The sequence below is a fragment of the Paucihalobacter sp. genome, from assembly GCF_036825875.1.
Classification (GTDB): Bacteria; Bacteroidota; Bacteroidia; order Flavobacteriales; family Flavobacteriaceae; genus Paucihalobacter.
The window spans coordinates 57,672-98,549 of the sequence record NZ_DAISXK010000006.1 but is presented as its reverse complement, the minus strand read 5'-3'; the positions used below and the strand labels follow the sequence as shown (position 1 = coordinate 98,549).

The 40,878-nt window shown below is 35.2% G+C and carries 34 protein-coding genes, 1 tRNA gene and 1 pseudogene (1 of these 36 cut by a window edge); 20 read left to right on the top strand and 16 right to left on the bottom strand.

Translation table 11 applies throughout. The annotated features are described in order from the left end of the window. Positions 1–816 precede the first annotated feature (816 nt). The 4 genes from V7Z48_RS03370 (at position 817) to V7Z48_RS03355 (ending at position 6,945) form a co-directional block, all read left to right on the top strand. Entirely contained in the window at positions 817–2,412 is a 1,596-nt protein-coding gene (locus V7Z48_RS03370) for a SulP family inorganic anion transporter (protein ID WP_334111980.1), read from the top strand. Between the two features lie 98 nt (positions 2,413–2,510). After that, complete coding sequence (locus tag V7Z48_RS03365) at positions 2,511–3,380, top strand: MBL fold metallo-hydrolase (protein WP_334111979.1); 870 nt, start codon at positions 2,511–2,513, stop codon at positions 3,378–3,380. Positions 3,381–3,396: 16 nt separating this feature from the next. Further along, a complete protein-coding gene (locus tag V7Z48_RS03360; protein WP_334111978.1) occupies positions 3,397–5,016 on the top strand; it encodes a S8 family peptidase in 1,620 nt (539 codons plus the stop codon). A gap of 105 nt (positions 5,017–5,121) precedes the next feature. Then, a complete protein-coding gene (locus V7Z48_RS03355) occupies positions 5,122–6,945 on the top strand; it encodes a M1 family metallopeptidase (protein ID WP_334111977.1) in 1,824 nt (607 codons plus the stop codon). Here the strand turns inward: V7Z48_RS03355 and V7Z48_RS03350 are convergent. Together V7Z48_RS03350 and V7Z48_RS03345 are read right to left on the bottom strand one after the other, a co-directional pair. Then, on the bottom strand, positions 6,942–8,144 hold the full coding sequence (locus V7Z48_RS03350) for a succinylglutamate desuccinylase/aspartoacylase family protein (RefSeq protein WP_334111976.1): 1,203 nt from the start codon (positions 8,142–8,144) through the stop codon (positions 6,942–6,944). The two genes, V7Z48_RS03355 and V7Z48_RS03350, sit on opposite strands and share 4 nt — an antisense overlap. After that, positions 8,141–10,000, bottom strand: a complete 1,860-nt coding sequence (locus V7Z48_RS03345; protein WP_334111975.1) for a CBS domain-containing protein — start codon at positions 9,998–10,000, stop codon at positions 8,141–8,143. The genes V7Z48_RS03350 and V7Z48_RS03345 overlap by 4 nt, the downstream gene beginning before the upstream one ends. An 85-nt stretch (positions 10,001–10,085) precedes the next feature. On the opposite strand from V7Z48_RS03345, the gene V7Z48_RS03340 reads away from it, so the two are divergent. The 3 genes from V7Z48_RS03340 (at position 10,086) to V7Z48_RS03330 (ending at position 13,117) form a co-directional block, all read left to right on the top strand. Continuing rightward, positions 10,086–10,502 (top strand): ribonuclease P protein component, encoded by a 417-nt coding sequence (locus V7Z48_RS03340; RefSeq protein ID WP_428849968.1) that lies wholly within the window; start codon positions 10,086–10,088, stop codon positions 10,500–10,502. Between the two features lie 95 nt (positions 10,503–10,597). Continuing rightward, positions 10,598–12,223, top strand: a complete 1,626-nt coding sequence (locus V7Z48_RS03335; RefSeq protein ID WP_334111974.1) for a S41 family peptidase — start codon at positions 10,598–10,600, stop codon at positions 12,221–12,223. A gap of 51 nt (positions 12,224–12,274) precedes the next feature. Then, the gene (locus V7Z48_RS03330) at positions 12,275–13,117 is read left to right on the top strand and encodes an OmpA family protein (RefSeq protein ID WP_334111973.1); all 843 of its coding nucleotides are present in this window, start codon (positions 12,275–12,277) and stop codon (positions 13,115–13,117) included. Here the strand turns inward: V7Z48_RS03330 and V7Z48_RS03325 are convergent. The 3 genes from V7Z48_RS03325 to rpiB are packed head-to-tail and all read right to left on the bottom strand — an operon-like array spanning position 13,114 to position 14,910. Then, the gene (locus V7Z48_RS03325; RefSeq protein ID WP_334111972.1) at positions 13,114–13,560 is read right to left on the bottom strand and encodes a GNAT family N-acetyltransferase; all 447 of its coding nucleotides are present in this window, start codon (positions 13,558–13,560) and stop codon (positions 13,114–13,116) included. The two genes, V7Z48_RS03330 and V7Z48_RS03325, sit on opposite strands and share 4 nt — an antisense overlap. A gap of 9 nt (positions 13,561–13,569) precedes the next feature. Beyond that, entirely contained in the window at positions 13,570–14,475 is a 906-nt protein-coding gene (locus V7Z48_RS03320) for a cation diffusion facilitator family transporter (protein ID WP_334111971.1), read from the bottom strand. Between the two features lie 3 nt (positions 14,476–14,478). Then, positions 14,479–14,910 carry a ribose 5-phosphate isomerase B gene (gene rpiB / locus V7Z48_RS03315; protein ID WP_334111970.1) on the bottom strand — a complete coding sequence of 144 codons (432 nt, stop codon included), beginning with the start codon at positions 14,908–14,910 and terminating at the stop codon, positions 14,479–14,481. A 172-nt stretch (positions 14,911–15,082) separates the two neighbouring features. Here rpiB and V7Z48_RS03310 point away from each other — a divergent pair, with 172 nt between their 5' ends. From V7Z48_RS03310 to V7Z48_RS03290, 6 genes and pseudogenes are all read left to right on the top strand, one after another. Next, positions 15,083–15,619, top strand: coding sequence for a hypothetical protein (locus tag V7Z48_RS03310; RefSeq protein WP_334111969.1), 537 nt, complete (start codon positions 15,083–15,085; stop codon positions 15,617–15,619). Positions 15,620–15,622: 3 nt separating this feature from the next. Further along, positions 15,623–15,772 (top strand): annotated as a pseudogene (locus V7Z48_RS13570) (hypothetical protein); the annotation flags it as partial. Next, on the top strand, positions 15,773–16,549 hold the full coding sequence (locus V7Z48_RS03305; protein WP_334111968.1) for a T9SS type A sorting domain-containing protein: 777 nt from the start codon (positions 15,773–15,775) through the stop codon (positions 16,547–16,549). A 596-nt stretch (positions 16,550–17,145) separates the two neighbouring features. After that, positions 17,146–19,374: a ribonuclease R gene (gene rnr / locus V7Z48_RS03300; protein WP_334111967.1), complete on the top strand. Its 2,229-nt coding sequence runs from the start codon at positions 17,146–17,148 to the stop codon at positions 19,372–19,374. Positions 19,375–19,378: 4 nt separating this feature from the next. Beyond that, the gene (locus V7Z48_RS03295; RefSeq protein ID WP_334111966.1) at positions 19,379–20,050 is read left to right on the top strand and encodes a head GIN domain-containing protein; all 672 of its coding nucleotides are present in this window, start codon (positions 19,379–19,381) and stop codon (positions 20,048–20,050) included. A 42-nt stretch (positions 20,051–20,092) separates the two neighbouring features. Next, entirely contained in the window at positions 20,093–20,779 is a 687-nt protein-coding gene (locus tag V7Z48_RS03290; RefSeq protein WP_334111965.1) for a LysE family translocator, read from the top strand. A gap of 580 nt (positions 20,780–21,359) precedes the next feature. Here V7Z48_RS03290 and V7Z48_RS03285 read toward each other — a convergent pair. Both V7Z48_RS03285 and folB read right to left on the bottom strand, forming a co-directional pair. Continuing rightward, positions 21,360–21,430, bottom strand: a tRNA-Cys gene (locus V7Z48_RS03285). A gap of 68 nt (positions 21,431–21,498) precedes the next feature. Further along, on the bottom strand, positions 21,499–21,867 hold the full coding sequence (gene folB / locus V7Z48_RS03280; RefSeq protein ID WP_334111964.1) for a dihydroneopterin aldolase: 369 nt from the start codon (positions 21,865–21,867) through the stop codon (positions 21,499–21,501). A gap of 68 nt (positions 21,868–21,935) precedes the next feature. Between folB and V7Z48_RS03275 the strand changes: the two genes are divergently transcribed. Beyond that, positions 21,936–23,972 carry a glutamine--tRNA ligase/YqeY domain fusion protein gene (locus V7Z48_RS03275; protein ID WP_334111963.1) on the top strand — a complete coding sequence of 679 codons (2,037 nt, stop codon included), beginning with the start codon at positions 21,936–21,938 and terminating at the stop codon, positions 23,970–23,972. 40 nt (positions 23,973–24,012) lie between these two features. On the opposite strand, the gene V7Z48_RS03270 is transcribed toward V7Z48_RS03275, so the two are convergent. The 6 genes from V7Z48_RS03270 to V7Z48_RS03245 form a co-directional block, all read right to left on the bottom strand. Beyond that, on the bottom strand, positions 24,013–24,777 hold the full coding sequence (locus V7Z48_RS03270; protein ID WP_334111962.1) for a YoaK family protein: 765 nt from the start codon (positions 24,775–24,777) through the stop codon (positions 24,013–24,015). Between the two features lie 3 nt (positions 24,778–24,780). Continuing rightward, positions 24,781–25,269, bottom strand: coding sequence for a hypothetical protein (locus V7Z48_RS03265; protein WP_334111961.1), 489 nt, complete (start codon positions 25,267–25,269; stop codon positions 24,781–24,783). A gap of 10 nt (positions 25,270–25,279) precedes the next feature. Then, complete coding sequence (locus tag V7Z48_RS03260; RefSeq protein WP_334111960.1) at positions 25,280–25,756, bottom strand: hypothetical protein; 477 nt, start codon at positions 25,754–25,756, stop codon at positions 25,280–25,282. 86 nt (positions 25,757–25,842) lie between these two features. Beyond that, positions 25,843–27,216, bottom strand: coding sequence for an ATP-binding protein (locus V7Z48_RS03255; protein ID WP_334111959.1), 1,374 nt, complete (start codon positions 27,214–27,216; stop codon positions 25,843–25,845). Next, positions 27,206–27,913, bottom strand: a complete 708-nt coding sequence (locus V7Z48_RS03250) for a response regulator transcription factor (protein WP_334111958.1) — start codon at positions 27,911–27,913, stop codon at positions 27,206–27,208. The genes V7Z48_RS03255 and V7Z48_RS03250 overlap by 11 nt, the downstream gene beginning before the upstream one ends. A gap of 155 nt (positions 27,914–28,068) precedes the next feature. Continuing rightward, positions 28,069–29,004, bottom strand: a complete 936-nt coding sequence (locus V7Z48_RS03245; protein WP_334111957.1) for an SPFH domain-containing protein — start codon at positions 29,002–29,004, stop codon at positions 28,069–28,071. 73 nt (positions 29,005–29,077) lie between these two features. Here V7Z48_RS03245 and V7Z48_RS03240 point away from each other — a divergent pair, with 73 nt between their 5' ends. After that, complete coding sequence (locus V7Z48_RS03240; RefSeq protein WP_334111956.1) at positions 29,078–29,764, top strand: hypothetical protein; 687 nt, start codon at positions 29,078–29,080, stop codon at positions 29,762–29,764. On the opposite strand, the gene gltX is transcribed toward V7Z48_RS03240, so the two are convergent. Both gltX and V7Z48_RS03230 read right to left on the bottom strand, forming a co-directional pair. Beyond that, on the bottom strand, positions 29,761–31,278 hold the full coding sequence (gene gltX, locus V7Z48_RS03235) for a glutamate--tRNA ligase (RefSeq protein WP_334111955.1): 1,518 nt from the start codon (positions 31,276–31,278) through the stop codon (positions 29,761–29,763). The genes V7Z48_RS03240 and gltX overlap by 4 nt on opposite strands. A gap of 68 nt (positions 31,279–31,346) precedes the next feature. Further along, positions 31,347–32,387, bottom strand: a complete 1,041-nt coding sequence (locus V7Z48_RS03230) for an alkane 1-monooxygenase (RefSeq protein WP_334111954.1) — start codon at positions 32,385–32,387, stop codon at positions 31,347–31,349. A 172-nt stretch (positions 32,388–32,559) separates the two neighbouring features. On the opposite strand from V7Z48_RS03230, the gene V7Z48_RS03225 reads away from it, so the two are divergent. The 5 genes from V7Z48_RS03225 (at position 32,560) to V7Z48_RS03205 (ending at position 39,916) form a co-directional block, all read left to right on the top strand. Continuing rightward, positions 32,560–35,946, top strand: coding sequence for a hypothetical protein (locus V7Z48_RS03225; RefSeq protein ID WP_334111953.1), 3,387 nt, complete (start codon positions 32,560–32,562; stop codon positions 35,944–35,946). Beyond that, entirely contained in the window at positions 35,939–36,349 is a 411-nt protein-coding gene (gene ybeY / locus V7Z48_RS03220; RefSeq protein WP_334111952.1) for an rRNA maturation RNase YbeY, read from the top strand. The genes V7Z48_RS03225 and ybeY overlap by 8 nt, the downstream gene beginning before the upstream one ends. 56 nt (positions 36,350–36,405) lie before the next feature. Further along, positions 36,406–38,283: a tRNA uridine-5-carboxymethylaminomethyl(34) synthesis enzyme MnmG gene (gene mnmG, locus V7Z48_RS03215; protein WP_334111951.1), complete on the top strand. Its 1,878-nt coding sequence runs from the start codon at positions 36,406–36,408 to the stop codon at positions 38,281–38,283. A 44-nt stretch (positions 38,284–38,327) separates the two neighbouring features. Further along, positions 38,328–39,194 carry a class I SAM-dependent methyltransferase gene (locus V7Z48_RS03210; protein WP_334111950.1) on the top strand — a complete coding sequence of 289 codons (867 nt, stop codon included), beginning with the start codon at positions 38,328–38,330 and terminating at the stop codon, positions 39,192–39,194. A 206-nt stretch (positions 39,195–39,400) separates the two neighbouring features. Beyond that, a complete protein-coding gene (locus tag V7Z48_RS03205; RefSeq protein WP_334111949.1) occupies positions 39,401–39,916 on the top strand; it encodes an OmpH family outer membrane protein in 516 nt (171 codons plus the stop codon). A gap of 27 nt (positions 39,917–39,943) precedes the next feature. Here V7Z48_RS03205 and V7Z48_RS03200 read toward each other — a convergent pair whose 3' ends face one another. After that, positions 39,944–40,878, bottom strand: partial view of a DNA polymerase III subunit gene (locus V7Z48_RS03200; protein WP_334111948.1) — the 3' portion only. It continues 229 nt past the right edge of the window; only the last 935 of its 1,164 coding nucleotides appear in the window; its start codon lies beyond the right edge, outside the window — the gene reads right to left on this strand; it ends in the stop codon at positions 39,944–39,946.

Below are 40,878 nucleotides of genomic sequence, written 5' to 3'. Positions count from 1 at the left end.
GAAGGAAAAAAAAGTTCTGTGCAAGTATGATTGTGTAGATGGCTTTATTGATTTTTAGACACGAATTTCACGGATTGTCACAGATTTAGGCTGTGTCGATTTTACGGTGGTCTTTACATTTATTATTTACGGAAATTTATATTATGTGCCTAAAGGCACATTAGGCAAATACTGTAATTTTGCTACCAATATAATGTCCCTTATGGGACATGTGTTTAGGAAGCATGGACGGGATTTTGCTTTTTCTCTAGTTTCTATAAGAAGGAAAAAAAAGTTCTGTGCAAGTATGATTGTGTAGATGGCTTTATTGATTTTAGACACGAATTTCACGGATTGTCACAGATTTAGGCTGTGTTGATTTTACGGTGGTCTTTATAATTATGATTTACGGAAATTTATATGATGTACCTAAAGGCACATTAATGTTGCTACCAATATGATGTCCCTAATGGGGCATGAGTTAAGGAAACAAAGATTTTTTTGCCATTTCCGATCCAAAAAGGATAGGCAAAAAGTAGCCTGTCAATCTGATATCACGGATGGCTTTATTTATTTTTAGACACGGATTACACAGATTTGCACAGATTTAAGTTGTTTCGGTTTTAAGATGTGATTGTTGCCTTTTCCCTAGTATCTAAAGAGTAAGCAACTATGCAAATTGATTGAATAGATGGCTTTATTTATTTTTAGACACAGATTTTCACGGATGGTGGTTTTGACCAAATTCTAGATCACAAGTTTACAATTATTTAACATTCAATTGGGCTGCTACTCTTCGATTTATCACTAATTTTGCACCTTCTTAAAAAAACCAAGATGGGTAAAATAGAGATGTACAAAAAACACTTCGCAACCGACGCTATTTCTGGCTTCGTTGTATTCTTAATCGCATTACCACTTTGTTTAGGAATCTCTATGGCCTCGGGCGCGCCCTTATTTTCTGGAATTATTGCAGGTATCATTGGCGGTATTGTTGTGGGTTTTTTAAGTAATTCAAATGTGAATGTAAGTGGTCCTGCTGCGAGTGTGGCTTTGGTTATATTAACTGCGATCCAGACATTAGGAAGCTTTGATGCGGTTCTGATTGCGATTGTTGTTGCGGGTGTGTTTCAAATAATTCTGGGGTATTTAAAAGCGGGAACTATTGCTTATTTCTTTCCAAACGCGATGATTAAAGGTATTTTAGCTTCTATTGGACTTATACTGATACTGAAACAAATACCACATGCTTTTGGTATTGACGGAGTTTTTGATGGCTCCGAGTCCTTTTTGAATAACGCTGGTGGCAATACTTTTTCGGAAATAGCAAAAATATTTGGTTATATTAATTGGGGTGCTGTAATTGTTACCGTGGTATCCTTAATACTCATTTTAGTTTGGGAGCGTCCAGTTTTGAAAAAAATGATGTTTTTTAAGTATTTCCCTTCTGCACTGGCGGCTGTTGTGGTAAGTATTTTATTGAACGAAGTGTTTGTGGCATCTTACCCCGAATTTGCATTGGGCAAAGGGCATCTTGTTGAATTGCCAGTTGCCTCCAACGCTTCTGAATTCTTTAGTTTTTTTAACTTTCCAGATTTTGGCCAATTGGCCAATTTTGAAATTTACGGTATCGCCTTAAGCATCATGTTTATTGCGAGTTTAGAATCACTTTTAAGTACCGAAGCAGGTGATAAGTTAGATCCTTACAAAAGAAGAACCTCAACCAATAGAGAGTTAAAAGCACAAGGTATTGGTAATATTGTTGCGGGACTTGTTGGAGGTTTGCCTATAACCGCTGTAATTGTTAGAACTTCGGCAAACGTAGATGCTGGTGGACGCACCAAAACAGCTACCATAACCCACGGCGTTGTAATGTTGTTGTGTGTGGCGTTAATACCGTTTATACTTAACAAAATTCCATTAGCTGCGCTCGCAGCTGTGTTATTTGTGGTTGGTTCGAAGCTTACAAGTTTTTCTATTTACAAAAGTGTTTACAAGCAAGGAAAGAAGCAATTTCTTCCGTTTATTATTACCATTTTAGTGGTAATGTTTACCGATCTTATTTCGGGAATCTTAATAGGAGGCACTGTTGCAGTATTCTTTATTTTAAGAGATAATTACAAAAATGCTTATCTCTACGATAAGATAACACGTGATGATAAAGATCATATTATTGTGAAACTTGCTCAAGAAACATCCTTCTTAAATAAAGCCGATATTATGTTGTTTTTAGATCATATTCCAGAGAATGAATCTGTTACCATTGATGGTAGTGAGGCAAAATTTATTCATCCTGATATTTACGATATTATTGATGCCTTTAAAATAAATGCTAAAACCAAAAACATTGAGTTAGAGTTAATCAATTTAGACGACCGAAGTAAATCGGAAAGTTTTTGGAGAGATCCTCAACACAACCCTAAATCAGAATAAAAAAATTTAGGAGCTAAATGTTAAATCCATTTTAATAAAACACTGGTTTTCATTAAATTTAATAAGGTTTTGTTACTTTGTGATTTATTTAATAAACCATGACATTATATCCTATAGAAGCAGGAAATTTTAAATTAGACGGCGGCGCTATGTTCGGTGTGGTTCCAAAATCGCTTTGGCAAAAAACCAATCCGTCCGATAGTCATAACATGATTGATATTGCCGCCCGTTGCCTTTTAATTGAAGATGGCAATCGGCTTACTTTGATAGACACTGGAATGGGCAATAAACAACCGGAAAAATTTTTCAGTTACTACCATTTATGGGGTGATGAATCTATAGATAAATCTTTGGCAAAATACGGGTTTCATCGCGATGATATTACTGATGTATTCCTGACCCATTTACATTTTGACCATTGTGGTGGCAGTATTCAATTTAATAAAGACAGGACCAGTTATGAACCTGCGTTTAAAAATGCCAATTTTTGGAGCAATAAAGATCACTGGCAATGGGCAACACAACCTAATAGAAGAGAAGTTGCTTCGTTTTTAAAAGAAAATATTTTACCCATGGAAGACAGCGGTAGGCTTAAATTTACCAAACTTCCAGAACAAGATATTCTAAAAAAGTGTGATTTAAATTTTGATATCTTTTTTGCAAACGGTCACACCGATAAACAAATGATACCCATGATCACTTATCAAGATAAAACCATCTGTTTTATGGCCGATTTATTGCCAACCGCTGGTCATTTACCATTGCCTTTCGTGATGGGTTACGATACTAGACCTTTGCTTACCTTAGATGAAAAAGAACGTTTTTTAAATTTGGCTGCAGATAAAAATTTCTACCTATTTTTGGAGCACGATGCGCATAACCAAATCATCACCGTCAAACACACTGAAAAAGGTGTGAGACTCAACCAAGTTTTTACATGTAACGAACTATTTAACCTAAATTCTTAATTCTTATTTTTTCAAGATGAAAAACCTAAAACATTTATTTTTAAGCCTTGTTGTTGCCGGGTTATTACTTGGCTGTGGTGCCACCGGTGCGATTATTTCTACCCCTATTGAGAATATTGACAGTTCGCCGTTAAAAGTTTCGGCACTTTCTGAAAACGAAAAACAAAACTGGGGCCACAAAGATTTAGTAAAAGATACCATTCCTGGTATGAGTGTTGAAAAAACTTACGCTGAACTTATAAAAAATAGAAAAGGGAACAAAGTTATTGTCGCCGTCATAGATTCGGGAATTGATATTGATCACGAAGATTTACGAGGTGTTATATGGACTAACAAAAAAGAAATTCCGAATAATGGAAAAGATGACGACGGCAATGGTTATGTTGACGATATTCACGGTTGGAACTTTTTAGGTGATGCCTATAACGAGCAGTTAGAATTTGTAAGATTGCTAGCAAGCGGCGATACCTCAGACCCAAGATATGCTGAAGCCGAAAAGGAATATGAAGAAGAGTATAATAAGTATACAGGTTATAAAACGCAATACGACCAAATTGCACTTCAAGTGAGTAGTGCCGATGAAACACTTAAAGCACATTTCAAAAAAGACGATTATACCAAAGAAGAGGTAAACGCCATAAAAACGGAAGATCAAGCCTTAATGCAAGCAGTAGGTTTGGCAAAATATGTTTACGGTCTTGATATGGCATCTTTAAGTGCTTTTAAAAAGGAACTAAATGACGGCTTAACTCAAATAAACGAACGTTTAAATTACAATCTAAATAAAGATTTTAGAGGTAGAACCACCGGCGATGATATTAATGATATTACCGATACCAATTATGGTAATGGTAATGTAAAACCAATCAAAAAAGCCGAAAGTCACGGTACGCATGTTTCGGGAATTATTGCCGCGGTAAGAAATAATAATTTAGGCGCTAATGGTGTTGCTAATAATGTTGAAATTATGGCCATTAGAGCCGTTCCTAATGGTGATGAATACGATAAGGACATTGCATTAGCTATAAGATATGCTGTTGACAATGGCGCTAAAATAATTAACGCAAGCTTTGGTAAATCGTATTCACCTCACAGCGATTGGGTAATGGATGCGCTTAAATATGCGGGCGATAACGATGTGCTATTTGTACACGCGGCAGGTAACGATGGAAAAGACCTAGACAGTAACCATAATTTCCCAAATGATGCTATAAATAATGGTCCAGAAATCACGAATACTGTTATTACAGTTGGCTCCTTAAGTTCTAAATATGGTTCGAATTTGGTTTCAGGGTTTTCTAATTACGGAAAAATAAACGTTGACATTTTTGCGCCTGGCGATCAAATTTATTCAACCATGCCCGAAAACGAATACGAATTTCAGGGCGGGACGTCCATGGCTGCACCAGGTGTAGCGGGAATTGCTGCTTTAATTCGTTCATACTACCCAAGTTTATCGGCTGCCCAAGTAAAAGAAGCCATCCTTCAATCTGGATTGGCATTAAATACTAAAGTAGTTGTGGGTGGCGAAACGAGTGATGTGCGTCCGTTTGCTGATTTATCTAAAACTGGGAAAATGGCAAGCGCCTACAACGCATTTATTTTAGCCTCGCAAATGGCGAATAGCTCTAATTAGTTTTAACCAAATTGTTATGAAATAAATCATAACAATTTAGTGGGCATCAACCGAAATTACAGTTGGTGAATTCCATCCAACAAAAAATTAAACAAATATTAAAAGATGAAATTAAACCTCTCCATATTCTTCTTGTTATTAACACTGCTTTCTTGTGGAAATAAAATAGTAGCGACCAGTAATTCAAGTGATATTAAAAAACAAAACGCCTTCAATCAGCAAAATTCTCAACCTGGTTATTGGCAGCAGCATGTCGATTACAAAATGGAGATTGATATGAATGTAGACAATTTTCAATACAAAGGAACGCAAGACTTGGTTTATACCAATAACTCACCAGACACATTAAAACGTGTATTCTACCACTTACATTTAAATGCTTTTCAGCCAGGCAGTGAAATGGATGTACGATCCAGAACCATTGCAGATCCAGACAGACGTGTAGGCGATAGAATTTCAAAATTAAAGCCTGACGAAATTGGTTACATCAAGGTAAATAGCTTAACACAAAACGGCACCTCATTATCTTATAAAACTGTTGGTACCATTTTAGAAGTTGATTTAACCCAAGTTATATTGCCTGGAGAAAGTGTTAATTTTAATATGAATTTTGATGCGCAAGTACCTGTTCAAGTAAGACGTACAGGCAGAAACAGTTCAGAAGGTGTGGCCTTATCTATGACGCAGTGGTATCCTAAAATGGCAGAATACGACTTTGAAGGTTGGCATGCCGATCCCTACATCGCTAGAGAATTTCATGGTGTTTGGGGTGATTTTGATGTTAAACTAACTATCGATAAAAATTATGTGGTTGGCGGTACAGGATATCTTCAAAGTGAAACTTCAGCTCAAAACGGCAAAAAAACACTTCATTATATAGCCCCAAAAGTGCACGATTTTACTTGGGCTGCCGATCCAGATTTTATACACGATTCTGTTTCTATGCCAAACGGACCAACGCTTCACTTTTACTACAAAAAAGACTTAGCGCCTGAGTATCTTGATAATTGGAAAAAGTTACAGCCAAAAACTGTAGCGCTTATGCAATATTTTAGTAACAATATAGGTGTTTATCCTTACGATCAGTATTCTGTTATTCAAGGTGGCGATGGTGGTATGGAATACGCTATGTGCACCCTCATTACTGGTGAACGTAATTTTGGAAGTTTGGTTGGCGTGACAGCCCACGAATTGGCACATACCTGGTTTCAGTTTTTATTAGCCACCAACGAGTCTAAACACGAATGGATGGATGAAGGTTTTACCTCTTACATCAGCAATTTGGCGATGAACGAGGTTATGGATCAAAACAGAGAAAATCCACAAGCGAGCTCCTATCGCGGTTATATAAGTTTGGCACTTTCGGGTAAGGAACAACCGCTAACCACACATGCCGATAGATATGAATACAATGCAGCGTATGGCACTGCCGCTTACAGCAAAGGTGCGGTGTTTTTAGCACAGCTGGGTTATATTATGGGTGAAGAAAATCTTAAGAAAACCATTAAAAAATACTACAGAGACTTTGCCTTTAATCATCCCACGCCAAATGATGTGATAAGAACAGCCGAAAAAGTTTCTGGAATGCAGTTGGGATGGTATTTAATTGATTTTGGGCAAACCACCAACACTATTGATTATGGTGTTTCAGAAATTAATAATACCAAAATTACTTTGGAGCGCATTGGGCTTATGCCTATGCCGTTAGACGTTTCGGTAACTTATGCTGATGGGACTACTGAAGATTTCTACATTCCATTGCGAATGATTCGTGGAGTTAAACCTACCTCATCTACCATAATTGATGACTGGGCTTGGGCGTATCCTAACTACACTTTTGAGACTTCAAAAACTGTACAATCAGTAGAAATTGATCCGAAGTATGGTATGGCTGATGTAAATAGAGCCAACAACACTAAAAGTAATTAGGCTCGGAACTTATACCACAGTAAACCCTTGTACATATTAGCTTTACTAACACGCTCACGATTGGTTAGTTTGATTTGGTTTTCACTGATTTGTCGGCTTCTGTAGCCCAATAAATGAAATAGTTGTTTGGCTAAAACTTTAGTGATTTTTGTGTTTGCTATCAGGACGCCGTTCGGTTTATCAAACCAAGATACTCCAGGCAGACAGACTAATAAATTATCAAATTTAAACTTTCGTAGAGCTGCGGAGCATCTTAGAATAAAGGGTGAAATTGGTTTTATTAAATAGTAACCGTCTTCGCCAATTTTCTGGTATAAGGGCATGAACAGTGTTTCCTTATTTTTGAGTTTAATTATTTTATGGTTGGATGTGGCAATTTCAGTATGTTTATCTACCAATTCAAAACTTTTAAAACCTGGTTTCATTTTAAAAATTTCACCATCTTCAATTTTGTGTCTATAAGTAACTTCATAGGTGGTATTGTTGCATCGAGCAGCAGTTTCTAATTGCCTCACGTATTTGCTAAAGTCTTTTACCTCACCAACCTTTAATGTCAATGTATACACCAATGTTAAATAGATGAAAGCAACACTGTGAGCAATAGATGCCTCATCGGAATGTTGACCTGATTCAAACCCCAAAGAAACGTAGCCAAGCTCATTAATATAACTCAATAACGGCCCAGATAGATATTCTTCAATTCCTAAAACTTTTGGAACTGGAAAAAAACTAGAGAATTTTCTATTTATCAATGCGTCATTAATAGTGATAAAAGGAATGGTTTTGCTGGAGGTTGTGTGAAAATCTATAAAATAAAATGGCCCCTGGTGAAATGCTATAATATTTTGTAACAACTCGTAAATTTCTAATTGCTCAGCCTCTTCATTTTTGAGGTTTGGATTTTGAAATAAACCCTTTATTTGAGTTTTTGTCCAAAGTCGGTTTAAATCATTTTCAATGAATCTTTTGTTGGCTTTTAAAGCCTTTATGTTTCCTGATATACCATAAATAGTTCCATTAATCTTTTCTTCATCTAAATCATTCAAAACTTTATTAATGGCAATATTACCAGCCATTTCGTTACCGTGAATACCACCAAAAAACACGACCACAGGACCAGATAATTTACCGTTAATGGTTTTAATAATGCGTTTGTAGCACACCGCTTCATCGCTATTTTTGGTGAGTAAATCTGTCATACGTTTAGTAAATCATTACTAGTTAAAATTCCTACCAATTCATTTTTATATATCACCGGTAAACAGTGTATTTTGTGTTTTTCCATTAACATTTTTGCTTCTCTTATTGGACGGTCGGGTTCAATGGTAATAAGTGCTTTTTTCATGACATCTTTAACGGTTTGGTTTACCAAAAGTTCGTCTTGGTGACAATCTTCAATATCTTTCCAGCTTAAAATACCGATAATTTCTTTTTTGATATTAATGACTGGCATATGATGGATGTTGTTCCACTTCATCATATGCGAAACCAATTCTAAACTGTCCTTTTCGTCCACCGAATAAATCTTGGTGTTCATATTATGCTTAACAATACGCTTAATATCAAAATGCGAAGACATGCCTTCTTTTAATAAACTCCAACTTGCCACCGGATAATCGTGTTCTTGCTTTTCATACATGTAAGAAGTCATAACCTGAAGTGCCTCAAAAGGCCGTTTAGTTTTTTGAAGATTTCGGTAACTTTTCACCATCCATTCGGCACCATTCCAAGATTTCACGCGATTTTCAATAATAGAGAGATAGTGCTCGGCGTCTTTGGGAATAATTCCAATTTTATAAAGTCCGCGATACGCCATGGGAATCAATTCATCTAAAACCAATTCTTTGGCACTGATATCTTTACCATTCCAAGTAAAAATGGTTTGCATGCCACTTCTACAGGCTTTGTAAAAATTAGAACGCACATCTTTAAAATCCATTTTGGTATGGATATCTTCATAGGCCTTTGTTTGACCAATCACTACGCCCACCCAAAGCATCATATTGGCAATTTCGTCGGATAGGGTTGGGCCAGAGGGTAAGTACCGACACTCAATACGAAGGTGTGGTTTTCCGTCGCCCACACCGTAACAAATTCTATTCCAACGGTAAACGGTGCCGTTGTGCAGGTTTAAAGCTTTTAATTTCGGTATCTCGCCACGGTTTAATACAGTTACGCTATCGCTATCAAAATCGGAAGTGAGTAAACTTCTAAATTTGGAAATATTATCTTTAAAAATAGACGAAATACTGCCTTGTTCCCAATGCGTTCCAAAGCTCACCCGCGATTGTTTTTCATTTAAAACAAACGAATTTGCACGTGTATCAACACTTTGGTTAAACAGGGCTATTCTAGTTTCGGCCCAAAGTTCTTTACCAAATAATAGTGGCGAATTGGTACAAATGCTCAGCACCGGACCTGAAATTGCTTGTGCCCAATTATACGTGTTTATAAAATTGTCCGGACTCACCTGAAGATGCGTTTGAAAACTGGTGTTACAGGCTTCGAGCATTACTGATTCGCTTAGAAAATTAAGCTCGTCTACACCCTTTATATGAATAAAAAAATCCTGTCCGCGAGACTCTTTTATGGCTTCATTTAAAGCTTCATAACGCTTTATTTTAGTCATATAATTTTCTGAAATGTGTGGTATTCGGAGTGTTGGTAAAATTCCAGTAAGGCATATCTTGGTATCGTGTTTTGCGGCGGCTACTTTTGCCTTGTCCAACAAATACTTGAGCTGCTGATGCAGTCTTGAAAAACAATCGGTTTCCAGCAAAAGGGGATCAAAATTTATTTCCAAATTATACTCGCCAATTTCGGTTGTAAAGTGATTGTCGTTTATTGTTTCTAAAACTTCAAGAGAATTGTTTTTAGGCATAAACTCTTGGTCTACCAAGCAAAACTCCTGCTCTGCACCTATTCTGATAGGTGATTTCTCAATTAAATCCTGTTCGATCATCATATCTAAAGCCTCTAGATCTTTTATCAATTGATGGATGTAATGCGCTTTATCTTTTTTCTTATTTAGTTTTGAAACCTCTAAATTTCCCATAATAAATAGAATGCAGATTATTAGACTGTTAATTTAGCAAAAATGCCAATTTTAAAATATGACCTTAGTCATACAAAAAAGATAGATGTTAATTACAGTTAGTATTTCCTACTTTTACCACACTAATGTTATGGACGCCACTTACAAAAAAATAGAAAAACTTAAAAGTAAAAAGCTCATTGCACAACTTTTTGCCAAGGGTAAATCGGTATCGGTTTATCCCTTACGGTTGATTTATTTAAAAACTGAATTTACTGATGGTGCTCAAATAAAAACAGGTGTAAGCGTGCCTAAGCGACAATTTAAAAAAGCTGTGGACAGAATTAGAATAAAACGCTTGCTGCGCGAGGCTTACCGACTAAACAAAGCGCAGTATTTTAGCAATACTTCGGGCTGTTATGCGTTTATGATATTGTATATTGGAAAAGAAGGCACAACTTTTGAAGTTGTTAATTCAAAAATGAAGCACTTGTTTGAGCTTTTTCTGAAAAAAATAGCTTAGCCTCTTTAAACGTTTTCAACAAAAAGTTAATATACATTCCAAAAGACTGTGATTGCTTATTTTTGTTGAAGTCACAATTAATCAATTCACAAAAGATGAAAAAGAAGTTCTATATACCTGTTTTATTGGCCATAGTTTTGTTCACAGGAACCGCCTTTAGAAGCAACTTTTTTGAGGTTGCCAAACAAATTGAAATCTTTACTACGCTCTATAAAGAAATCAACATGAATTATGTTGACGATACCAATCCGGCAGATTTAATGGATACGGCAATTAAAAGCATGTTAAATGATTTAGATCCCTATACTCAGTTTTATAATGAACAAGATGTTCAAGCGGCACGTATCAATCAAACCAATGATTTTACCGGTATTGGTGCGACAGTAAAAACAACAAAAGATAAGTTAATAATAGTCGAGCCATTTAAGGATTTACCTGCAGACAAAGCGGGTTTAAAAGCTGGAGATGAAATTATTAAAGTCGATAATATTGTGGTTGCCGACTTTAATGACGATGCAGGAAATTTATTAGAAGGCGCTGCAGGATCGACCGTAAATGTGACCTACAAAAGACAAGGTAAAACAGAAACCGCGACTTTAACTCGTGCAGGAATTGAAACTAACGCTGTAACGCATTACAGTTTAATTGATGGCAATATCGCCTATATAGTATTACGAAAATTTACCCAAAAAGCATCTGCCGAAACCATGAGCGCTTTAAGAGATTTAAAAAATCAAGGCGCCGAAAAAGTTATTTTAGACTTACGAGGTAATCCTGGTGGACTGCTAAGTGAGGCTGTTAATATCGTCAATATTTTTGTGCCTCAAAACCAACTGGTCGTTACAACAAAATCTAAAATTAAAAAATACAATCAAACTTATTTTACTCAAAAAGAAGCCTTTGATACCCAAATTCCTGTAGTTGTAATTATTGATGACCGCAGTGCTTCGGCCAGTGAAATTGTTTCGGGTGCTTTACAAGATCTTGATCGCGGTGTGGTTGTGGGTTCGAGAAGTTTTGGAAAAGGGCTGGTACAACGTCCTAAACCTTTGAGTTATGGTGCCCAAATGAAAATTACCATATCGCGTTACTACACACCTTCAGGGAGATGCATTCAGGCATTAGATTATTGGAATAAGGACGAAAAAGGTAATGCTACCAGACTGAAACAAGAACAATTCACAGCATTTAAAACCAAAAACGGCCGTACAGTTTACGATGGTGGCGGCGTTGATCCTGACGAAAAATTATCGGAATCGGCACTGACTCCAATTTCAAAAGCAATCTTAGAAAATGACTACATCTTCAATTTTGCAACCAGTTACTTTTACAATAATAATGTTGAAAGTTTGTCTGATTTTAAACTAAGCGATAAAGATTTTGCCGATTTTAAACAGTATCTGGCTAATAACAATTTTGAGTTTAAAACTGAAACCGAAAAGGTGTTTAACAAAGCAATTCAACAAGCTAAAGAAGAGCAGATAGATGTTGCTATAAACACCAGTTACCAAAACCTATTAAATGATATTCAGGCTTATAAAAATTCCGCTTTAGACAGCAATAAAGCGCAACTAATGTCGCTACTAACCGACGAGATTATAACGCGGTATTTTTATAGAGAAGGTTTGTATGAGTATTATACCTTAAGCAATCCAGAAGTCAGTAAAGCTAAGGCAATTTTAAGCAACTTGAATACCTATAACAAGTATTTAAAACCTTAATTGTAATTTAATTTTTTATCTTTAATTACCTTTTGCATAAATCTATTAAAGTTGAAACGTTTTCTAATCATCATATTACTTGTTGCAAGTTATTCATTTTCACAACAGAAACTGACGCACGAAGTGTATTTTGATACCGACAAATTCGATATTCCTTCAACTGAACTCAACCGATTATTACTGTTTCTATCCCAACTTGAAGATATAGGAATTGAAAAAATATCTATTTACGGCTTTACAGATGATCGCGGCAGTGAAAGTTATAATATTAAACTTTCTCAACAACGTGCTGACGCAATAAAATCAGTTTTTTCAGATAGTGAATTTGACGAAAATTTAATTACCAATGTAGACGGAAAGGGTAAAATATTACTCAAGCTAATTGCTGAAGACGATATTCACAAAATAAGAGGATTAAACCGAAAGGTTGAAATCATAGTAAGTCCAATAATAGAAAAAGTTGAGGAAACTGTTGAGGCTATTACGAAAAAACCTGAGGCAAAAGACCTATTAAGGGGCGATGTTAAACCAGGTGATAAAATACTAATTGAAAACCTTTTGTTTAAAACAGGTTATAGCTATTTGTTACCAGAATCGAGAAAAGTTTTAGATGACTTAGCCGAAGTACTGGTTGAGCGAAAAGACTTGTATTTTACCATTCAAGGTCATGTGTGTTGTACACAAAATACGCGTGATGCCTTAGACAGAAAGACTAATAAAGTTAATCTATCGGTTGCCAGAGCGCAATTTGTATATGATTTTTTAGCTAAAAAAGGTGTGAATCCGAGACGGATGAAATATGTTGGTATGCGACGCAAAATGCCACTTGGAGGCGAAGCTAAATACGACCGACGTGTGGAGATTTTAATCACCCATGTAATGACAGAAAATTAAGGTTTAAAAAGCATAGAAATATGCGGAATTCCGTCTTCTAAATAGGCTACGCCATCTTCTACAAAATTTAGATTATTATAAAAGCGTTTTAAATAACATTGTGCAGATATTCGAATGTTGGAAGTTTTAAAATGAATTTGAACCACTTGAATAGAAGCCATCATAATATCGTACCCATAACCAAATTTACGTTCGTTTTGGCCTACAACAACTCTACCAATACTGGCTTCCTTAAAATAATAACCAGGTTCAAAAACCCTCGTATAGGCAACTAATTTCTTGTGTTTAAAACCTAAAATATGTAACGCTGCTTCATCTTTTCCGTCTAAATCTTGATAAACACAATTTTGCTCCACCACAAATATTTCGCTACGCAACTGTAAAATTGCATATAATTCTTGAAGTGATAAATGGTTAAATTCTTTGGTTTGAATATTTAACATGTTCTCTTATTAATCTTGAACGATAATTTCTTTAGAATCTGTTTTATTAAATTCGGGCTGTATGGTGATGTGATTGATGTTGAATTCCTCAGTTAGCATTGCTTCAATTTGTATTAAAATGATATTAAAACTTTCTATTGAAATGTTGTCTTTTAAATCTAAATGCGCTTCCAAATGTAGTTCATCATCGTTTAAAGACCATACGTGTACATGATGTAGTTTTTTTACATTTTCGATGGTATTAACACGTTTTACAATGCTTTCAATGTTGATATGATCTGGTGTAAATAACATCAATATTCTAGTTGAATTTTTTAGCAAATCGTAACCAACATAAATTAAATATAAGGCAATCGCTAAGGTTAGTACGCTATCCACAAAATATAGCTGATAGAATTTCATAAGTAATCCACCAATAAACACGGCAACACTTGCTAACATATCGGTTAATAAATGTAAATAGGCCGATTTCATATTTAAATTATGCGCGGCACTTTTTTTAAGTAGTAATACACTAAACCCATTAAAAGCAATGGCTAAAAGCGACAACCAAATAACGAGGTTTGAATCTATTACTTGGGGATTTTGAAAACGCTTAATCGATTCAATAATCAACAAAACAGCCACAATAACTAAAGTTGAGGCATTGATAAACGCCGCTAAAATTTCGGCCCGTTTATATCCAAATGTTTTATGGGTAGATGCTTTTCTTTTGGATAATTTTGAAGCCAAATAACTAATAACCAACGATACCACATCGCTAAAGTTGTGAAGGGCATCGCTTAATAAGGCTAGACTTCCTGAAATAAAACCACCAACTACTTGCGCTGCAGTAATACCAATATTTAAAAATATGGCAATTAAGAGATTTCGCTCTCTAACTTCGATATTTTGATGGTTATGAGAATGTGACATGGATTAACACACTGGAATTTTCGCTACACGATTGGCATGACGACCACCTTCAAAAGCTGTATTTAAAAATACATCCACCATTTCCAAAGCTTGTTGAAGCGCTGTAAACCTTGCAGGAATGCTTAAAATGTTAGCATCATTGTGTTGCCTTGCAAGCGCAGCTATTTCTTTAGTCCAACACAAAGCAGAACGCACTTCCTGATGTTTGTTAGCAGTCATATTAGCACCATTTCCGCTACCGCAAATAATAATTCCGAAGTCTACTTTTTTGTCAGAAACATCACTAGCCACAGGATGCACAAAATCTGGATAATCAACACTATCATTTGAATTGGTTCCATAATTAGTTACCGTGATTCCTTTAGATTCGAGATGTGCTATAACAGCATTTTTATAATCGGTACCAGCGTGGTCATTTCCTATTGCGATAGTCATAAATTTAAATTTAGGTGAAGTATAAACAAAGGTAATAAAATAGCGAAGCTTTAAAATAGGTTCATAACATTTTAATAGGTTGTTGATAAGTGTGTGCTATTTATTTCAAATTAAAAATCCATTATATACTAATATAATTTTTACTTTTGAATATATTCAATATAAAATTGTTATGAAAAAATTTATACTCATTTACTTATTGCCTATTTTTTGTATATCACAAACTCAAATTGGAATAGATATCGATGGAGAAAACGCCTTTGATAGAAGTGGCTGGTCTGTCTCTTTATCTGACGATGGCAATAGACTTGCTATAGGCTCTCCTTTTAATGCGGCAAATGGAGCTGGTTCTGGACATGTAAAAGTGTTTCAAAATATAGATAATAATTGGACTCAAATTGGTAACAATATAACTGGTGAAGCGGCCGACGATAGGAGTGGGAGTAGTGTGTTTTTATCAGCTGATGGAACTGTATTGGCTATTGGTGCTCCTAGAAATGATGGAAATGGTAATAACGCAGGACACGTGAGGGTATATAAAAGCATTTTAGATAACTGGACACAAGTTGGAAATGATATCGATGGTGAAGCCGCAAGTAATTTTTTTGGTGATAGCATTTCTCTGTCATCGGATGGAAATATATTAGCTGTCGGAGCCCCTTTAAATAATGGAAATGGTACTGCTTCTGGTCATGTAAGAGTATTTTAAAATATTGACGATAATTGGATTCAAATTGGTAACAATATAAATGGTGAAGCTGCAGGTGATCTTAGTGGTAATAGTATATCCTTATCCAGTGATGGTAATATACTAGCAATAGGCGCAAGAGGAAATGATGGAAACGGTTCTAATTCGGGGCATGTGAGAGTATTTAAAAATATAAATAATAATTGGATACAAATAGGTAATGACATTGATGGTGAGGCTATTAACGATTTTAGTGGTTGGAGTGTAACGCTATCTGAAAATGGTAATTTCGTTGCAGTAGGTGCAATTGGAAATGATGAAAATGGTGAAGATTCAGGTCATGTAAAAGTTTATGAAAATTTAGATGAAACTTGGACTCAAATAGGTAATAATATCAATGGTGAAGATGCTGGCGATAGTAGTGGAGGTCAAGTCTTTTTGTCTGGTGATGGGACTATTTTAGCAATAGGAGCGGCAGGTAATGACGGAAATGGTCAGGACTCAGGACATGTTCGAGTTTTCCAATATAATTTTGGTAGTTGGAATCAAATTGGAAACGATATAGACGGTGAAGCGGCTAATGATTTTAGTGGTGAAAGTATTTCTTTATCTAAAGATGGTGGAAAAATAGCCATAGGTGCTTCGTCTAATACAGGCAATGGAAGTTTTTCTGGCCACGTAAGGGTATTTGGTTTATCAAACATTTTATCTAGCGATAGTTTTGTACAAACAAATTTTAACTTATATCCAAACCCTGCTACTAATTTTATAATCTTAGACTTACAAGAAAATATCCGACTAGAAAAAATAAATATTTATTCTACTCTAGGACAACTTATAAAAACAGAAACTGATACATTTATTTCTGTAAATAACCTTTCAAAAGGAACTTACTTTGTTGAAGTAATTTCTAACCGGGGTAAGACTACAAAAGTTCTTCTTATTAAATAACTACCAATTAATAAATATTCTAACTATAAACGTTAGATGTTGTAGTGAAGTTTATTTATTATAACCTTATTAGGTAAAATATATATTTAATAGTTTTTAATATAAGCAAGATAACATTTTAATAAGTTGTTGATAAGTGTTGGCTATTTTCTAACATTAAAATTTTTTTATTTCATTAAAAATTTCAAACCAAAATTAGTATTGAACTACCAAAAAAGTTAGCCTAAAAATTTTATTAATTTATCAGACAATTAAAGGTATCAATGAACATTAATTTTCAAAAAACTTTTAATCAATTTAGATTAAATTCACGTTATAAACAGTTGTTAATAGTATTTATAAATTAGCTATAATTTAATAGGTTAGAACAGATATTCAATGTTAACTAAATATTAATAGAATGTAAATTTAATACCATCAAAGCAATCGTCAAAAAAGTTATACGCACTATTAACAAGCTATCATAAACAACATTTTTTATTTAAATTTTAAAAAAAATATGATTATTATATTATTAAATGTGGATAAAGTTTTTCTAGTTGCATTTAGGTTCATTTTATTAACCGTAATTTTGTAATAATAACAATTGAAATACAATGAATAGAAAGAAAAAAAACAAATCTTCCAATAACCTACAAAATTTATCTTCCACTATATTAAGTATCCTAAAAAAGGAAAAAAATAAAACATTTAATTACAAACAAATTGCTGCTATCCTTGAAGTTAACGATGCAAGTAGCAGAAACCAAATTATTAAAAATCTTCAAAAATTACTAGCAAAAAAAGAAATAGAAGAGGTTGAACGTGGCAAATTCAAAGCTGTTATCAACACCGAATATTATACTGGTGTTTTAGATATGGCAGCCAGAGGTAGTGGTTACATAATTACAGATGAATTTGAAGACGATGTTTATGTGGCTTCGAATAATATAAACAAAGCTTTAGACGGCGATACTGTTGAATTTTATCTTTACAAAAGACGTAAAAGTGGCAAGCTGGAAGGTGAAATCACAGAAATTATAAAACGCGCAAAAAATGAATATGTAGGTGTTATTCAACTTCAAAAGAATTTTGCTTTTGTAATTGCTGATAGTAATAAAATGCACAAAGATATTTTTGTACCTATCAATAAAACTAACAAAGCTGAAGATGGCGATAAAGTACTGGTTTCATTAGAAGATTGGCCAGAAAAGGCGGATTCTCCGCACGGTAAAGTAATAAAAGTCCTTGGAAAACCCGGTGAGCACAATACCGAAATACATTCAATTTTAGCCGAATACGGACTACCTGCAGATTTTCCTGAAGAAGTTGAAGCTTTCGCTAATAAAATTGATACTTCAATTACCATAGAGGAAACCAAAAAACGTCTGGATTTACGCGAAACCTTAACCTTTACAATAGATCCACACGATGCTAAGGATTTTGACGATGCTTTATCTTTCAAAATTCTTGATAATGGTCAGTACGAAATAGGAATTCACATCGCCGATGTTTCGCATTATGTGCAACCAAATACTATTTTAGATGATGAGGCTTACGAACGCGCTACTTCCATATATTTAGTAGATAGAGTTGTACCAATGCTTCCCGAAGTATTATCAAATAATGCGTGTTCATTAAGACCGCATGAAGAAAAATATACCTTTTCAGCCATCTTTAATTTAAATCAGAAAGCTGAAGTTACCAAGCAATGGTTTGGTCGCACTGTTACCTATAGTGATGCGCGATTTGCTTACGAAGAAGCACAAGCAATTATTGAAAACAATCCCAATAGCGATGTATTAAATTTAGCTGGAATTAATACCACCATTCCAGAATCTGTTTCGTTAACAAATAAAAACTATGATACCAAACCAGAAATTGCTCAAGCAGTTTTAATATTAAACAACTTGGCAAAAAAAATGCGCAATAAACGCATGGCATCTGGTGCGATTTCTTTTGATAAACTTGAAGTAAAATTTAATTTAGATGAAGATAATAATCCAATAGGAATTTATGCTAAATCCAGTAAAGAGGCTAATAAATTAATAGAAGAATTTATGCTGCTAGCCAATAGAAAAGTGGCTGAATTCATAGGAAAGCAAAAACCTAAAAAAACCTTTATTTATCGAATTCACGACGAACCAGATGAAAGTAAATTGGCTGCACTTCAAAATATCATAGGACGTTTTGGTCATAAAATCAATTTACAAGACCGACATACCATTTCTAAATCCTTGAATGCATTATTAAGTGCCGTAGTTGGAAGTAAAGAGCAAAATTTAGTGGATACACTCACCATCAGAACAATGAGTAAAGCTGAATACAGTACTGAAAATATTGGCCACTATGGCTTGGCTTTTGATTATTACAGTCATTTTACGTCACCTATTAGACGTTATCCAGATGTTATGACGCACCGATTGCTGCAACACTATCTAGACGGTGGTAAAACAGCTAATCAAGAGGTCTACGAAGATAAATGCCAACACTCTAGTAATATGGAATACTTGGCTACCAAAGCTGAGCGTGATTCAATAAAATACATGCAAATTAAATTTATGCAAGATCATAAAGATGAAAATTTTGTAGGAGTTATTTCAGGTGTTACTGATTGGGGAATTTATGTTGAAATCATATCCAACAAATGTGAAGGCATGGTACGACTTCAAGATTTAAAAGACGATCACTATATTTTTGACGAAAAAGAATATGCGGTCATTGGTAGAAAAACAAAAAATATGTACCAATTAGGCGATGAAATCGTTGTAAAAGTAAAACAAGCAGATTTAGTCAAAAAACATTTAGATTTTGAATTGATTGGTAAATATAATGCCACAGAATAGAATTATGAAAAACCTATTTTTTTTAATAGCAACGTTGATTTCATTAAACGCTGCGGCCCAACAAAGCGTAGAAAAGTCTGTAAATGAATTTAGCACTCTTAAAACATTCGATTTAATTGAAGTGAATTTAATTCCTTCCAGCGAGAATAAAGTAGTTATTTCTGGCACAAATCCTGAGGATGTTAGTATTGTTCAAACAGGTAAAACTCTAAAGATTAGAATGACTCTTAAAAAATTATTTAAAGGTTCCGATATTGAAGTCAATGTGTTTTATACCAATATTGAAGTGATAGACGCTAACGAAGGTTCGATAATTACTGCCAATAATTTAATAAAGCAAGATAAGTTAGAACTCCGCACCCAAGAAGGAGCCACCATAGATGCCCATATAGAAGTTGATTATTTAAAAATACGCGCGGTCACTGGTGGTATTATCGAAACCAGGGGCGAGGCCAATACGCAAGATATTTCTATTTACACAGGCGGAATTTATAATGGTGAAAGTTTAAATACCAAGACAACTACGGTAAGTATAAATGCAGCAGGTGAAGCCAATGTAAGAGCCTCCCAAACCGTAGATGCTAGGATAAGAGCTGGCGGAAATGTATATGTATACGGTAATCCTAAAACCATCACTGAGAATATTGCATTAGGCGGAAACTTAAAGCGTATGTAATATTTATAAGAGTTTGCTAAATTTGCAGAAACCACCTTTTTAATGATAGACGATATTTTATCTGCTATTCCTTTTGGAATAATTTTGGCATTCACTGTGGGTCCAGTATTTTTTGTACTTCTAGAAACTAGTGCGACCAAAGGATTTAAAAGTGCTTTAATTTTTGATTTTGGAGTTATTTTAGCAGATATTTTTTTTATTGCAATCGCTTTTTACAGCACCAATAATTTAATTGAAAAAGTAAAGGACGATCCAAATTTTCTGTTGTTTGGTGGTGTATTATTAATAGTCTACGGTTTTATTTCTTTTATAAAAACCTCTAATTCTTTTAAATTAATTGTACGAGAATACAGAAAAGTTACCATCCAAAAAGACTACGCAAAGTTATTTATAAAAGGGTTTTTACTGAATTTTATCAATATAGGTGTGTTACTAGGTTGGTTGGGCTTTATAGTTATAGGTAGCTCAATAACTTCGGGCGAAAATGGCGTTTTGGTTTTTGTAATAACCATGCTAATTACTTATTTTATAGTAGATTTATTCAAAATCGCGGCAGCTAAACGTCTTAAAAATAAGCTAACACCTAGACTAATTTTTAAAACCAAAAAAATTATAGCCCTGGTTATTTTAGGCTTTGGGGTATTGTTATTAGTGCAAGGATTATTCCCAAATGCTTATCAGAAAAACAAACAGCGGATTGAGACTATAAGATCTTCCGAGCAGAAATAGTTGGTTTTACTGAGTGCTCATACAAGCAATATTATATTAAGACACAGATTTCATTGATTATCAAATATTTGATGATAAAATATTGGCTATTATAAAATTCATCTGTGTAAATTTTTGTAATCCGTATCTAACATTCTCCGTGAACCTCCGTGTTTCTCAGCGAACCTCTGTGGAATAAAGAAATGATTTTAAACCCAACTAAAAGCTGGTACTAAATCGCCATTGTATCAGCTTTTGCAGAGCTAATATTTAATTAATTTTTCAAAAAAATTAGAAATATATATCCCCGACTTAACGGGTTTAATTTAGAGGCAACAAGCGGATTCAATCCCAACTAAAGTCGGGACTAAGTCGCCGTTGTAGCAGCTTTTGCAGAGCTAGTATTTAATTAATTTTTTTAAAAAATTAGAAATAAAAAACCCCGACTTAACGGGTTTAATTTTGAGGCATCATGTGGATTCAATCCCAACTAAAGACGGGATTAAGTCGCCGTTGTAGCAGCTTTTGCAGAGCTAATATTTAATTAATTTTTTTAAAAAATTAGAAATAAAAAAACCCTCAAGTTTCCCTGAAGGTTTCGAGGCATCAAGCGGATTCGAACCGCTGTAGCAGCTTTTGCAGAGCTGAGCCTAGCCACTCGGCCATGATGCCAAATACCTGCGAATGCAGGTATCTTAAATTATACAGCAAAAGTATAAAAAATATACAGTTAACACTACTTAGTCTGAAATTTTTCGTCTTTCGGTTAATTTTATTGTTACCATTTCCACATCACCTCCAATTGGCGGGTTTATTTTACTAATACTTACCATAGCTTTTGTAACACGCTGGTCTTTAATAAATATTTTATTTATAATGCGCTGTGCAACGGTTTCGAGCAGTTTACTAGGTTTTGCCATTTCTTTTTTAACAATAGCATTTAGTAATACATAATCAACCGTATCTTCTAGTGCATCACTTTCAGCAGATATTAATAAATTTGCTTTCACCTCAATATCAACTCTGTAATCACTGCCAATAATTGTTTCTGCCGGCAAACAACCATGGTGGGCATAGACCTTAATGTTTTCAACCTTAATTATTCCCATATCATAAAATTAGAATGCAAATTTACCTAATTTTGCACACGTATTTTTGCTATTTAAAGCTTTAAGTTATGTTTGACGATCACAAATCACTCAATTTTATTGAGCATATTATAGAAGAAGATTTAAAAAACGGATTGCCAAAGTCTAAGCTGCGGTTTCGTTTTCCACCAGAACCCAATGGTTATTTGCATATTGGTCATACTAAAGCCATTGGTATTAGTTTTGGTTTGGGAGAAAAATACAATGCGCCGGTTAACCTCAGATTTGACGATACCAATCCAGCTAAAGAAGAACAAGCGTACGTTGATGCTATAAAACGCGATGTTGCATGGTTGGGCTATAAGTGGGCGAATGAATTGTATTCTTCCGATTATTTTCAACAATTATATTATTGGGCTGTTTTATTGATAAAAGAAGATAAGGCTTACGTAGATTCGCAAAGCAGTGAAGCTATGGCTGAACAAAAGGGTACTCCAACCGAGCCAGGCGTTGATGGTCCATATAGAAATAGAACTGTTGCTGAAAATTTAGACTTGTTCAATCGAATGAAAAACGGCGAGTTTAACGAAGGAACACATGTCTTGCGTGCCAAAATAGATATGCAGCATCCGAATATGCTGATGCGTGACCCTATTATGTACCGTATTTTAAAAAAACACCACCATCGTACAGGCAACGACTGGTGTATTTATCCCATGTACGATTGGACACACGGCGAAAGTGATTATATTGAACAAATATCACATTCACTGTGCTCTTTAGAATTTAAACCCCATAGAGAGCTTTACGATTGGTTTAAAGAGCAGGTGTATCCTTACCAATCCGAAGCGCTCCCTATGTTACCTAAACAACGCGAATTTGCCCGTTTAAATCTGAGCTATACTATTATGAGCAAGCGAAAGCTGCTAAAATTGGTTGAGGATGGCATAGTGAACGGTTGGGATGATCCACGTATGCCAACTATTTCGGGCTTGCGTAGACGCGGTTACACGCCAGAATCTATCAAGCAATTTATAGATAAGGTTGGTGTGGCCAAACGCGATAACATTATTGATGTATCGTTGTTAGAGTTTTGCATCCGTGAAGATTTAAACAAAACAGCGCCAAGGGTGATGGCAGTTTTAGATCCTGTGAAATTAATTATTGACAATTATCCAGATGATAAAGTTGAATGGATGGAGGCGGAGAATAATCAAGAAGACGAATCAGCAGGCTTTCGAAAAGTTCCGTTCTCAAAGATATTATACATCGAGCAAGACGATTTTAAAGAGCAAGCTAACAGTAAATATTTCAGACTTAGTTTAGGAAAAGAAGTCAGGTTAAAGAATGCCTATATCATAAAAGGTGAATCGGTTGTTAAAGATCATTCAGGTCGAATTGTTGAAATACATTGCTCATACGATCCCGATAGTTTAAGCGGAAGTGGTACCGAAGCCAGTCTCAGAAAAGTTAAAGGCACTTTGCACTGGGTTTCTGTTGAACACGCTATTAAAGCAGAAGTTAGAGAATACGATCGTTTGTTCATGGACGAAGCCCCGGATGCCCATCCAGAAAAGGATTTTTTGGAATTTATAAATCCAGATTCGTTAAAAATAATTCAAGCTTATGTAGAACCAAGTCTAAAGGAAGCTCAAGTAGGCGATAGGTTTCAGTTTCAGCGTTTAGGTTATTTTAATGTTGATAGCGATAGTACATCCGAAAAACTCGTATTCAACAAAACAGTCGGTTTGCGCGACACTTGGGCAAAACAAGAGGAAGCGAAAGAGCAAACACTAAAATCACAAGGACAAACTTCGCAGCAACCAGAGAGACCAGCAATAGAAGTTATAAAACAACTCGGTAAAAAGTATACAAATTTACCAACCGATAAACGGGCGAAGTCCAAAGAGGAAATTCAAAAACTAGCTCTTAAGGTTGGTTATGAAGACTTACAACCACTTTTTAATACCAATGCAAAGAAGGTTGGTACAAGAATCGCCACCCTTATTGCTTTGAAAGTACTTTTAAATAATGGGTTAGAAAGAAATGATGAAATCAATCAATTCATTGAAAATGCTTTATCCGACAACGATCAGGTTTTATTTAGCGAAGCGAGTAGTCTATAAATTTATTAGGATTTAAGAAAACATAAGTACTAAATCTTGGTTAAGAGTCAGTACTTATAGTTTTCCATTTATGAGATTTATATCTTTTAGCACGGATAAATTTGGTGACTTTTAGCTTTGAATAATCATACATGATGATAAGGCATATAACAATACAAGCCACTAAAAACACCATAAATTGGATGTTCAAGTATAAAATTCCAGCAAATACGCCACCTATCATATAAGACGTGACGATGCTAAAAAGTAATTTCGCTTTATCACGCAGTTCTTGTTTTTGCCTGTAACTTTTCTTAGTAAACATTGCTAAAAGAATTCCAACATCGGTGGTTAGACCTGTAAGGTGCGTGGTTTTCACGGCAAAGTTAGAAATACTTGCAGTCAAGCCGTTTTGAATTCCCATGGCGAACAGCATCAAGCCTACCATAATCTCTGTTTCTGTGAGTGTCTCTTTGTAGAAGAATTGTCCGTAAAGCCCGACTCCAAGCAAGCACAATAATTCTAATATTAAAGGAATGGCATGAGACAAGTGACTATTTTTATGCCTAGAGTGAATTACAATCATATTTGAAGTAAAATTCCCAAAAAAGAATAAAAAGATCCATGCAAATACTACCGCTGCTTGGTACCAATTTCCTTTCGCAATTTCCTCGGCCAAAATTGCATAGTGACCCGTTACATTTGAAGTAAACGCAAAGAAGATAATTACAGAAGCCACGTTTACCATACCTGCTGAAAATGCCGTTAGTGACCCTAATTTAATGTTGTCTTCTAATGTTCTACTATTACTGTATTTTCTCAGCATGGTTTAACCGTTTATTTTTCTGAACGTCATTTTTACAATTCCTTTAGCGTGTATATCTGAATCAAAATATAGCACCATTTCCTCTTGGTTAATCTTGTAAAGATTGTAAAACTCTTTGTTTAAATTGTTATGCTTAAGGGCTAGAATATTTCCGCGTCCTTTCAAGTTCCATTCAAGTGATTCGGCATTGCTGTTTTCACTTAACAATTTTAATTTACCATCCTTAGTAAATTCCCATGTTTCAGCTTCGTGAATAATGAGATTACTAATGATTTCTTTTTTTATATTTTCTGAAATACTTTTTACAATTGTGGTTCCAGTTGATGCATCTAGCTCTACCTTTTCATATTCCCAAGCAACTTCTTGCCATAAGCCTATAAGGTGTTCTTCTGGGCTACTACTACTCGAAAACATAGCCAAAAATAAACCGATGGCTAGCGAGAAGAAGACAATGTAAAAAGCACCAAAACCAGGTTTAGGCAACTTTTTCATTACGATTTTTTTAAGCAAAAATTCGTGAAACGCTATCCAAAGTGTAATCTAAAGACGTGTCTTGTGTTTCTACTTGCACCACTTTAGGCGTTGAATTTTTAATAAAAGGCACAATGTCAAAACTTCTTTTGTGAACCTTTTTCAGTTTGTAGTTTACAGGTACAAATGCTTCTTCTATATTGTGAGATTCTAAATAGCTTTTGAAAGCTTGGTTATTGTACCCAATAAAAATATCGGATTGAATAGAGTTGATTTGCGATTCAAATTTATTTTTGATAATGTCTTTTGCCTCTCTGAATGCTTTGTTTTCTAGACTTTTAATGATGGCATATTTATTAAAAAATAATAAATCAGAAATAGAATTCGAAAGTTCATAGCCATGAACTAAAATAATATCTAACCTTTCGTTTTGATTATCTGCTAAGGCTTGCTTGAGAACAATAAGTGAATCAACTGTGAAATCTGTAGGAACTAAAATCTTTTTCATCTTGTTTTGTTTTTAATTGCAATACAAAATTAATACGAGCATATTAGAGCCTTTTAAAGATGAGATTAGAATTAGATTAGAATTTACTAAATTGAATAATTTCCTATTGGAAGTTTTATTTCTACAATAGTTCCAGCATTTACAACAGAATTAATATTCATTTCACCGCCATGAATGTTAATTACATTTCTGGTTAAAGGCAAACCAATTCCATAACCGTCAAAATTTTGTACATTAGAGGCTCTAAAAAACGGATCGTAAATAAACTGTAGTTCTTCTGGAGGAATACCGATGCCTTTATCCTTGATTATTATAATCACTTGCGATTGCGATGCCCCAAGGGAGACTTGAACATCTTGGTTAGATGAATATTTACATGCGTTTAAAACTACGTTAGAAAAAGCCAGATGCAATAATTGTTCGTTGCCCTTTACCTTTAATTTTGTTGGAGATTCGGGTAAAAGGCTAAAATCTAAATTGATTTTAGCTTTTGGATTTATCTTTAAAACTGTTTCTTGAACATCTAGTAACAGCTGGTCCATTCTAACTTTATCAAAGGTTTGAGTTTTGCCGTTGTAACCTGTACGAGCTAATAATAATAAGGCACGTGTTTTTTTGTCAAGTTTTTCAGCTTCTTCCAAAATTACGCTTAAGGATTCGATATAGTCTTCGGGATTCCTGATTTTAGAAAGCGCCACATCTGCTTCGCCAATTATGGACGTTAATGGCGTATTTAATTCATGCGACGCGTTACTAATAAAGTTTTTTTGAGTTTCAAAAGCTGTTTCAATTCTGTCCAGCATATCGTTAAAGGTTTTTGCCAGTACTGATAATTCATCGCTTTTATCACCAACTTCTAAGCGTAAGTGCATATTTTCAGAACTAATACTTTTAACCTTGTTGGTTACAGCTTTTAAAGGGTCTAATATTTTTTTAGAAATCCATACACTCGTACCAAATATAATGGTTAGTGCAACTAGAATTGATACTAATAAAAGATTTTTTAAATATTTACTTTTATTGGTACTGTATAAATTTTCGGCCGATACAACCGATACGTATTCTTTATTATTAGCCTTATAAACAACACCAGAATAAAACAAAGGACCTATTTTAATGTTATCGGCACCCTCGCTTATTATGTTAGCTAAAAAGGTTTCATTAACGCCCATATTTTGTGCTTCAGACTGCAGGTTGGCGGTTGCAATTTCAAAAATGTAACTTTGTTCATTGGGAAGTGTTTCTAAATATCCTTTTCTGAATTCACGAATAGTATTAACGTCTTGTTCTAAGTTTTCCAATTCAATTTTAGCTGTTGTAACAGCCCGTAATTCAAGACGTTTAAAAAAATCCGTATAAGAATAACGGGCGACTGCAAAATATATAAAGACACTGAACAGCAGAGTATAGCCCGAAAATATACTCGCCAAAAAAAGCACAATTTTTGTTTTAGTCTTCATCGTTAAGCTTTAGAACGTAACCCATACCTATCACGGTTTGAATAAGTCTAGGCTGGTTATATTTTTCTAATTTTTTCCTGAGATAGTTAACATATACATCAACCACATTGGTACCCATATCAAAATTCACACCCCAAACAGATTCGAGAAGTTCTATTCTCGAGAACACCTTTTTTGGGCTTTTAATAAAGACTAATAGCAATCGGTATTCTGTTGAGGTGAGTGACAGTTCCTGTTCGTTTCGGACAACAGTTTTTGTGCTGTCGTTTACCTCAAGGTTCATAAATGTATATACATCGTCGATTGAAGTACTAATACCGAAATCGCTGGAACGTCTAAGTAGCGTTCTAATACGCGCTACGAGTTCAATAAATTTGAAAGGTTTTATGAGATAGTCGTCTGCGCCAGAACTTAATCCCAATACCACATTTTCTGCACTTCCGAGCGCTGTTAAAAAAAGTATGGGCGTTTTATTATTGTTAGAGCGAATTTGTTTACACACTTCAATACCGTTAATATTAGGTAACATAATATCTAGAATTACCAAATCGAATTTATTGGTTTTGAGCATATTTAAGCCCGTTTCACCGTCAAAAGCTATACTGACTTCGAAAGATTCTTCGGTTAAACCCTTGTTTATAAAAGAACAAACACGCGGATCATCTTCAACTAATAAAATTTTGTTCTTTTTACCCATACCTAGATAGGAAGTTTTTAGAAATTTTTAATGAAATACAAATATAGGATTTAGATTTTTTTTTAATCCATTTTAGGTCAAACAAGGCGGACTTATAAAAATAGCGAATTGCCACGGCTATTAATTTTTAATCTTAGGCAATTTGTGAATTGCCGCTACTTTTTATTTTTGGCTTCCTGTTCGCGCTCTTGTCGTTTCATAGCTTCTCCAATTTGATTACTAGCCGTAAAACTGGCTACCATATTATTGAGCATATCGCTACCTGTTTGCGGCGAATTTGGCAATAAAATCAAGTTACTATTGGTTTCTTCACCTAAGGATTGCAAGGTGTCGTAATGTTGGGTTACTACAATAAGGGCAGAGGCTTCTTGTGAATTGATACCTACACGATTTAAAACTTCAACAGATTCTTCTAATCCTCTAGCAATTTCCCGTCGCTGGTCTGCTATACCTTGTCCCTGTAGTCGTTTGCTTTCGGCTTCGGCTTTGGCTTTTTCAACTATTAGAATGCGTTGTGCATCACCTTCATATTGTGCAGCAATTTTTTCGCGTTCGGACGCATTAATGCGGTTCATGGCCGATTTAACTTGCGCATCGGGATCAATATCGGTAACTAAGGTTTTTATTATGTCGAATCCGTAATCCGTCATATAGTCGTTAAGTTCAGATTTTACCGCATTGGCAATATCATCTTTTTTCACAAAAACATCATCTAACTTCATTTTTGGTACTTCGGCACGAATCACATCAAATACAAAACTGGTAATTTGCTCGTGTGGGTAATCTAAACGGTAAAATGCGTCGTAGACTTTTTCTCGTATCACCATGTATTGTACAGACACTTTTAATTTCACAAAAACATCGTCTAAAGTTTTGGTTTCGACCAGCACATCAAGCTGTTGTATTTTTAAACTTAAACGTCCAGAAACTCTATCCACTAAAGGGATTTTCATATTCAATCCGGATTGTCGTATACTATGAAACCTTCCGAAGCGTTCAATAATGGCAGCAGTTTGTTGCTTTACTACAAAAAATGCGGATATAAGAATAACTAGGGCAATAAAAATAATAGGAAACAAGTAGATATTCATAATTCAAAAATATTTTAAGTGAAAAATTTACGAATTACTAATTTACGTTATATTTAACCAAACCAAAGTAAAAATGATGAGAAATATTAGTTGCTTCTTATTAGTAGCAATTTGTTTAGGATTTGTTACAAAAATGGATGCCCAACACAAGAGATATGCGATTCAAAATGGTTTTGGAATTCAGGGAGGTTTAACCCAATTTGACATTATAACTGATAATTTCACTACAAAGGCTAACACTGGTTGGATTGGTGGTTTATCGGCCTACGTTGACATCCCTCATAAATGGTATAATGTGAGTTATGTAATACAGCTTTCTGAAAACAGCCTAGATGTTGGTGCATCGCCATCGGGTTTATCAGAATCGGAATTTGTAGAATACAAAATGCTAACAGCGCAAATGGGTTTGTTGATGCATGCAAAATTAGCCAACAGATATTTAACACTCGACTTTGGTCCGATGCTTCAATATAACGGCGAATTGGAGCAAAAAGACAAGACTAAAGGAAACTATATTATAAACGGTTACAATAATTTGTTAGTGGGAGATCTTACGGAAATCTCTCAGTTTAACGTAGACGGTGTTGTTGGCATAACCGCAGGTTTTGATAATTTGAGGTTGCGTGCTCATTATATCTACGGATTTACAAACATTCTCAATAAACTTAATGACCAGCAGCTCGATGTTGATGGTAATTCCTCAGGCAAGTTTAAGGGTAATCAGTCTATGCTAGCTTTTAGCGTATTTTTTTTATTTTAAATTGAAGCCGTAAAACGCTGAAGCCTTGAAAGTGTTTCGGCCTTTCCTATCATAAATGCAATTTGAAACACATCGGGTCCTTGCAACGAACCTACTAGACTTAATCTCATAGGCATCATTACTTTACCAAATCCAATACCTTGATTTGTAATCCACTCTTTAATGGTATTTTGGTAATTTTCTGCACTGCTATCGTCAATTTTAAAGACAACATCTATCAATTGCCCCAAGACAGCTTTAGTGTCGTCCTTAACTGCCTTTTTAAGTGCAGCGTCGTCGTAAGTTTTTGGTGTTTGAAAAAAGAAATGACTTAATTCCCAAAAATCTGAAATAAAGGTAGCACGTTCTTTAATTACTCCAACCACTTGGGTGATGTAATTTAAATTAACCGAGGCTAGTGCTTCGGTATATTGTTTAAATTTAACAGCAAGTGCTTCATTAGACTGTTGCTGCATATAGTGGTGGTTAAACCATTTTGTTTTATCAGGATCAAAGCGCGCGCCAGATTTATGAACACGGTCTAGATCAAAACTTTCAATTAATTGTTCCATAGTAAATATTTCCTGCTCTGTACCTGGGTTCCAGCCTAAAAGAGACAGAAAATTAACGACCGCCTCAGGAAAGTAGCCAGATTCTCTATATCCAGAAGCTGTAGCACCGGTTTCCTTATCGCGCCATTCTAAAGGAAATACTGGGAATCCCAATTTTTCGCCATCTCGCTTGCTAAGTTTACCTTTTCCTGTCGGTTTTAAAATAAGTGGTAAATGTGCAAATTCTGGCGCGTTCCAGCCAAAAGCGTCATAAAGTTGGTAGTGTAAAGCCAAGGACGGCAGCCATTCTTCGCCACGAATTACGTGTGTGATTTCCATTAAATGATCATCTACAATATTTGCCAGGTGATAGGTTGGCATACCATCACTTTTAAATAGAACTTTATCGTCTAAAATATTGGTGTCTATTTGAATATCGCCTCTAATAATATCTTTAAGATGAAGTGTTTGGTCTTTTGGAGATTTAAAACGAATTACATAATCTTCACCTGTATTTATCTTGGCTTCTACCACTTCTTTTTCTAATACTAGGGAATTGACAAGTTTTCCTTTTTCGCGGTTGTGCCAATTGTAAATAAAGGTTTTGCCTTGTGCTTCGTGTTCTTTTCTGAGTTCTTCAAGTGCTTCGGCTGTATCAAATGCGTAATAAGCTTTTCCTTTTGACACTAATTCTTCGGCATACTGACGATAAATGTGTTTGCGTTCACTTTGTTTATAAGGGCCAAATTTACCGCCTTGTTGCGGTCCTTCATCTATGGTAATGCCGCACCAATTTAAGGCGTCGATGATGTATTGTTCGGTACCTGGCACAAACCTTTTTTGGTCGGTATCTTCAATTCGCAGTATAAAAGTGCCGTCGTGTTTTTTTGCGAATAAATAATTGAAAAGGGCTGTGCGAACACCGCCAATATGGAGCGGTCCAGTTGGACTTGGTGCAAAACGCACTCTTATGGATTTACTCATTTTATGATTGTATTTTGAGAAACAAAGATAATAAGTAAGCCTTACTTAAACTTATATTTGTGGGAGTTTTATGATATCATTTCCTTGGGAATGCGCTTATTCATTACGCCGAACCACAACGGTGGAAAAAGCGCCATAACCATAGAAGTTGGATAGCCAAAAGGCATTTGCGGGCTCACATCATGGCAATCTAATATTTGATATTTTTTAGATGATTTATAATGGTGGTCGCTGTGTCTGGTAAGTTCGTACAACACAATTCTGCCAACAATATGGTTAGAATTCCATGAATGAATTTCGCGTACGCGCTCGTATTTTCCGGATGGTTTTTTAAGACGAAGCAAACCATAATGCTCAATGTAATTAACGGTTTCGAGAAGAATAAAGCCACCGATTCCTGCCAAAAACGCAAATAATAGCACTGTTGGACCAAAAAACACAAGTATTAAGGCGAGATAGCCGATTTGGAAAAGAGCAAACCAAAACATATCGTTATATAAAGAAAAGAAACCGCGCTGATTATTTTGCAATAATTTAAGTTGAATACGCCAAGCACTAAAATATTGTCTGAAACTGGATGTTAACCAAAAGCTATAAACGCTTTGATTGTATTTTGCCGTTGCAGGATCTTTTGGTGTTGCGGCATGCAAATGATGGCCGTAATTATGTTCTATGTAAAAATGCATGTAGTGCGACGGTAGCAGCAATAATTTTCCCAAAAAACGCTCAGGTGTTTGTTGTCTGTGACCCAATTCGTGAGCGACATTAATTCCGTTTACGCCAAGTACAATTCCCAAAGAAAATATAAGTCCAATGAGTTCATATAGTTCTAAATTATTTTGGCTTACCACCATAAAACTGTAGTACAATAAACCAAAAACGACCGGTATATTTAGGTAAAGCAACCAATCGAATAATTTGTTTTTTAGTTTATGATTAGCGTTTGCGGTCGATAAATTATCATTATCTATTGGGAGTAATAATTCCAGAACAGGAATAAAAACGAAAGCGTAAACAGGAGTTGCAAACACCCAGTAGTTTTGAAACTTTAGCCCTATTATGCACACCAAAGGGATGGAAAAAGCCGCTAAATATTTTAAATCTTTCATGAGATTGATGGCCAATTAAGGAGTTGGACGGACATAGTATTCTTTCTAAAAACTTATTATCTATTCAGTTCTTCGAAATTAACAGAATCTTACCAAAGTTAAGTATTTAGCCATAAAAATAAAATTGTAGTTTAGTAGTTTATATACTGACTATTAAGAAATATTTTAAGGCTTGAGCAATTTTACCATAATACAAACCAAACTTGAGCAGTTTATCCGGCGTTTTTACACCAATGAATTGTTGAAAGGAATTATATTGTTTTTCTCAATTGGCCTACTGTATCTGTTCTTTACGTTGATGGTTGAATATTTGTTATGGCTCAACACAACACTTAGAACCATATTATTTTGGTTGTTTGTGTTGGTAGAAACAACGCTCTTGGCGAAGTTTATCGTGAGGCCTTTATTGAAGCTGTTTAAATTACAAAAAGGTATAGGCTACCACGAAGCCTCAAAAATCATTGGTAATCACTTTCCCGAGGTCAATGATAAATTACTAAACGTACTTCAATTAAAACAGCAGACTCAGCAAAGCGAATTGCTTCTAGCTGGGATAGATCAAAAATCGGCCGAATTATCACCAGTCCCATTTAAGCTTGCAGTAAACTTCGCCACCAATAAAAAATATTTAAAATACGCCGCCGTTCCCGTTATCATTCTGCTTTTATCAATAGCAACTGGTAAAATTAATTGGTTTAGCGATGGTTATGAGCGTGTGGTAAATTATAAAACTGCTTATGAGCCGCCAGCGCCATTTCAGTTTTTTGTTTTGAATAATGACTTAAAAGCTTTGGAAGGTAAGCCATTTCAGCTGATAGTTTCAGCGGTTGGTGATGTATTGCCGGAGAATCCCCAAATACATTTTGAAGGAAATTCATATTTTCTGAAACAGCGTTCTGCGGGTGAGTACGAATATACATTCACACAACCAAAAGGCAACACCGAGTTTAATTTTACAGCCAATGGCGTGGTTTCTAAGCCCTATGTGCTTTCGGTGGTTAATGTACCAAAACTGATGTCATTTGAGATGGTTATGGATTATCCTTCACATACTAACAAACAAGACGAAACATTAAAAAGCACCGGAAATGCTGTTGTTCCAGAAGGTACAAAGGTGACTTGGATGATGAAAACTAAAGCCACTGATGATATCCAAATTTATGCAGAGGATTCCATTCCATTTTCACAGAACAATGAAGATGACTTTTCTGCGGAAAAACGTCTATTTAATAATTTTAATTACAGCATTAATATTAGTAATCAAGCATTAAAGAATTACGAAAGTTTGGCGTTTAATATCAAGGTGATTCGTGATGCTTACCCAGAATTAAATCTGAAAGTTGAAACCGATAGCATAGATCAGCAAAGCCTGTATTTTTATGGCCAAGTTAGTGACGACTACGGTTTACGAAAATTACAATTGGTGTATTATCCTTCTGGAGAAGAAATGCTTAAAAAAACGGAAGACATCGCTATTTCTAATTCGACATTTGATGAGTTTGTGAGTGCCTTTCCAAATCAATTAAACATTGAAGCGGGCATTAGTTACAATTTGTATTTTGAAGTATTCGACAACGATGCCGTTAACAACTTCAAAAGCTCTAAAAGCAGCGTTTTCACTTATAGAAAACGCACCCAAGATGAAGAAGAAAACAAACAGCTAGAACAGCAAAACGAAACCATAAAAGACCTCAATAAATCTTTTGAAAAATTAGAAGAACAAGATAAAAAGCTTGAGGAACTAACCAAAACTCAAATCGAAAAGGAGCAACTCAATTTTAATGATAAGAAGAAGCTTGAGGAGTTTTTAAAACGGCAAAAGCAACAAGAAGAAATGATGCAAAATTTCAACGAAAAGTTGCAAGAAAATTTAGAAGAGTTTCAAAAAGAGAACCCGGAAACTGATGAATTTAAAGAAGCCTTAAAAGAGCGTTTAAAGGAAAATGAAAGTAAACTTAAGCAAGATGAAAAGTTGCTTGAAGAGTTAGAAAAACTACAAGATAAAATCAATAAAGAAGAGTTTACTCAAAAATTAGAAGAATTAGCCAAGCAAAATCAGACTAAAAAACGCAGTTTAAAACAGCTTTTAGAACTTACCAAGCGTTTTTACGTTGCTAAAAAACAAGAAAAATTAGCTAAAGATTTGGAGAGACTTTCTGAGAAACAAGATGATTTATCCGAGAAATCAATAGAAGAAAACACAGCCGAAAAGCAAGAAGAACTCAATAAGGAATTCGAAGAATTTCAAAAACAAATGGAAGAGCTTCTAAAGGAAAATGATGCGCTAGAAAAGCCAATGCCTATAGAACAAGATAAACCAACCGAGGAAAGCATTAAACAGGAACAAGAAGAGGCAAAAGAAGCCTTAGAAGAAAAGAAAGAACAGCAAGAAAAGGGCGATAATCAAGGCGCAGAACAAAAACAAGACAAAGCCAAAGAGCAGCAAAAGAAAGCAGCGAAAAAAATGAAACAAATGGCGCAAAAAATGGCTCAGTCCATGCAAATGGCTGGTGGCGATCAAATGTCTGAGGATGCGGCAGCTTTGCGACAGATTTTGGATAATTTGTTATTGTTTTCATTCGATCAGGAAAGCTTGATGGATCAGTTTAGACGCATAGAAATTAACCACAGTAATTATGGTAAATTTGTGGTGAACCAAAAAAATCTAAGAGAACATTTTGAGCATGTAGACGATAGCTTATTTGCGTTGTCTTTGAGGCAACCTTCACTTTCAGAAGAAGTTAACAAACAAATTACCGATGTGTTCTATAATATAGATAAAGCGTTGGATGCTTTAAGTGAGAATCAGTTATATCAAGGTATTGCCTCTCAGCAATACACCATTACTGCGGCCAATACCTTGGCAAATTTTTTAAGTGATGTGTTAGACAATATGGAATCTCAAATGAATGCTTCTGGTAAAGGTTCTGGTAAGGAGAGTGGCGATCCATTACCCGACATTATTATGAGTCAGGAAGAGCTGAATAAAATGATGGAAGAAGGCCTTAAAAAGAGCCAGGATGGTAAACCAAAAGACGGTGAAGAAGGAAAAGAAGGCGAAGAAGGAAAAGAAGGAAATGAGGGTAAACAAGAAGGCGAAGGTCAGGATGGAGACACCCAAGGAGAAGGTGAAGGTCAAGGTAACGAAGAATTAAACGGAGAGCTGTATGAAATTTATCAACAGCAACAAAAATTACGTCAGGCGTTGCAAGATAAAATTGGCAAGGAAGAAGGCTCAGGTCAGGTAGGTGATTTAATCAAGAAAATGGAAGAGGTAGAGTTGGATTTAATCAACAAAGGCTTTACCAATCAAACCCTTCAAAAGATGATGGCATTGCAGTATGAATTGTTGAAATTGGAAAACGCGACCTTTCAACAAGGTCAGGACACCAAAAGGCAATCTGAAACCAATCGCACTAATTTCACCAACACTAATACCAACCAAATTCCGACAGCCAAAGAATATTTTAACACCAGCGAGATCTTAAATAGGGAAGCCTTACCTTTGCGCGAATTTTTTAAAAAACGCGTTCAAGATTATTTTAAGAGGAATGATTAATTTTTATTACGAAACAGATTTTAAATTACGAAACGAGAAGACAGTTTCAGAATGGATTGCTATTGCTATTATTGATGAGGAAAAAACAGAAGGTGAGCTAAATTTTATTTTTGTAGACGACGATTATTTGCACAAATTAAACGTGGAATTTTTACAACACGATACCCTTACGGATATTATAACTTTTGACAATAGTATAGGAAACATCTTACATTCGGATATTTATATTTCTGTACAACGTGTTGCCGATAATGCCAAAGATTTCGAATCAAACTTTAATGAAGAGTTAAGTCGCGTTATGATTCACGGTATACTTCACCTCTGTGGATATAAAGATAAGGGTATTAATGATACTGAGTTAATGCGTTCAAAAGAAAATTACTATCTCTCAAAAATGGTATAGATTATTGGTTTCGATGTATATTTGCAATCGGAAATGTTCCACGTGAAACAATTTAAATGAGTTTATTTCAGGATACATATGATGTTATAGTAGTGGGTGCAGGTCATGCCGGTGGTGAAGCCGCTGCTGCCGCTGCTAATATGGGCTGTTCAACATTACTTATTACCATGAATTTGCAAAACATTGCGCAAATGTCGTGCAACCCTGCCATGGGCGGAATTGCAAAGGGTCAAATAGTAAGAGAAATAGACGCACTTGGCGGTTATAGCGGCATAGTAAGTGACACATCCGCAATTCAGTTTAAAATGCTTAATAAAAGCAAAGGGCCTGCTATGTGGAGTCCGAGAGTGCAAAGTGACAGAATGCGTTTCGCAGAAGATTGGAGACTGATGTTAGAGCGTACGCCGAATCTCGATTTTTATCAAGATATGGTAAACGCATTACTAGTTGAAAAAGATAAAGTAGTAGGCGTTAAGACTTCCTTAGGAATTGAAATAAAAGCCAGAACGGTTGTGCTTACCAATGGCACTTTTTTAAATGGACTTATTCACATAGGTGATAAAAACTTTGGTGGCGGCAGAGCTGGGGAAAAAGCAGCCACGGGAATAACAGAGCAATTGGTTGGCATAGGATTTGATTCCGGAAGGATGAAGACCGGTACGCCACCACGTGTAGATGGGCGTTCGTTGGATTATTCAAAAATGGAGGAACAAAAGGGAGACGATTTGCCTGCTAAGTTTTCATATTTAGACAGTACGAAGCCGTTAAAAGCGCAACGTTCATGCTATATGACTTACACCAATTTGGAAGTGCATGATTTACTTCGGGAAGGATTTGATAGATCGCCTATGTTTAATGGCCGTATTAAAAGTTTAGGGCCGCGTTACTGTCCGTCAATTGAAGATAAAATTAACCGATTTGCAGATAAGGAACGACATCAAATTTTTGTGGAGCCTGAGGGATGGAATACAGTAGAGGTTTATGTAAATGGGTTTTCAACCTCTTTGCCAGAGGATGTTCAATTTAAAGCGTTGAAATCCGTTAGCGGTTTTGAAAAGGTGAAGTTTTTCAGGCCAGGATACGCTATAGAATATGATTATTTTCCACCCACACAATTAATGCATACCTTAGAGACCAAGTTAATTTCCGGATTATATTTTGCAGGTCAAATTAACGGCACTACAGGTTATGAAGAGGCGGCTTCACAAGGATTAATGGCTGGAATAAACGCCGCTCTAAAGGTAAAAGACAAGGAGCCATTTATCTTAAAACGGAATGAGGCTTATATTGGGGTTTTGGTAGATGATCTTATTACCAAAGGCACCGAAGAACCATACCGAATGTTCACCTCACGTGCAGAATACAGAACCTTATTACGTCAAGACAATGCCGATTTTAGATTAACACCTAAAGGATTTGAGCTTGGCTTAGCCTCTGAAAAACGTTTAAGACGCATGGAGGAAAAACAAGCCGCTTCCGAAAACTTCGTTCAATTTTTTAAAGATACGAGCGTAAAACCAGAGGAAATAAACCCTATACTTTCGGATAATGAATCATCACCCATGCAACAGTCCGATAAAATGTTTAAGATATTTGCACGCCCAAATATCGGATTTGAAGACATGGTTAAAATTGATTCAGTACGGGATTATGTTATGGCACATAAGTTGGATGATGAGGTTATTGAGCAAGCCGAAATTCAGGTAAAGTATGCAGGTTATATCGAAAAAGAAAAGAACAACGCAGATAAGCTCAACAGACTTGAAGATATGAAAATACCAAGAAACTTTGATTATTCTAAAATCAAATCTATGAGTATGGAGGCGAGAGAGAAACTTAATAAAATTCGGCCCGCAACGGTATCGCAAGCTTCAAGAATTAGTGGCGTATCGCCTAATGACGTCTCGGTTCTTTTAGTTTACATGGGAAGATAATTTAACAAGTTCCACGTGGAACATTTTTGTTTCCAAGAAAAATTATGTCTCAAAAGTATTTAAATCCATCTTCATTTAAAGTAAAAGATTTCTCCGTTTCGGGTGAAGAATTTACCTTGGTTTTTGATGAAGAATTTGAATATTTCAAAACCACTCCACAACCTTGCGAAGATCAACTTCCGGCGTATTATAAAAGTGAAGACTATATTTCACATACCGATGCTAAACGCAATACCTTAGAAAAGTTATATCATTTTATTAAGGAAATTGCCCTTCGCCAAAAGGTAAATTTGATTAATGCACTTAAAACCGATTCTAAATTACTTTTAGATATAGGTTGTGGCACAGGTGATTTTTTGAAGACTGCTGCTGATAATAAATGGCAAGTGTTGGGAATAGAACCAAACCAACAAGCGCGAAGCATAGCAAATAAGAAAACCAACAATTCTGTTTTTAATATTGATAAGTTCGATCACTTAAAAGACCACTCGTTCGATGTCATTACGCTTTGGCATGTGTTAGAGCATTTGCCGAACTTAGACCAGCAAATTTTAAATCTAAAGCGATTATTAAAACCGAATGGCGCGATAGTAATAGCAGTGCCAAATTATAAAAGCTACGATGCACAAGTTTATAAATCATTTTGGGCCGCTTATGATGTTCCTAGACATCTCTGGCATTTTTCTCAGGCATCTATCTCAAAACTATTCCAACAGCACAACATGATTGTTGTTCAGAAAAAGCCATTGTATTTTGATGCATTCTATGTGAGTTTACTTTCAGAGAAATATCAAAGCGGTCGTTATCGTTATTTGAAAGCTTTTTGGGTTGGGTTAAGATCAAATTTCAAAGCAATGCGATCTGGAGAGTTTTCTTCGCGTATTTACATTGTAAAAAAATGCAAAAATTAAAATAAAGCCCTGTAATCGTTTTTAATCTGGCAAAACAACTCGTAAGGTTAGCTATTTATTTAAGTAAAGCAGATGGGCTTATTTAAACTCAGTTTTAATAGTTACTGAATATTAAAATGGTTTTTGTAATTAATTTTATCTATTAATATAAAAAGTTGTAAAACAAATCAACTTTTATACATTTGCAGAAATTTAAAAATAAATTCATGAAACATATTTTAGTAGTAGTTGGACTTTTATTATTAACCTCTTGTCAGCAGGAAGCCAAAATAGGTTATGTTAATAACGGTGATTTGATAAACAATTATCAAATGAAAATAGATTTAGAAACCAAGTACGAGGGTTTAAACACAAAGTTTACCAAAAAAATGGACAGCTTAAGTCAGCGCTTTCAAGCCGAGGTAATGGAGTTTCAATCTAAGGAGAAATCCATGAGTCAAACACAACTTCAAGAAGTGTATCAACAATTGGGTCAAAAGCAACAAGGACTACAGCAACAATTTCAAGTGGAGCAACAAGAATTGGAAAAGGCATTTCAAACAGAAATTGACTCGGTAATTTCAAAAGTTAAGTCTTTTGTGAAAGAATATGGTGAGAAAAATAACTACGCTTATATCTTAGGAGGTAATGATGCAGGAAGCGTAATGTATGGTGAAGAATCATCCGACCTTACAGAGACAATTACAGAGGCTTTAAATAAAGCATACGAAGAAAAAAACTAGCTTATGATAGGCGCAATAATTTTAAAGTCAGGCATTTGCCTGACTTTTTTTGTGAAGTAATCTTGTGAGTTTGATAGATAAATCTGTTAAAATAATTTTAGAATTTCCGTTGCGTTCAATATGATACATGGCGCTTTCTAGTTCTTCTACAATGTCTAATATATTATCTTGGTTTACGAAAGGGGCAAAGTTCTCAAGTTTAAAACCTTCAGATTTTGTTTCAATATATACAAGCGGACCCGTATTATAATTTAACATTAACGCCTGTCTAAATAATTCAATGCAAAACTGTAAAAACTGCTTTTGAGTTTCGCGTCCAGTTTTTGCAATCTCTTCACTCCAGCTAATCAAGTCGTGTATTGCACTTTTGTTTCCTTTTGCTCTAAATGCACTTCTTACCCAAAACACAAACCAATTTTCAAATTGTAAATCTTCGCTATCTTGGTAGACAAGGTCGCAAGCTTTGTTGTAATTTCCGTTAGATTGGTTGGCAATATTTGCAGCAACGCGTTTGTCAATATTAAACTGTTTAACCAAACCTTCTTCAATAACCTCATTAGACAGTGGTGGAAAATGCAACACCTGACAACGCGATCGAATGGTGCCAATGATCTGCTCTTCTTCTTCAGCAATTAAAATGAAAACCGTTTTTTCTGGTGGTTCTTCAATAAGCTTTAGGAGTTTATTGGCGCTGGCTGAGTTCATTTTCTCAGCCATCCAAATAATCATAAATTTATAACCGCCTTCATAGGATTTGAGCGATAGTTTTTTAACAATATCATGCGCTTCATCAACCCCAATTTGTCCTTGCTTGTTATCTACTCCAATTTTTTTATACCAATCAAATAAATTCCCATAAGGCTGTTCCTTTAATAGCGCGCGCCATTCGGTCATAAAATTATTAGAAACGGGATGGCTTTTTATGGCAGTGGTTGTAGTAACTGGAAAAGCGAAATGTAAAT

Excerpts from the sequence above, each read along its gene's own strand:
- rnr (WP_334111967.1), top strand. The coding sequence starts at position 17,146 with ATGAATAGAAAGAAAAAAAACAAATCTTCCAATAACCTACAAAATTTA.
- V7Z48_RS03230 (WP_334111954.1), bottom strand. The coding sequence starts at position 32,387 with ATGAAAGATTTAAAATATTTAGCGGCTTTTTCCATCCCTTTGGTGTGC.
- V7Z48_RS03355 (WP_334111977.1), top strand. The coding sequence starts at position 5,122 with ATGAAATTAAACCTCTCCATATTCTTCTTGTTATTAACACTGCTTTCT.
- V7Z48_RS03345 (WP_334111975.1), bottom strand. The coding sequence starts at position 10,000 with ATGGGAAATTTAGAGGTTTCAAAACTAAATAAGAAAAAAGATAAAGCG.
- V7Z48_RS03335 (WP_334111974.1), top strand. The coding sequence starts at position 10,598 with ATGAAAAAGAAGTTCTATATACCTGTTTTATTGGCCATAGTTTTGTTC.
- V7Z48_RS03270 (WP_334111962.1), bottom strand. The coding sequence starts at position 24,777 with ATGCTGAGAAAATACAGTAATAGTAGAACATTAGAAGACAACATTAAA.
- V7Z48_RS03295 (WP_334111966.1), top strand. The coding sequence starts at position 19,379 with ATGAAAAACCTATTTTTTTTAATAGCAACGTTGATTTCATTAAACGCT.
- V7Z48_RS03365 (WP_334111979.1), top strand. The coding sequence starts at position 2,511 with ATGACATTATATCCTATAGAAGCAGGAAATTTTAAATTAGACGGCGGC.
- V7Z48_RS03350 (WP_334111976.1), bottom strand. The coding sequence starts at position 8,144 with ATGACAGATTTACTCACCAAAAATAGCGATGAAGCGGTGTGCTACAAA.
- V7Z48_RS03205 (WP_334111949.1), top strand. The coding sequence starts at position 39,401 with ATGAAACATATTTTAGTAGTAGTTGGACTTTTATTATTAACCTCTTGT.
- V7Z48_RS03290 (WP_334111965.1), top strand. The coding sequence starts at position 20,093 with ATGATAGACGATATTTTATCTGCTATTCCTTTTGGAATAATTTTGGCA.
- V7Z48_RS03340 (WP_428849968.1), top strand. The coding sequence starts at position 10,086 with ATGTTAATTACAGTTAGTATTTCCTACTTTTACCACACTAATGTTATG.
- V7Z48_RS03265 (WP_334111961.1), bottom strand. The coding sequence starts at position 25,269 with ATGAAAAAGTTGCCTAAACCTGGTTTTGGTGCTTTTTACATTGTCTTC.
- V7Z48_RS03275 (WP_334111963.1), top strand. The coding sequence starts at position 21,936 with ATGTTTGACGATCACAAATCACTCAATTTTATTGAGCATATTATAGAA.
- V7Z48_RS03370 (WP_334111980.1), top strand. The coding sequence starts at position 817 with ATGGGTAAAATAGAGATGTACAAAAAACACTTCGCAACCGACGCTATT.
- V7Z48_RS03210 (WP_334111950.1), top strand. The coding sequence starts at position 38,328 with ATGTCTCAAAAGTATTTAAATCCATCTTCATTTAAAGTAAAAGATTTC.
- mnmG (WP_334111951.1), top strand. The coding sequence starts at position 36,406 with ATGAGTTTATTTCAGGATACATATGATGTTATAGTAGTGGGTGCAGGT.
- V7Z48_RS03240 (WP_334111956.1), top strand. The coding sequence starts at position 29,078 with ATGATGAGAAATATTAGTTGCTTCTTATTAGTAGCAATTTGTTTAGGA.
- V7Z48_RS03245 (WP_334111957.1), bottom strand. The coding sequence starts at position 29,004 with ATGAATATCTACTTGTTTCCTATTATTTTTATTGCCCTAGTTATTCTT.
- V7Z48_RS03250 (WP_334111958.1), bottom strand. The coding sequence starts at position 27,913 with ATGGGTAAAAAGAACAAAATTTTATTAGTTGAAGATGATCCGCGTGTT.
- folB (WP_334111964.1), bottom strand. The coding sequence starts at position 21,867 with ATGGGAATAATTAAGGTTGAAAACATTAAGGTCTATGCCCACCATGGT.
- V7Z48_RS03255 (WP_334111959.1), bottom strand. The coding sequence starts at position 27,216 with ATGAAGACTAAAACAAAAATTGTGCTTTTTTTGGCGAGTATATTTTCG.
- rpiB (WP_334111970.1), bottom strand. The coding sequence starts at position 14,910 with ATGACTATCGCAATAGGAAATGACCACGCTGGTACCGATTATAAAAAT.
- gltX (WP_334111955.1), bottom strand. The coding sequence starts at position 31,278 with ATGAGTAAATCCATAAGAGTGCGTTTTGCACCAAGTCCAACTGGACCG.
- V7Z48_RS03260 (WP_334111960.1), bottom strand. The coding sequence starts at position 25,756 with ATGAAAAAGATTTTAGTTCCTACAGATTTCACAGTTGATTCACTTATT.
- V7Z48_RS03360 (WP_334111978.1), top strand. The coding sequence starts at position 3,397 with ATGAAAAACCTAAAACATTTATTTTTAAGCCTTGTTGTTGCCGGGTTA.
- ybeY (WP_334111952.1), top strand. The coding sequence starts at position 35,939 with ATGATTAATTTTTATTACGAAACAGATTTTAAATTACGAAACGAGAAG.
- V7Z48_RS03325 (WP_334111972.1), bottom strand. The coding sequence starts at position 13,560 with ATGTTAAATATTCAAACCAAAGAATTTAACCATTTATCACTTCAAGAA.
- V7Z48_RS03320 (WP_334111971.1), bottom strand. The coding sequence starts at position 14,475 with ATGTCACATTCTCATAACCATCAAAATATCGAAGTTAGAGAGCGAAAT.
- V7Z48_RS03310 (WP_334111969.1), top strand. The coding sequence starts at position 15,083 with ATGAAAAAATTTATACTCATTTACTTATTGCCTATTTTTTGTATATCA.